The sequence below is a fragment of the Sulfitobacter sp. 1A15258 genome (assembly GCF_043557045.1).
Taxonomy (GTDB): Bacteria; Pseudomonadota; Alphaproteobacteria; order Rhodobacterales; family Rhodobacteraceae; genus Sulfitobacter; species Sulfitobacter faviae.
Map to the genome: position 1 here is coordinate 1 of NZ_JBIFFK010000014.1, position 40,972 is coordinate 40,972.

General features: G+C 52.4%; 26 protein-coding genes and 1 pseudogene. 19 read left to right on the forward strand and 8 right to left on the reverse strand.

The window, feature by feature from the left end; genetic code table 11:
• The first annotated feature begins 399 nt into the window (after positions 1-399).
• From ACGYK9_RS18330 to ACGYK9_RS18345, 4 genes are all read left to right on the forward strand, one after another.
• On the forward strand, positions 400-882 hold the full coding sequence (locus tag ACGYK9_RS18330; protein WP_394422659.1) for a DUF995 domain-containing protein: 483 nt from the start codon (positions 400-402) through the stop codon (positions 880-882).
• Positions 883-1,445: 563 nt separating this feature from the next.
• Positions 1,446-4,901 (forward strand): glycosyltransferase, encoded by a 3,456-nt coding sequence (locus tag ACGYK9_RS18335; protein ID WP_394414761.1) that lies wholly within the window; start codon positions 1,446-1,448, stop codon positions 4,899-4,901.
• Positions 4,898-7,417 carry a DUF3131 domain-containing protein gene (locus ACGYK9_RS18340; protein ID WP_394422661.1) on the forward strand — a complete coding sequence of 840 codons (2,520 nt, stop codon included), beginning with the start codon at positions 4,898-4,900 and terminating at the stop codon, positions 7,415-7,417. The genes ACGYK9_RS18335 and ACGYK9_RS18340 overlap by 4 nt, the downstream gene beginning before the upstream one ends.
• Before the next feature lie 511 nt (positions 7,418-7,928).
• Entirely contained in the window at positions 7,929-8,405 is a 477-nt protein-coding gene (locus ACGYK9_RS18345) for a hypothetical protein (RefSeq protein ID WP_394414767.1), read from the forward strand.
• A gap of 247 nt (positions 8,406-8,652) precedes the next feature.
• Here ACGYK9_RS18345 and ACGYK9_RS18350 read toward each other — a convergent pair whose 3' ends face one another.
• Entirely contained in the window at positions 8,653-10,461 is a 1,809-nt protein-coding gene (locus tag ACGYK9_RS18350; RefSeq protein ID WP_394414770.1) for a DUF4214 domain-containing protein, read from the reverse strand.
• A gap of 385 nt (positions 10,462-10,846) precedes the next feature.
• Between ACGYK9_RS18350 and ACGYK9_RS18355 the strand changes: the two genes are divergently transcribed.
• The 9 genes from ACGYK9_RS18355 to ACGYK9_RS18395 all read left to right on the forward strand — a co-directional run bounded on the left by ACGYK9_RS18355 (position 10,847) and on the right by ACGYK9_RS18395 (position 25,266).
• The gene (locus ACGYK9_RS18355; RefSeq protein ID WP_394414773.1) at positions 10,847-12,271 is read left to right on the forward strand and encodes a TolC family outer membrane protein; all 1,425 of its coding nucleotides are present in this window, start codon (positions 10,847-10,849) and stop codon (positions 12,269-12,271) included.
• A gap of 709 nt (positions 12,272-12,980) precedes the next feature.
• Positions 12,981-13,181, forward strand: a complete 201-nt coding sequence (locus tag ACGYK9_RS18360) for a hypothetical protein (protein ID WP_394414776.1) — start codon at positions 12,981-12,983, stop codon at positions 13,179-13,181.
• 753 nt (positions 13,182-13,934) lie between these two features.
• Complete coding sequence (locus tag ACGYK9_RS18365) at positions 13,935-17,789, forward strand: DUF4214 domain-containing protein (protein ID WP_394414779.1); 3,855 nt, start codon at positions 13,935-13,937, stop codon at positions 17,787-17,789.
• Between the two features lie 257 nt (positions 17,790-18,046).
• Positions 18,047-19,312 (forward strand): glycosyltransferase family 4 protein, encoded by a 1,266-nt coding sequence (locus ACGYK9_RS18370; protein WP_394414782.1) that lies wholly within the window; start codon positions 18,047-18,049, stop codon positions 19,310-19,312.
• A gap of 236 nt (positions 19,313-19,548) precedes the next feature.
• Positions 19,549-19,740: a DUF6447 family protein gene (locus tag ACGYK9_RS18375; RefSeq protein ID WP_209219724.1), complete on the forward strand. Its 192-nt coding sequence runs from the start codon at positions 19,549-19,551 to the stop codon at positions 19,738-19,740.
• Positions 19,741-19,962: 222 nt separating this feature from the next.
• Entirely contained in the window at positions 19,963-21,681 is a 1,719-nt protein-coding gene (locus tag ACGYK9_RS18380; protein ID WP_394414786.1) for a type I secretion system permease/ATPase, read from the forward strand.
• A gap of 67 nt (positions 21,682-21,748) precedes the next feature.
• Positions 21,749-23,035: an HlyD family type I secretion periplasmic adaptor subunit gene (locus ACGYK9_RS18385; RefSeq protein ID WP_394414789.1), complete on the forward strand. Its 1,287-nt coding sequence runs from the start codon at positions 21,749-21,751 to the stop codon at positions 23,033-23,035.
• A gap of 117 nt (positions 23,036-23,152) precedes the next feature.
• Positions 23,153-23,476 carry a helix-turn-helix transcriptional regulator gene (locus tag ACGYK9_RS18390; RefSeq protein ID WP_348540728.1) on the forward strand — a complete coding sequence of 108 codons (324 nt, stop codon included), beginning with the start codon at positions 23,153-23,155 and terminating at the stop codon, positions 23,474-23,476.
• Between the two features lie 44 nt (positions 23,477-23,520).
• Positions 23,521-25,266 carry a hypothetical protein gene (locus ACGYK9_RS18395; RefSeq protein ID WP_394414793.1) on the forward strand — a complete coding sequence of 582 codons (1,746 nt, stop codon included), beginning with the start codon at positions 23,521-23,523 and terminating at the stop codon, positions 25,264-25,266.
• A gap of 193 nt (positions 25,267-25,459) precedes the next feature.
• On the opposite strand, the gene ACGYK9_RS18400 is transcribed toward ACGYK9_RS18395, so the two are convergent.
• The 3 genes from ACGYK9_RS18400 to ACGYK9_RS18410 are packed head-to-tail and all read right to left on the reverse strand — an operon-like array spanning position 25,460 to position 29,776.
• Complete coding sequence (locus tag ACGYK9_RS18400; protein ID WP_394414796.1) at positions 25,460-26,779, reverse strand: O-antigen ligase family protein; 1,320 nt, start codon at positions 26,777-26,779, stop codon at positions 25,460-25,462.
• Positions 26,780-26,822: 43 nt separating this feature from the next.
• Complete coding sequence (locus ACGYK9_RS18405; protein ID WP_394414799.1) at positions 26,823-29,090, reverse strand: GumC family protein; 2,268 nt, start codon at positions 29,088-29,090, stop codon at positions 26,823-26,825.
• A complete protein-coding gene (locus ACGYK9_RS18410; RefSeq protein WP_394414801.1) occupies positions 29,087-29,776 on the reverse strand; it encodes a sugar transferase in 690 nt (229 codons plus the stop codon). Before ACGYK9_RS18410 ends, ACGYK9_RS18405 begins: the two co-directional genes overlap by 4 nt.
• 240 nt (positions 29,777-30,016) lie before the next feature.
• Between ACGYK9_RS18410 and ACGYK9_RS18415 the strand changes: the two genes are divergently transcribed.
• Together ACGYK9_RS18415 and ACGYK9_RS18420 are read left to right on the forward strand one after the other, a co-directional pair.
• A complete protein-coding gene (locus tag ACGYK9_RS18415) occupies positions 30,017-31,168 on the forward strand; it encodes a glycosyltransferase family 4 protein (RefSeq protein WP_394414803.1) in 1,152 nt (383 codons plus the stop codon).
• The gene (locus tag ACGYK9_RS18420) at positions 31,165-32,061 is read left to right on the forward strand and encodes a sulfotransferase domain-containing protein (RefSeq protein WP_394414805.1); all 897 of its coding nucleotides are present in this window, start codon (positions 31,165-31,167) and stop codon (positions 32,059-32,061) included. The genes ACGYK9_RS18415 and ACGYK9_RS18420 overlap by 4 nt, the downstream gene beginning before the upstream one ends.
• A gap of 4 nt (positions 32,062-32,065) precedes the next feature.
• Here ACGYK9_RS18420 and ACGYK9_RS18425 read toward each other — a convergent pair whose 3' ends face one another.
• Positions 32,066-33,298, reverse strand: coding sequence for a glycosyltransferase family 4 protein (locus ACGYK9_RS18425; RefSeq protein ID WP_394414808.1), 1,233 nt, complete (start codon positions 33,296-33,298; stop codon positions 32,066-32,068).
• Between the two features lie 66 nt (positions 33,299-33,364).
• On the reverse strand, positions 33,365-34,108 hold the full coding sequence (locus ACGYK9_RS18430; protein WP_394414810.1) for a phosphatase PAP2 family protein: 744 nt from the start codon (positions 34,106-34,108) through the stop codon (positions 33,365-33,367).
• Between the two features lie 200 nt (positions 34,109-34,308).
• On the opposite strand from ACGYK9_RS18430, the gene ACGYK9_RS18435 reads away from it, so the two are divergent.
• From ACGYK9_RS18435 to ACGYK9_RS18445, 3 genes are all read left to right on the forward strand, one after another.
• Positions 34,309-35,235: a glycosyltransferase family 2 protein gene (locus ACGYK9_RS18435; RefSeq protein WP_394414813.1), complete on the forward strand. Its 927-nt coding sequence runs from the start codon at positions 34,309-34,311 to the stop codon at positions 35,233-35,235.
• Between the two features lie 21 nt (positions 35,236-35,256).
• Entirely contained in the window at positions 35,257-36,576 is a 1,320-nt protein-coding gene (locus ACGYK9_RS18440) for a lipopolysaccharide biosynthesis protein (protein ID WP_394414816.1), read from the forward strand.
• A 65-nt stretch (positions 36,577-36,641) separates the two neighbouring features.
• Positions 36,642-37,469: a sulfotransferase family 2 domain-containing protein gene (locus tag ACGYK9_RS18445; protein WP_394414825.1), complete on the forward strand. Its 828-nt coding sequence runs from the start codon at positions 36,642-36,644 to the stop codon at positions 37,467-37,469.
• Between the two features lie 8 nt (positions 37,470-37,477).
• Here the strand turns inward: ACGYK9_RS18445 and ACGYK9_RS18450 are convergent, their stop codons facing one another.
• The gene (locus tag ACGYK9_RS18450; protein WP_394414819.1) at positions 37,478-38,608 is read right to left on the reverse strand and encodes a DegT/DnrJ/EryC1/StrS family aminotransferase; all 1,131 of its coding nucleotides are present in this window, start codon (positions 38,606-38,608) and stop codon (positions 37,478-37,480) included.
• Positions 38,609-38,755: 147 nt separating this feature from the next.
• On the opposite strand from ACGYK9_RS18450, the gene ACGYK9_RS18455 reads away from it, so the two are divergent.
• Positions 38,756-40,510: a GMC oxidoreductase gene (locus ACGYK9_RS18455; protein WP_394414822.1), complete on the forward strand. Its 1,755-nt coding sequence runs from the start codon at positions 38,756-38,758 to the stop codon at positions 40,508-40,510.
• A 216-nt stretch (positions 40,511-40,726) separates the two neighbouring features.
• Here the strand turns inward: ACGYK9_RS18455 and ACGYK9_RS18460 are convergent.
• Positions 40,727-40,897: pseudogene (locus ACGYK9_RS18460) on the reverse strand (DDE-type integrase/transposase/recombinase); the annotation flags it as partial.
• Between the last annotated feature and the right edge of the window lie 75 nt (positions 40,898-40,972).

Below are 40,972 nucleotides of genomic sequence, written 5' to 3' on the forward strand. Positions count from 1 at the left end.
CGGCGGCTTTGGCAGCGGCTTTCTTTGCCTCTCGTTGATCTCTGGCTTTCGCAGAGGCAAGCGCTCTACTTACGTTGCTTAGAAGCTTTTCAAGCTCCTTTCGGGACATTTTTTTCAGTTCGTCATTAGAGATCATAGGGATTCTTTCATTTGCAAATAGGATAGGCTTTCTATGTTTCATAGGCGCGTCAAACTATCTGTGCAAGATAGCCTTGCGATTTTAGGCACTTAACCGCGACGCACCGCGAGATTGTAGCTTTTAGAGTGCGCGCATCAACCACTGAGTTAAAAGAACAGAAGATCAATTTTGGGTAAGGTAACTTGGGATATCTATTGACTTGAAAGCGGAAAATCCTGACCATCAATCAATGTGATCCTTTATAGAAAGAGCTTCTTACCATGTTTTTCCGGAAAACTTGGTTGGTTGGACTGCTTATCGCAGCTCTTCCAGTCGGTGCAGCAGCAGACCCTCTTCCCTATGGCGCCAAAACGCCAACACCTCGTCAAATTATTGCAGCATACGTTGGAAAGACAGAAACTTGGGAAGCGGACTGCCAAGGTGGAATTTATTTTGGCGCAAACAGCCAAGCGCGCGCGTGGTGCGCGCAGAGCAGCGATAGCTTAGGTGCAGGCGAGTGGACCGTAGATAGCTATGGGCGTATGTGTCATAATCTTACATGGTACTGGCCCAATAATGGCCGTGCAGGTAGTTCGCCCGGCGAAAAAAGCTGCATATTGCATGTCGTCGATCGCTTTGACCGTGTTTGGCGCAGTTACCCGGGGCAAACGGAATGGTGGCCGATCAAGGGTGATAAAGCCCTTACACGGGGCTATACCTATCAGCGCGAAGTGTTGGCCCTTAAAAGGAAACTTGGCATATAATCGGCGGTATATTCCCGTGCATAGCCTTAGGGCGAAAACGGCTACAGCCGGAGCTGTAGCCGTTACTGGGATGATCGTGTGCTGCAGGGGACACGATCATCTTCTACCTTTTCTACATACGAAAATATGTCAACGATTCGATAAACGCCAAACTTCGACAACATATCTCAGGAGAGATGAGATCGAATCATAGGCGTTCAAAAAGATTCATTTTTTCTTTGTGTTCAACAGTTTGACTTAATATCCGTGAGGTATTCGTAAAGCGAAACAATCGTACAGCCTTAGGTTGTATATTTGGCTCAAAGTGGGCAAAAGCGTGACACATTCTTGCCGTTATCTATACTCGTTTTTGTATAGAATTGTAACGATGCGAGCACTGCTTCTCTGCCAGCAACAGCTTGCCAACCATATTTGAGCATATTCACGGCACGTCAAAAGCGGCTGCTTCTTTTGACGTTCCCAGTCTCGTGGCTTTCAAATGGTTGGCGGCGGTCGCTCGAGCATAACATCCGGGCGGCCTCACACTGCGCTTCTATACGGCAAGCTATAGATGCGAATACTCGATGTGGAACGCTAAGCGACAAGAGAAGAAGGCAAAGGGGCGCTTGAATGCGCATCGCGGCTATTATGAACCACGTGCAACTCGTGGTTTGTCTGACCGTGTTTTTTTTGACCCAAGCCGGCGGCGGAAAGCGCGTGTTATATTCTCAGCTGGAACGCTTATTATTGGCGTCATCGCTTGGCTTGTATTCTTTGCGATCACTGTTGGATTGGATGGAGGACTTGAAGCTGCTCTACCGGAACCCATTAGCACTCTAAAGGGACATACAGCCTCTCCCAGAAACAGCCTTCTGGTAGAAGAAGAGCATGGCTTTGATATGCCGGCGATCGACCTTTACGCTCAACAAGAACTACAAAAGTATCAGTGCTTGAACAGGGCGGGGCAAGGTGCAGCGCCATCCCAAACATTAAAGGTATATGCTGTCGTACCTGCGGAGCTTCCTTGGGCCACTCATTCACTTAATGATAGCTGCGATACTCTCCATGTTGCTATGCCTACTTGGTTTCATTTCACTGAGTTAGACGGTCATGTGCAAGTCGGGAAAGTAAGCCTTGAGACCCGCCAGCCGTTGCTTGAGCAGAGCGCCCGGGATGGCACCTTTGGCATTATGCCGGTCCTACAATGGGATGCGGCTGCGTTGGGGCTATTACGGGCCCCTAACGGCCCCGCGAAGGTGTCCGCTGCACTGGACGTCTTTTTGGATCAGCCTGCGCAAGCTATTGATGTGAAGGGTTACTGCATAGACGCAAGCTTGCTTGCTCTTGTTGAGGGGCAGACCTTTAGCGTTCTAAGTCGCCGGGTTACAAGCCAGTTAAAAAGCAGGGGGCTTGAAACATGCGTTAGGCTTCCAAGTAACGCTTCCGATGGCCTTTTAGTCATTGCGAACCGGTTCTTTGATACCGTTGTGGTCAAAGGTTACCAAGAGCATTGGATCGGGTCCGCCCCGCAACCGCTTGCAGGCAAGCGTTGGCTTGAAGAGCATATTAAGACCCTCAAGGAGCATGTGGCGCCTAGCAAACTTGTGGTTGAATTAGGAACCCACTCGATGGACTGGGTTTCTGGTAGCCCGCGTCCGGAAGTCCTACCCTTTGCAAAAGCGATGTCGGCGCTTGCCCAACATGATGCTTTTGCCACGCTCGTTCCCGCCGTGGGAAACACTCGGGCAAGCTATCTGGATTCAGGAGGTCTACAACACCAGCTATGGCTGCTTGATGCCATATCGGCGCACAATCAGATCCTTACCCTGAAAAAACACGGGATACAGGCTCTGAGTTTAAGTGGTTTAGGCTATGAAGATCCCGGGATTTGGGCGGTCTTGGATCAGACCACCCGCGGCATGACCTTGCCCCCGGTGGCCCTAAAGAGCGTTCTTTTGTCGAATTACGTAGCCCTCACAGGCAGCGGGCCTTTTGTTGCACCTCTCTCCATGCCTCAAATGGGCAAACGCACTATCAAAACTGACCCTGAAACAGGCGAAATTACGTCTGCAACCTATGATAAGATGCCTCAGGCGGCAGCTGGAAAACTCTATGGTGAAGGCGAACCGAACAAGGTTGTTCTTACCTTTGATGATGGTCCCCATCCCCAACATACGCCGGCTGCGCTGGACATTTTGCGCCAAACCCAGACACCCGCTTCTTTCTTCGTTCTAGGTAGCAGTGCATTAGCTTCGCCAGATCTGGTAAGACGCATTCTAGCAGAGGGACATGAGCTGGGCTCTCATACTTACTCGCATCCCAATATGGCAGAGATTTCCGCTTCCCGCGCCAAGATGGAAGCCAACTCCACACAGCTTTTGATAAACGGCATAACAGGCAAGAACATGCGCCTTTATCGTGAGCCTTACATGCGAAGCGGAGGGCCCATTACCTCCAGGGAGGTTGCCTCTTTGCTGCCTCTCGAAGAGGCCGGATATGTCATTGCAGGCATGAATATTGTTCCACGAGACTGGGTTGAGCAAACGTCCGATGAGCTTGCAGATGAGATCATTAGGCAAGTGGAGCTCAATGGGGGAGGCGTTGTGTTGCTTCATGACGGGGGAGGTGATCAGCACCAAACCGTCGCCGCTTTGCCACGTGTGATCTCTGAGCTGCGAGACAAAGGCTATACCTTCACAACCCTTGCAGACCTATTGGGCGTTTCGCCCGATATCCTTCTACCAGACGGAGACCCGATGACCGCAACGCTTGGCAATGTCTCATTCTTTGCGATGGGAAGCGGCTGGACTGTTCTTCAAATAGCGTTCTGGACTGTCTTCGCAGTTGGTGTCGCTCGCTCAGCAAGCCTGCTTCTTCTGGCAGCGCGCCGTCAACGTCATACCACCACACCCTCAGGTCATGAACCTTCAGTTACAATCGTGATCCCCGCTTACAACGAAGAGCAGGTAATTGAGCAGTGCATCCGAAAAGCTTTGTTATCTGAGTACCCGGATTTTGATATTATCGTCGTCGACGATGGGTCGTCAGATGACACCTATTTAAAAGCGGCCAGTTTCTTGTACCATCCCCTTGTGACTGTTCTGAAACAGCCTAACCGCGGCAAAGCTGCAGCGCTTAACGCAGCCCTTGATGAATCCCAAAGTGACATTTTGATCTGTATTGATGCAGATTCTCAAATAGCGCCCGATGCGGTCCGCCTGTTAGCCGCGCATTTTGAGAGTCCAAACGTCGGGGCTGTGGCTGGCAAAGTAGTCGTTGGCAATCGGCGCAATCTGCTCACCCGGCTACAGGCCCTCGAGTATGTCACATCTCAAGCCATAGAACGGCGGGCAAAAGAATACATCAACGCAATCACCGTTGTTCCGGGCGCGATTGGCGCATGGCGGACTACGGCATTGATGGAAGCTGGTATCTTCTCGACAGAAACCCTTACGGAAGATGCAGATATGACAATGGCCATCATCCGGTCAAAATACAAAGTGCTCTATGAAGACCGCGCTATCGCACGAACAGAAGTCCCGGCTTCTCTCACAGCGCTTATGACACAGCGACTACGCTGGTCACTGGGAATGATGCAAGCTGGCTGGAAACATTTGGGTGCCACTATGGAAGGGCGTGCTTTGGGGTTGGTCGCGCTTCCAGATCTCGCAGTTTTTGGTTACCTCATGCCTCTCTTGGCGCCTTTGGCGGACTTGTTCATAGTAATCCTTATCGTGGAATTTGTGACGGATTTGGGAACGGCAGACGAACATGCGAAGGTTATAACCAATCCATTGCTTATTGCTTACCTGATGCTTCCGGCACTGGAGATGCTCAGCGCTATTAGCGCATTCCGTTTGGATGCTCCGGAGGATCGACGACTCCTGCTATTGCTCCCCCTTCAGCGGCTCTTTTATCGTCAGATCTTATATCTATCCGTGATCCGTGCGGTGTGGCGGGCTGCTACGGGCTCCTTGGCCAACTGGGGGCGTATGACCCGCGTAGGTTTCCAGTTTGACACGGCAAAGAGAGCATCATGAAGCGTCGGACATTCCTGAAATGGGGGGGGGCAGCCCCGCTGCTCCTTTCTGGAGTCTCCGCTGCAGGAGGCACTGCGGTCAAACCTCAGAATACCCTTGTGATCCTTGATGGGCTGGACAGCAGCACATCCCCCCCGCGAACCGCCATCGTGTTAGATGCTTTCGCCCGCAGTGGCTTGCCGGTCACTTGCTTGCTTGATCCTGACCAAAGTCAGTTGAGGCCAAACAGCGCGCTTTCTCGCGCCTTAACAGAACGCGCAGAGAGAACGCCGGGGCTGATGCAGGTCGTGCCTTGGGTGAAACAGTTAGGCGGTATGACCCCTTACTCCCAAGCTCGGGCCGCTTACGACGCTCGCCGTGCTTTGGCGGCAATTTTGTGGGGGAATGACGCTCCGCAATCGCTACATATAGCTGCAAGCCAAACCATCGCCTGTGACATGCGGCCCGTAGCAATGGCTCCTTCGGGCCTGCGCGCTTCCGGCATTCGGAATGTTTTAATGCGTCCCGCCGTCGACGCTGGGGTGCGACCAGAAGCTTGGGACAATGGTGTAGTCAGAATAATAGGTGGCCAAAGGGTTCAGCTGCAGCCCTCGCAAACAGCCTATAGCTCGCTAGAAAACCAATCCGTAGAGAGGGTCTACTACCTATCGTCGCATGACTTCTCAAACCTGCCTCTGGCCCGCCTTCAAGCAGCAGCCACTGCTTTTGCTCAGCAAGTGCTGTTTCCCGACGAGGGGCCTTGGGTAAGCGCCATCCTCGCTTCTGATATTCAGTTCCGGGATGCTTATGACTATCAGCGCTATGTAGGGGTTCATTTTACTCTACGGTCAGACGCGACAGAGAAAGAACGAGAAGCTCTAATGCGCTTTCGGCAGGAGCTGGCTTTTGAAGGCTTGTCATCCAGCTTTAGTGAGAAGAGCTCAGCAGAAAGCAATTTTCAATACTGGGCCAATCTAAAAGAAAACAATCCTTTAGATGAGCCTTTGACAGCATTGGGGTCCCTTGGGCAGGTGCCGTCTTCCTCCGCACACGCATCGACACTAAAAAGGTACGGCATTGCGATTGAACTTAGCCAGAAGCGCGACGTGGGCTTAGGCGCCGACAACACATTGCGAATACCTTCTGTACACGTACAGAACGTCAGGACAGTAAGCGATACTTTGCAAGCCTCTATGGGGGCGGCCGACTCTGTTCTCTCAATCCCTACAGAAATTCTGCAGAGCAAAGCCCATCAGAAGATGGTCAAAGACGCTCTGCAAGCGATTCAAAATGATGGGCTTTCCCAGGTCATCTCACTCTCAGACTATGTCGGGCGCCTCGTGCCGACCGACTCCTACACCACACATTTTCGCAGAACAGAGGCTTATCAGCCCTACATATCGCAACAGCCCCAGATCCCGAATGTAGCAGAGCGGGAAATGCTGATGAATGACGCTAAAGTTGCATGGTCGTACTTCGAGAAATGGACCAACCCCAAAACCGGGCTTTGCCCTGCTACAGCGAATTTTTCAAAAACCAACCCAAGGCTACATAAAGCCGTGACGATGTGGGATGTGGGAAGTCACATCTTCGCGTTGCTAGCAGCCGTAGACTTAAAGCTTATTTCAGAACAGCACTTTCGCAACGCCATTGAAAAGATCTTACCCAACATCGCAGGCCGCCGTTCCCAAGGTCGGCTTCTACCGCAGGGGTGGATCGTAACAAACAAGTTCAAATGGGGAAATCGAAACTTTGACGGCTGCGATGCAGGTCGCCTTCTAGCAGCCTTGTACAGCTTAGATACCCATCCTTTATCCAAAGGCCTCGCCACAAGCACCGTCGCGTCTTGGGACCTTAAGGATGTTGTTAGCGATGGGATCGTCCATTCAGTTGAAGAGGGAGCGCTGGTTTCCACCTTTAGATCTCATTGTGCACATTACGCGGCTTGGGCTTTCCGAATATGGGGCATAGAAGCCAAGTCGCCCTATGAAGTGCTCAAGGGAAAAAGCGCCTCAGATGGTCAGATGTCCCTGCTAGAAGTGTGTGGGCATATAGGCCCAATGGGCGCCGAACCCCTCCTGATGGAGGCGCTAGAGTTCGGTATGTCGCCGGAAGCAGCATATCTCGCCGATGTTCTCTTTGCTGCTCAGGTTGAAGAATACGATGAAACAGGAAGGTTGATCTGCGTCTCCGAGGGGCCGATCAACAGCAGACCTTGGTTTTTGTACCAGGGTCTGCAATTTGACGCCCCAGGACGCGTTTGGGCGATTGATACAGTCGGCGGTTTAGAAGAGTATCGCACCAAAGCGTTCCGAAAAGAACATCTCGCGATCAGCTCAAAGGCTGCATACCTATGGTCTGCATACAAAGACCACGCATGGAGCGAAAAACTTCTCTCCTTCGTAAGAGAAACAGCTCAAACCCCTTATGGATTTGCTTCAAGCATCAATGAGCAAACTAGGAGGCCGAGCAGCACTTATAGCGACATCAATACGAACGCCGTCATCCTGCAGTCTATCGCTGCCATGCTGAAGTAACGCGCCTAAGGCAGCACAACCCATTTTGGGAACACATTTGGCGGCAGCCCCGCGTTTCTACGGGGAGGCAAAAGTTAAAATCTGGGGGAAATCATCGTCGCAAGAATAGGATGGCTAAGACATTCTCTTCTAAGCCAAAGCGTTTCGCTCGCGCTGGAATGGGGCGGTTAGAGTAGGCTGGGTTGTTCTAACCGCAGCTATATCCTATATCCAGGCTGGCCATCGTTGCTTTGCCTACGATCAGAACTGCCGCCAACAACTTGATCAGCGATACCGTGGTAGGTATTTACTTGCAGGCCGCTCACCGTCACTAGCCTAAAGAGAGGGGAGCGCTATCGCCGCCTTTGTGGTGTTTGTAAAAGCAGGGCTGGTCGGAGGCCTATATTTGTGCATATAGGTAAGCTTATAAGATGCGTCATTTTTCAGTATTTTGACGCGCAGGGAAGATGTCTGTGCGTACCTGACACCTGAGTTTCAGGATGCGAAGCTTACATTGAATAAGGATATTCCAGTGCAACGTCTACGAGCGGCTTGTGTTTTTGCAATTTTTTCCATGATGGGTGGGCTTGCTGGTTGTGGCTTTACCCCAGTTTACGGGACTGGATCGGAAATTGGTCAAACGTTGAGTGACATTCGCGTCGCGGCTCCGAACAACCGTGAGGAATATATGTTCGTCCGCAATTTGGAGGAACGTCTTATGCGTAATCCTCAAGCTCAAAAAACCTTGAAATATAACTTATCGCTCTCTGAAGTAGGACTGGATATCATGGATGTAAGTCGCAGTCAGGTTCTTGGAAAGGTAAGCTATCAACTGTTTGACGACACGGACGGAAAAGTGGTGGTCTCAGGGACCGTAGAGTCTTTTACCTCTTTTTCGACAGTAGACGATTTTCCTTCGTTAATGCGAAACAGCGCTCAAGAGCGGTTGCTTAACATTCTTGCCGATCGGGTCATGTCAGACTTAACGGCGAAATTGGCCATGATTTGATTTCTTGCTGGCGCCCCATCTGTGGAGTTAGCTTCCTTGAGCATGAGCCGGCAAACACTTGCATCCGACGTTCAGAGGCTATTGCCATTCGATTTTAAGTTGGCTTCGTCTGGTCTGTCTGCTTCGTAGCTCTTCGATATCACTATTATGGCCCCGTCCGATCCGGAATTCCAAAGTAGTGGACGCCAAGAATCCAAGGGTGGTGAGAGCTGCGAGGTTCAGCTCCTTTGCGTGCTTGATGCGATCGTCACGCCATAGCAAAGGGATCGTCTAGAACGCCCACAATGGGCATTAAGAAGTCGCCGGTGGTCGCATTGAGAGCGTCTGCATAGAAGCTATCTGCAGCGTTAATGGCCGCATCTACTCCTGCTTCAGAGCCGTCATAGAAGTCCATGACTTCTATGGCATTATCGACGTCAGACATGCCTTTGGTGACCGCGAAATAGGCGCCTACGTCCGTCTTCGTTTCCAGGTATTGTTGGTCAAGTGCAGATTGGCGGGTAGCGTTACTCGGATACTTGGCACCATTAAGAATTGCCAAGATGAAAATACCCGACGTGATGTCGGGGTTATTTTGCAGCTCATCCACCCAGTAGTCGAAGCCGCTTTGATCTGCTGTGCGCCCAAGCACATTGTTGTAAACGGCGGCAACGAAGGCAGGCACATTTGTCAGGTTCCCTTCTGTGTCCAAAACGGTCTCATATGTGCTGCGTGTCTCGGGCTGTACGAAGAAGCTTTCTGCCATTTCAGGAAGGGTGTAGCCTTTGGAGAATTCGGTGCCCCAGTAGTTCAAGCCTACGGCATCAGGGGCGCGATTGAAGTAGGCGATGTAGAGTTCCACCACATTTAACATGTCTGCCTCAGCCAGCCCTGCGGAGCCTCCGAAGAGCGACAAATCGAACTCATCGCCATTTATACCTGTGTCGAAGCTTAGAAACTCAATGTCGGATAATGTGTCTGTGCCATTTTGGTCCGGGCGTCGATCGGTAAGGGTGGCGTGGTTTGCGCTGAGCGTCAGTGTATAGCTGTTTTGGGGACCGGTATAGCTGACCGTATCAATGCCTCCGCCGCCGTTTACGATTTGGTTTCCGTGATTTGCAATGATCAAATCAACACCGTTGGTGCCGATGTAGTGTTCGATCTCGGTACCAGGCTGGATCTGCAGCCGGGGCAGGGGGGAGGAGGGGGTAATGGCATCTGCCCAAGCGCCTTGAGTCCGATCATAAATCTCAATTTTCTGCACGGTGTCGAGGAATAGTCCTTCGTGGAAATTGAATATTGTTGGGCCCTTTTGATTCAATCCGCTTGCGTCAATAGTATCGGTACCGCCAGTGTCGACCAAAGTAATGGGCGTAAGGATCGACATGTTCCAGACTGTGCCTTCCTTGTTCATGCCCCCATGTTCGTTGACCACGAAGATATTATCGTCAGCTGATACCCGGGTGCCATAGAGAGCTTGTAGGGCGGCAATGTCGAGCGCTTGGAACCCTGTAACAAAACTCCTTTGTGTAGAGTCGCTGTCGAACAGGACGCTGTTGTAGGACATGGTGGTCATAAGCCGCATGTCATGGGGGGTTTCAGAAAAGGCGGGCAGCTCGCCTCCCCAAGGGTGGCTCAGACCAATCGCATGGCCAATCTCATGGGCGAGAATATAATGAAAGTCTTCGCGCTCTGTTTGGAGGCGCGCGTCCACATTGAGAAATACTGCTTGATCGCCGCGGAAGGGGTAGTTCGCATAGCCTCCCACCTCCATGTTGTGAAAGCCAAAGCCCATTTGCCCATTATTGCTTCCTACCTCCTCAAAAGTCAGGTTCGAGAAGCTTTCGACGTAGTCCAAGTAGAACTTCACCGCCTGTTGTTCCGCGGGTGAGAACGCTTCAAATACGAAGGGTGCACCTTCAGCCAAGTATTCTTGTGAAAGTCGGCCATCTTCATGGGTCAGGAAGCTGTAGGTGACGGTCATTTTGTGATGCGTGTAACCACTGTTCAGGGCTGCCCAGTTCTCGCGGAGAAAGGTGGTTTTTTCCGTATCAGAGAGTTGAAAATATGACGTCATTGTTCTTCCAGAACAGGGGTAGATGGTGAGAGCAGCACGCTAAGTGATGTGGTGAACCTGCTTGGTGTGCTGTTAGATTGAGCGGTTTCGGCGACCTGATAAGCTTTTCCTGAAGGAATCTTGCGGCATAAGTGTGACCTTATGCGTGTTTTGGTTAAGACGCTTTAAAGAATACCAGTATGTCGCAGATATTGTAGTATCTTCTGAGGGCGAACGGCCTCGCAAGCATTTGTGGCTCTGCTTGACACAAAAGAGGTGGAAACCTAGCAGTAGAGTGAAGGTGATACACCTATAACTAGATCGAGCGTGAAGCCAATTTTTTGACCGATAACCTCGTCGGGAAAGATGTGAAGGTAATTGCGCGCAGGCGATAGGCAGCTGAGCAATGAATGTATTTAGGTTCAAGAGTGCTGTGCGACGTGGTTTCACCGCATTGCCATTGGTACTGGTATTGATGATGCCACGTGCAGTGTTGGCTGAGAGTTTGGCTGATGCCTTGATTGGGGCATATCAACACTCAGGGCTGCTAGAGCAGAACAGGGCTTTGCTGCGGGCGGCAGATGAGGACGTGGCCGGCGCACAGGCGGCGCTAAAACCTGTGCTGCGTTGGGCGGGTGGTTTGACGCAGAATTTTGGCACGCTCCGGAACTCTGGCATCCAAGTTGGGCAGTCGACTGAAAGTCTCACGGCCTCAATCAATCTGATTGCAGAGTTGTTGGTTTACGACTTTGGGGCCAGTCAGTACCGGGTCGAGGCTGCTAAGGAGACCGTGCTGGCCACGCGACAGACATTGCTCGACATCGAGCAGCGCGTGCTCTTGCGTGCTGTTGCGGCTTATATGGGGGTTATTGAAGCCTCTGACGTTGTAGCGTTGCGCAACAAGAACTTGCAGTTCCTCGTCGAAGAGCTGCGTGCGACGCGCGATCGCCTTGAAGTTGGTGAAGTAACAAATACTGACGTAGCGCTTGCTCAGGCGCAGCTCGCGCAGGCGCGCAGTAATTTGGCCGGTGCGGAAGGGGAGTTGCTGCGTGCGGTTGAGGAATACCGTACGGCCATAGGCCACAAGCCTGGCAATCTTCGCCCGCCACCGCGCCTGCCTGAAGTCGAGGCGAGCCTCAAGGCGGCCAAGGCGCTTGCCGTGCGCCGGCACCCTTCCGTTTTGGCCGCGCAACATCAAGTGTCAGCCTCCCGCCTGGCAGTAAGCGCCAACCAAGCAGCGATGGCGCCTCGGGTGACGCTTCAAGGGAATTATGGTCTGACGGAGACGTTCAATGATAAGACCTACACTCGCGGTGGAAATGTAGGGCTGGAAGCCAGTCAAACAATTTATCAGGGCGGCGCGCTGTCTTCTGCGGTGCGGCGTGCGATGGCGCAGCATGATAGTCAACGTGCCAACCTTCATGTTGTCAGTCAGAATGTTGCGCAGGATGTCGGCAATGCTTACGCGGGGCTGGCTTCCGCCCGGGCGCAATTGGAGGCTTCGGAGCGCCAAATTCGAGCGGCGCGTACAGCTTTTGAGGGGGTGCGTGAAGAAGCAAAGCTAGGTGCGCGCACCACACTTGATGTCCTTGATGCGGAGCAGGCCCTGCTGGACGCGGAATCAACGCGTGTTGCAGCGCGTGCCAATCTTTATGTTGCGGCCTATTTCGTATTGTCAGCCACAGGGCGTTTGACGGCAAAGGACTTGGGGTTGCCGGTGCAAATCTACGATGCAGCGGCCTATTACACCCTCGTTAAAGACAGTCCTGCGAAGTATTCCAAGCAGGGCCAGGCGCTTGATCGCGTGCTGCGCAGTCTCCAAAAAAACTGAACGCGCGGGGCGGCCCTTTCTCTGCTTTGCGGTGTTCAAGGGCGCCTGCGAGAGATTTCAGGTCTTCTCCATCAAGACCGAATTGCCGCATGAGAGGCCTGCACCGGTTGGCGATGAGTGAGGCCATCTCTCGCGTCCGCATGCGCTTCGTGCTTCGATAGATCGAAGAACTCCGCAGCCGTCACCGCAAGATCGTGACGCCTTAGGGCTTTACGCGATCTTAGCCTAACCGGTCGAAGGTAATGCCGTTTGTTGCCTGTGGGGAGACAATAAAGTGCATCCTGTATAACGCGTCGAATCGCAAGTCTTGCCGCAGCCTGCACGGCTATCCACAGTGGCGGCGATAAATGACTGAATAGTTCCAAATGTTTTGCCGGTTTGGAAACGCCGGAGTCGGAAATAAGGTCAAATTGCGGCTTTGTTTCCGAAGTGCGCACAATATAGCGCTCGCGCTTGACCTGTGTTCTCGGAGCCAGATAGCGTCGTCTTAGGGCCTCTTTTAGAGGAGAGCTGGATGTGGGTTTGCCACAAGAGGCGCTGCTCTCCCGTCCGACCCGATATGATACTTCGGCTGCCCAAGCATGGCGGTCCCTTGATCAAGGAACGCGCAATGACGGCATCACATCGGACCAAAGGACTCCGCTGGGACTGCGCAGCCGGGATGACAGGGGCAAGTGCGCGAGGCATGACTGGGCCGCAGGGAGCTTTGGTGCCAGATACGCTGCACGACTGCGACCAAATCGCCGTGGTTTATGATAAGGGTCAGCGGCCGCCTGAAATCACCATCGCGCGGGTCTCAGGTACCGTACATACGGTGCTGGCCGATGGCGTCGCCGTGGCTGTGGTGGCGCGGGCCAATGGCCCGGCGCCTTCTGTTGCTGACATACTGTTGGTCGAGCGTTCCTGCTAAGCGTCGCTCTAACTTGGGGGCTGAGTGAAGACCGTTCCCCGTCTTTGGCGCCGGCCTGCGATCTGCGGCGGCGGTCGGTTATGAGGGCAAAAAGCTAGCTTGTAACGCTGCTCTTTTTCGCTCCCTGTTAGCATTGCCCGACTCATTGCTGATCCAGAGGACGCTCTGGCCAGAAGCTAAGAGAAGATGTTTCCAAAAACACAGCCTGAAGTTGAAAAGAAGCGCTGCACCACGCGCCAGAGCCCTTAGAAGGGTGCGGGGCGGCGTGGCTGAGATTGAGGGTTTTACAGAGCATTTTCCTTCGGCTGTTCTGTGCCCCGCGCGCCATGGCGCTTGGGCCTCAGGGGCGGTTGCGCTTGGCCCTCTTCTAGGGTTGCTTTTTCTGCATCTTCAGATGTTCGTGGTGCATTAACGGAAGGCCGCATCACTCTGTTGTGCCTGAGTTTTACGGTTCTGGTTGGCTTCGTTCGAAGGGTATTCTCTATGCTGCTGCGCTTGGCGGAACCTTCTTAGGCTGGCCCCACACTCTGACCTGCGGCGCTGTATGTAACGCAGTCTCTGTAAAGAGGTTTTCATCGGGAGGGGTATGAAATCTACTATACAGTTTATGATTGCGCGAAGTGTACAGTTGAAGTAATACCGTGGACCTAAGGGCCAAAGGCTCTGTTCGGTCGTGCCTGTAGGGCAACGTTGGTGACCGAGGCATTTTCGAGCAGTGAACACGGTTCACAATTTTCTGGAGGGATCTCACCCATGGCTACGCAAGCCCAAATCGATCAGATCGTACAGCTGTACATCGGCTACTTTGATCGCGCCCCCGATCCGTCGGGTCTCGCATATTGGATCAATGAGCTGGACAATAACCCGAACATGTCCTTTGTGGATATTGCCCAGTCGTTCTCGGTTCAGCCCGAAGCGACAGCTCTTTACCCGTTCCTGGCGAACCCGCAAGTGGCTTCCCCGGAGGCCTTCATCACAGCGGTTTACCTGAACTTGTTCAACCGCGCGCCTGATGCCGAAGGCCTGGCGTACTGGGAAGGTGAGCTTGCCGCCGGTAAGTCCCCCGGCCGAATGATCATCGACATTCAGTCCGGTGCTCAGAATTCCGCTGATGGCCAAGACCTCACCATCCTCAACAACAAGACAGAAGTTGCGCTTGATTGGGTTCAGTCCGCTGCTGACATTCCTGGCTTCTCCTATGTTGACGCAGACGACGCGATCATTGCTTCCGCTGAGGCTTCCGCTAAAGGCGTTCTGGACGGAGTGGATGCGACAGCTGAATCTGTTGCTGAAGGCAAAGCTGAAACCGATGCCTATGTCGACTCCTACGGTGAAACACCGGCTGGCTCCACTGTCCTGACCGTTGGCGTTGATGATCTGACCGGCACCTCCGGCGATGACGTGTTCACGGCACCGCTCGCACAAAACGATCTGGGTGCAGTAACCAATACCTTCGAATCCGGTGACACACTGGACGGTGGTGAAGGCATGGATACGCTGAACGTGGACATGACGCTGACCACTTCTGGTGGCGTTCCTGTTGGCCCGGCGATTTCTGCCACAACAAACGGCATCGAGGTTGTGAACCTGCGTGAGCAGACCCTCAACATCGACACTGGCTTCAACGGCTCCAAGATCGACGCCGAAAAGATGACTGGTGTCGAGCAGTGGTGGTCTGACAACAGCCGCAGCAACATCCAGATCGAAGACATTCGCTCCAAGCCGATGGACACGGCCTTTGGTCTGAACGAAACCGATCCTTACGCCGGTCTGACAGCCTTCATTAACGCCAACTACTTGGAAGGCGACGTGGATTCTGAATCCATCCTGACGCTGACCATCCAGGAAATTAACGCAGACGTGTTGGTTCCCGGTGCTGAGCTGTCCAACATTGCTGTTGGCAAAGTGACCTTTGAGCTGGACGGTACTGAGTACGAGCTGGAATCTGACGCCATTTCCGCAGCCGACACTTGGGCCGATCTGGAAACCGCTCTGACAGCTCAGATCGATGCCACCGCTGGCCTGGAAAACCTGACCGTGACACATGTTGGCGACGGTGTGTTCACCATCTCTGACAGCGAAGGCGGTGCATTGAATGCAGACCCGGCCACAGCTGTTCTGCTGGGCTTTACCGGCATCGACGTGCGTAACCGCGTTGAAGTTGGCGAAAACCTCGAAATGCTGCCGACACGTACTTCCGTGTTCCTTGACGACGCCGGTAACGGCTCTCAGGGTGGCCTAGTCAACATCGCAGGCATGTCCGGCGAGCGCGGCATCGAAGTGATGGACGTTGTTGTCGATGATGACAGCCACATCTCTTCGTTGCGCTCGTTGAATCGCGGTGATGTGAATGCCGAAGAGAACCTGGAAGTTGTGAATGTGACGCGCGGCAATGCCGACGGCACGCAGGACACTGGCGATCTGAAGATTGGCGTTCGCACCATCAGCAACAGCGGTGAAGAAACCACCACCGATGGGCGCATGTCCACCAATGTTACCGGGACCTCGCCAGGTCTGTTTGGGGTGAATGGTTTGCAGAACGTCCGCGTCTTCAATGCTGAAGGCTTTGATGGCCACATGATGGTTGCTGCAGACTTGCTCAGTGTCGATGTCTTCGACAAGTACCTCGATCCGGACATCGGCGTTCAACAGTTCACCTACCACATGGGTGATGCAGGTTCGAACCTCAGCTTGTTTGTCTCCACTGACGTTGCGGCAGATGATGACTTCACGCTCGACCTGATTGGCGGGGACGGCGACGACCGTTTCAACCTTAGCGGTATGGACATGAAGGACAGCATCTCCATTGACGGCGAAGGTGGCGTGAACACTGTCGAAGTCAGCACATCTGTTGATGGTTTTGTCGATGCAGGCACTGGCAATGTTCGCGCTTGGGAAAGCTTTACCAACGTGAACAATCTTGTCGTCGCGGGCAATGCTGCCACCGCACAAGATTTCATCGATGGTAACATGATGGGTCTCGACACGGTGGCCATTGCGACCACCGGTGGTGTGGGCACAACTCTGCGCAATCTGGATGAAGGCACGGATGCAATTATTTCTGGTCGCAATCAGACGCTGAACGCCTTTGGTAACAACAACGCTCCTCAGGGCTTCGGCACAATCAATCTGGATGAGCTCCAGGATGAAGCCGGTGTTTCTACCGCGACTGTCGTTCTGGAAAACACAGCGCGTACCAATGGGCAGCTGACCGTCAACAACTTGTTGGTCACCAACCCTGAAGCAGGCGTTAACGCTCTGGAAATCCAGTCCAACGGTCGGGCCCAAACGACCAACCAGGTGACTTCGTTCAACGCCGCGGCGCTGAGCACATTGACCTTGGAAGGCACACAGGACCTGACAATCGGCGTGAACACCCTCGCCGATGCTAATGGTGCTGGTGCTGGTGCTGGTGCGGCGGCGACCATCGATGGTTCCGGTCTGGAGGGTGATCTGGTTCTGGCCACCAACGGCGGTGTTCTGAACAACGCAGGTGCTGACAGAGTGATCGGTACTGCAGGCGACAACGATACGCTGCAGCTCTCCGGCGCACTGACAGCAGGTGCTGTTATCTCGGGCTTCGAGACCATTCAGTTTGGCGCGCCGTTCAACGCCCCTCTTGCTGATGCTTCTGGTGTGTTCAATGCGGCAACAGCCAGCGGTGTTGAAGAGTATGTGATCAACCGCCTCAATGGTGACTTGGCTATGATTAACACCGGCGGTGACGAAGAGATCACGGTCAACACCGATGGGTCGACGGTTGAAGGCAATAGCCTGACATTTGTCGCGGCTTCTGCTAACAACAGCAATGAGCTGAACCTGAACTTTAAAGACCTCGTTCCGGGGACCCTTGAAGCCACAAACGATTTCAGTGCCGGAGCTACAAAGGATATTGAAATCGGGAACTACCGCACGATCAACCTGAACCTTGACGATGATCAGCCGACAGTGACGAACGCCTACACGTTTGAACTGATGCTGCTCGACGGCCAAGGCGAAGACCTCACCGTGCCAGCCAACTATGATGAGGCAACTGTGTTCGCACGGACGCTGAACATCACAGGTGGTGGTGACAATGGGGTCGGGACACCAGTTGACACTGTGACCGTCAACAGTGTGACTAACGTTCTGTCGCTGATCGACTTCTCTGACTATGAAGGCGAAGTTGCTGCTCTGAACTTGATCATGTTGGACCCCACCGTCGACCGGGACTCAAACACAGCTGGTAACCAGTTCGTGGACCGCAACGTGACCATCCGGTTTAACGATCAGAAAGCCTCTATCACGGAGACGGATGAAAATCCCCTTATTGACGATGGCATTGTGACTTACGAGTTTACATCTGACATCGCCACTGCAGGTGACGTATGGACAATCACTGGCTTTGACACTTTCCAGAACACCGGACTGTCAAGCTTGTCGATCCTCGACGTCTCTGGTTTGGGCATCTCCGGCCTTGCTGACCTGAGCATCGTTGATGATGGGACCGACACGATCATTACCGCAAATGATCCTGCAGCTTCGGGCCTCGACTTCGAGATCAAACTTGCCGGTCTCACCGGTGGTGGTACGAACGACCTCAACAACGAGAACTTCCAGTTCGCGTAAGCTAAAGTATAAAGGCGGGGGTTTTCCCTGTCGACGGAAAGCCCCCAGACATTCTGGGGGCTTTTTGCTTTCATTAAGGCTGTAAGGGTTTCCCATCTCCAGTGATGAGAAATCCAAGCGCAAGTCATCTGTCGATTTGGGTGGATGGATGCCAACGCGCTTGGTCGAAGCGCGGAAAAGATATAGCGTCTTTACCTGTACTCTCGTCAAAGATACGAGAGTGCGGGTGCATTGAGGAGAGCTGGTGAAGAGCGGCTATGGCAACGATATATTACGATCTTTCTGAGCTTTTTTTATCTGCAGGCTCCAAGTTTAAGTACTATGGTATCGCTCGTACGGTACTTGAAGTTGGATACGAACTGGCTCGCGGGCCCGCCGACGTGCGCTTTGTCATATTCTCACCTGCACACGACTGTTTTTTTGAAATTACACCGCGTATTGGCGCCGCCTCGGCGAATGGTGTGTTGGATGTTAACTTGCCGGCAGAATCAAAACCTGTTCGACTGCGATATAGCTACCCAAACCCGCATGCATTACGCGATGCTCTTCATCCGCTCATGCGCCGCATCGCTAAAAAGGTCAGTTTGAGGCGGTGGCATCGGTCGGTGCCCGAAGGCAGTGTGCGCGACGTTGACCTGGAAGGCCAAATACTTGTGTCTTTGGGGCGGCCCAAAATGATGTCTGACTATCTTGTGGCACTGGATGAAGCTGGCGTTCGACCGCGGTTCTTTCCTTTGGTGCACGATATGATCCCGTTGCACGAATATTCCCATCCGCGCCAAAGTATGTTTGCCCGGAATTTCTCACATGACAACCGCATCGTGGTCGAGCATGCTGAAAAACTGCTGACCAATTCAGTCTTTACCAAAGATGAGATCGAACGGTTTTCGATTGCAGGTCGTATGTGCTCACTGCCGCCTGTCGTGCCGGTGCCGCTTGCTCAAGAACTGCGCAAGGCAGATGAACCGATCAATCTTGATTTACCCGATGCGCCTTATTTGCTGGGCGTAGGGGTGATGACAGGTCGAAAGAACCTTGAGTGCCTCTTGAAGGCGATGCAGAACTTGGACGAGTCGGGGCGTCCAGTACCGAACCTAATCTTGGCCGGCGCAAAGCGGAAGCGCACTGTGGAATATGTGAAGCGGCCGGAGTGCGCATCTATCCGGGACAAAATACAGTTTGTCCTCGATCCTAACCAAGCCGAGTTGGCCTCCCTTTATGAGAATGCGTTGGCGCTTGTGATCCCAAGTTACATGGAGGGGTGGGGGCTTCCCCTGGGAGAAGCACTTTGGATGGGAACGCCAGGGTTAGCATCTGACGTACCGGCTCTGCGGGAAGTCGGGGGAGATCTGGCTGAATATTTTGATCCTGCCGATCCTCAATCGCTTGCGGCGCTCGTTGAGCGCCTAAGCTCGGACAAAAAGTTTTATTCCGAGCTAAAGGCTAAAATATCGCAAGGTCATGTCGAACTGCGATCTTGGAAGCATGTGGCGCAAGATATTGTTGTGGCGACCTCGTATTAGATCAGATTGGGCATGATGCTGGGAGTGCGTGTAGATTGCACTTAGTTCACAGTATGGACCTTGACCTGTCGAATTAAGATTGGCTTGTTTCGCGCATAGCGCGAACCCATGCGAGCGGACCTGTAAAAATTACCAAAAATACAAATTTTCTCTTTATATATTGGCCTTGGGGGTTCCTCTTGAGCGGAGCTTCGCCTACAAAATAATTACATAATTTTGTATTGAGGGAGGCCGTTTTGGCAAAAGTTACCATTGATGGGCGTGAATACGATTCAGATAATCTGAGCGATGACGCCAAGCAGCAGCTTGCGAATGTCCAAATTTGCGAGCAGCAGGTGCAGAAGCTGCAGCGTGAGATTGCGATCACGCAAACCGCGCGCCAAGCTTATATCGGTGCTCTGAAAGAAGCGCTGCCTGCTGATAGCTAATAAGATCAAATCGGTCGGTCTATATTCAGGCGAAAATTTGGTTCGCCTGAATGTAGTATGTTGCGGCGTTCAGCTAGGTCAACTTTGTTGACCTATAAGTGGGCCATATTGCGGCCCATTTTTTCTATGACACGAAGGTTTTTTTAACATAGGGTAAGACATCCACTGTACTGAGGATGAGAGCCCAAATTTAGCTACGCGTATTTGAGGGAAAGCTGCTTCATGTCGGCACCAAATGCATTGAAACAGGCCTATGGAAGGTTTCGTGCCATCCTATTGGCTACGGTTATCTTTAGTTTTTTTGTGAACCTGCTGATGTTCGTGGGTCCGCTCTACATGCTGCAGATTTACGATCGAGTGCTCGCCAGCCGGAGTGAGTATACGCTTCTTATGATCACAAGCGTGGCGGTGGGGCTTCTCGTCACCTACGGCCTATTGGAGTTCATCCGCTCAAGAATGTTGGTGCGTGCCGGTCTGGAATTTGACGAGGTGCTTTCCGGGCCAATGTTCTCAAGAGTGGTTCGCCTGCAATTGGCCAACCCAAATGGGGGGGCGCGGACAGCATTGGGTGATGCCGACCGAGTACGTGATTTCATCACCGGTCAGGGCATTTTAGCCTTCTTTGACGCTCCTTGGACGCCGCTGTTCCTCGCATTGTGCTTTGCCTTCCACCCCTGGCTTGGCATCGTCGCAACGACAGGCGCGGTCATTATCTTTACGCTCGCGCTACTGAACGAGCTGCTGACGCGATCTGCCTTGAAGGAGGCGAACAACGCAGGCCAAGGGTCTGCGCATTTCGCCAATGCTGCTTTGCAGAATGCTGATGTGATTCAAGCTATGGGCATGGGCAAAGAGCTTTCTGGCCGCTGGCTCAAGCAGCGTGAAGTGATGCTGAACAGCCAAGCCTCAGCGAGCGATTGGGCTGGATTTATCATGTCCTGTTCCAAGTTCGTGCGCATGAGTCTTCAGGTCGCCATCTTGGGGACGGGCGCTTACCTTGCCATGAACCAGCAGATCTCCCCGGGCATCATGATCGCAGCCTCGATCGTTATGGGACGGGCACTGGCACCGGTCGAGCAAGCCGTGGGGCAGTGGAAGCAATTCATCTCCGCCCGCCAGGCGAATGAACGTTTAGGTCGGCTTTTCGACAGCGTCTTGGATGAGACTGATCGGCTGGAGCAGCCACCGGCAAAGGGTGCGTTGTCACTTGAAGGCGTATCAACTGTGGTGCCCGGGACGCGTGAGCCGCTTCTTAAAGGTATTAGCTTTAACATTGACGCCGGCACCGTACTTGCGGTGATTGGGCCAAGCGGGTCGGGCAAATCGACGCTTGCGCGTGTGCTTGTTGGCGTAACAGGCGCCGCGGCGGGCGCGGTACGGCTTGACGGGACAGAGCTTAGCCACTGGGATCCGGATCAGCTGGGGGGCTCGATCGGCTATCTTGCTCAAGAGGTTAAGCTTTTCTCTGGGACGGTGGCGGAGAACATTGCGCGCTTTGCCACAGATGCGACGGATGAAGAGATCATTGCGGCGGCTCAGCTTGCCGGGGCGCATGAAATGATTCAGGGTCTTCGAGAAGGGTACGCTACGGAGATTGGCGACGGCGGCGCACAACTCTCAGGCGGGCAGCGCCAGCGCATCGGGCTTGCACGGGCGGTTTTCCGCACCCCAAGTTTGATTGTTCTGGATGAACCCAACTCCAACCTCGACAGCGAAGGCGAGAATGCCCTGGCAGAATGTCTGCTCGCGCTCAAAGCGCTTGGTAAGACCGTCGTGGTGATTACCCATAAAGCGAACTTGCTCTCGACGTCCGACAAAACCCTCATGTTGAGCAATGGCGCTGTTCAAAAGATGCTGGCCACAAAAGACCTTTTGAAGCCCAAACAGCCTGAAGCGGCACCTCAACAGGCCGCTGCCAAAGTCACGAACATTGGTGCTTAATGCGTAAGAGCTTTGTGCCAAGGATGAGTATCGCGTTGTTTCATACGCAAGCAAGAAGTGTGGGATCATGAAGACTTCTCCGCGATTTTACGCCCGTCTAGGGTACCTGGTTATTTTTCTGATCTTTGGCGGGTTGGGGAGTTGGGCCGCGACAGCTGTGATTGACAGTGCTGTGGTTGCGCCAGGTACAGTTGCTTTGGAGGGGGACCGAAAGGTTGTCCAGCACTTGAATGGCGGGATCATCAGAGAAATTCGGGTGAAAGAGGCGGATCAGGTCAACGAGGGGGATGTCCTCATTCTCCTCGAGAGCGTCGAAGCCCGGTCGAATTTGAACCTACATATGCAAAGACTGAATGTGGCGCGGGCGACCGAGGCGCGCCTGCTCGCGGAGCAAACCTCTCAGGAGAACGTTGAGTTCCCCCAGGACCTTTTGGAGTCGGAAGACCCGAGAGTTCAGAAGGCATTGCGTACGCAGCGCCAGATATTTGAGGATCGCCGGTCCATTCTGCTCTCCCAAACGGAGATCCTAGAGTACCGTTTGGAGCAATTGAACGAACAGATTACGGGGCTCGAGCTGCAAAAAAGTGCGATGGAGCGCAGGGTTGCGCTGCGCACGGCCCATTTAGACAGGTTGAAGTCTGGCGAGCAAAAAGGCGTCATTGAAAGCAACCGTTTGGTTGAGCGGGAAGATACCCTTATCGAGACGGAAGCCAGTTTGGGGGAGGTCATCTCGGAGGCTTCTCAGGTGAGAGGAGCGACAGGTGAGGCGCGCTTGAACCTGCTTAAGTTGGTTCAAGAGTATAGAGAGCGTGCCAATCTTGAGCTGAAGGACGTGCAAGCTGAGATCTCAGAGCTAACAGAGCGTGTTTTGGTGGCCAAAGATACACTAGACCGCACTGTTATCCGGGCGCCAACATCGGGTTCTGTTCAAGACCTACAGGCAACCACTGTCGGGTCGGTCGTCAGGCCAGGTGAAGTGCTGATGGAGATCGTGCCAGTGGACGAGAATCTCGTTATCGATGCCCGCGTGGCACCGGTGGATATCGATAGCGTTGTGCCGGGTATGGAGACGGAAGTGCGCCTCAGTGCGTTCAAAACAAAGCTCATGCCAATCGTATTTGGCACCGTACAGTCCGTTTCAAGCGATGTGATCAGCCCCAAGGACCCCAATGATCTGCCTTATTATCTAGCGCGCATTCATGTTCCTGAAACGAACCTACCTGAGGGTATCAAGGGCAACCTGACCCCGGGGATGCCAGGGGATGCCGTTATTGTAACCGGGGAGCGAACAGTGCTGAACTATCTCGTTTCTCCCTTGTCAGAAGCTGTCTCAAAAAGCTTCCGGGAGGAGTGAGGGGGAGCGTTACGCTACGTTATAAGAGGAGGAATGCGGTCATAGAGGCTCTTTGAACGTCATTGATATAGCAAGGGAAATGGTGCTATATTAAAGGATGTTGATTGAATCCTAGATGTGGAAGCCAAGCTCATGCTCGCTGATTGCGAAAGTGTAAGAAAAAATGCGCAAGACCAGCGTCGCGAAATGGGGGCGTGGTTGAAGTGCCTCCGCGAGACGCAGGGACTCTCACAGCGCGACTTGGCGAATATTTTGTCGCTCGAGTATTACACGTTCATTTCTCAGCTTGAGAATGGCCGCGGCAAGATACCTAGCAGCCGGTATGTGGAATGGGCGAATGCTCTGGGCCAAGAGCCAAGGTCATTCGTAAAGACCCTGCTGTCTTATTATGACCCGATTACCCATGATATTTTATTTGGAACGAAGGCGCAGGCCCACTGAGTTTCTAACTCCGGTCGGTTTGCTTTGTACTTTGAGGCACACCTATGTCGGACATTATTAAATTCCCGCGCCTAAATACGGCTGAGGCGCATACGCAGACAGAAGGCAGCTCTTGCTTCCTGTCCGCGCTTGTTGATGGCGCAATGTCGTTTGACAGATTCAAGGGCGACCCCTTGATGCAGCTTGGGACGCGCCAGAAGCGCGTTGCAAGACAAGCGCCTCGTCGGAAAAACCATGCTCCAACTGCGGGCAGCTATGATTGGACCAATCAAGAGCTCGCGACTTTGTTTCGTATCAATAGGCTTTTGAACCTCGCGGATCTTACGATCGGTACGGACCGCGGCGTTACAGATGAGGGCGATCCTTGGTTTGTCTTTCTTGACCCAAAAGGTGATGTTTTTGTTCACCTTTGCCGGATTAGTACGATTTATATGCTCGACAGCGCTTGTCAGAGCTCTGTTGTCAAAGGGCATAGCCTGAATGATCTTGTTGAGGCCTATGTCCAGCAACTGGGCGTGACCAAGGAGGACAGGTCTAGAGCGCGCCAGAACATCATCCAGCTTGCAGAAGCAAAGGATCGCAAAGTTACGGTTCATCCTGCCGCAGCCTTGGCCGCGTTGATTTGGACAATTTATTTGCAGACAGATGAAATGAATGCCGCACCCCTAACAGAAGAGAGCTCTTCTGAGGGGGCTGTGCCAGGTCTTTTGATGGAGCCTGCTTTGCTCGAAGAAGCAGAGCTAGCGTCCTTCTCTCTGGCGGAAGAAGGCGCAGTACTTGCTGCCGAGGCAAACATTGGACATGATCCGGATCATGCGGAGAAATCGGTAAACCTCACGGTGCCTGCCAATTATGTGGGTATGGGGCTCAGCGCCTTAGCCTTGACCTATGGCCTCGACCCGTTTGTCGGGAATATGATGCAGAGCGCAGACACTCTCTCCAAGGGGACTTTGGTAGAGAAGACCAAGCTCAACGAAACGGACCAGAAGTCTCTCGAAACTATGTTGCTCAGCATCTCTGGTGCCGATTGGAGCATTCTACAGGATTTTGGTGAAGGTGCAGAGGGGATCTGGAGCTCTCTGCTTGATTACGATCTTTTTGCGAGCAGCCTTGTGAACTCCCAAGTGGAGACCATCGTGTCTGAACTTGTGCAGGCCATGGACATCACGGCTAGCTTGCTGACTTCCGAGCAGCTGCTGAAAGCGCCTTTGTTGGCGTTGGAAGTAGGAAGCGAGGTGTTCAGCAACATGAGGAACAAGTCTTACCAGATTGAAAAAGAAGGTAAAAAGGAAGTTCAGGAGTTGGCGCTTAGGGAGAGTTCAAATTCTGAGGATACTGTCGACAGTGAGGAAGCCTTACTGGTCGAGATGCCGGAAATCCAAGTCGAAAGCAGTTATGTACTGCCAAACTCTCTGCCCATGGATGTTGCGGCTGTATTGAAGGAATACGGTTTCTCTACCACAGGTGACATCATCACGAATGCCACAGCGCAGGACTATTTGTCGGGCTTTGAAGAAACCGCGGCCCAAAGTGAGACTAAAGCCACCCAGCCAGAGGGCCAGTTTGGGAAGTACGATCAATCTGTAAGGGACTTTATCAGCTTTTTGATGGAGAACGCTGAAGACGTTCAGATGATCTCTTATGAAACGGAATTGGTGATTATTGATGAAGCCACATTCCATCAAGATAGCTCCCTGACCTATATGAAAAGCTGGGATTTGGATGACGGCGGACGTATTTCCACAATCGGGTTGAAAGCTGATTTTGAGGCTTTTGATCTGATCGCTTGACCGGGCTTCCGGCCCGTGTCTGATAAATTAAGATGGAACGGGGTATTCGGAGCAGGTTTTTTGTGAAGCCAGCACCAAGGTACATGGATGGTCTCGCCTCTAGCCATGATAAGCAGCCTCCAAGATGTATGAAAGAAAATCATAGTCACGAGGCTTTTCAGATATTCAATGCCCGACATGTAGCCAAGAGCGCTTACTGCATATCTGCAGTATCTTCCTGGTGGTATTTGACAAAAACTTGTTTGCTCAGCAGCCGTCCGCCGGACAGCACTTTTTGATATTGCCAAAGGGCAAGTTCGGCGCAAGCAAAGCCCAAGACAATAAAAAAATGTCTCCAGTGCAGAGAGTCAACGACAACACTGTTTGCCAGCTGACCTATTAGTATCGCAAACAGCATGACTCTTATGGGCAGTCTGTCATCGCCATTAAAAAAGGAAACGAACAGAAGCAGCAGCAGGGTAGAGATCGCGCCAAAATAAGTTGCGAAGCCAAGCCACCCGTTCTCAACAATTATCTTGATATATACATTGTGCGCGGCAAGGTTGAATTGACTATCGGCCATCCGATTGCGCCCTACATAATGCCCAGGTCCTATACCGAGTGGCTCCAGTGGTATCATGGCCATACCTTCTGCCCAGCTGGCAAAACGATGGCTGTCATAAGCTTGAAGCTGGGCCCTGTTCGAAAAAAACTCATTCAGTCCAAGTTTGTCCAATATAAAGGGGGCCGCCACAAGAACGGTTAAGGTAACGCAGGCAGCAAGGATGAATAGCCATTTTATCTGCTGGGCGGAGCGCCCGAAGATAAGCAAGCCAAGAAGGAAGGTTCCAAGCACCACAGCGCTATTGACCCACGCACCGCGTGAAAAGGTCAAGAACATCATCAAGAGTATGAAGCCGGCAAGAAGGAAGCCGGAGCCGCGCCATTTGGCCGAGGATGTGCAGCATCTGCTAAGCAACAGGAACCCTGCAGCTGCCATGTACGGGCCGTAGACATTCGGATCTTTGAAGAGCGGTGAAAGCCTTAAGCCATCCTCTGCGCGGAAATACAACGTTACCGGGCCAGGTGCCAAGCCTGTCACGGCTAATAGACCAATCCCGGCTGAAATGGTGGCCCCTATTGTGAAATAAAAGTACATCTTATCAATAGCAACCTGGCCATAGAGCACGGAAAAATGTGCCATGACCGGTGGGACGAGTAGGAGATAAATGGTAATAACTAGGTACTTTATTCCGTAGGCAACTGATTGAGCGAAGAAGAGGGATACAATGTTGAGGCCTGCGAAAGCGAAGAAAAGAGCAAAAGCAGAGGTGAGCACGGGTGCGAAAAAAAGTTGACGCGTGCCGGTCAATATCAAAACCAGAAATGCTAACGAGAAAAATAGGTCTGTTGGTGCCGGTTCGATGATGACAACGAAGCCTGTCGCGAGTCCGAGTAGTGATAGACGAAAGGCAAGGTGTTGCGCGGTGGAGTGCTGTTGGCTGGGAGCGCTGGTGTGAGGAAACGCTGCCATTAGCTAAAAAGCCGCTTTGGAAGGTCTCGTACCGTAAGTTTCATTAGCCAGCTCGTCTTCTGCGTTGTGCTAAGTTCTTAACCTCCGTTTCACGATGGTAATAGCTGACAGCCTTGCCCCAATGTTTATTGGCCTTTTCGTGAACCTTGTAGGTTGAGGATAGGCCGATTGGACTGCTTTGGGGGCAGTCAGTCATGGCGACACCAGTGATTTTCGACTTTGGTAGATTTTGGAACGCGCGGACAGATTGGTCACGTCGTGTCACACCGGCGCGCATGACAAACAGTATCTGATCGCAGAATTTTGCCAGAATGGAGCAGTCTGCAAGATGGGTCATTGGTGGTCCGTCAATGACGACCAGATCATAGCTGTCGCGGGCAAGATCTAGAAACTTGGGCAGGAGGTGCGATTCTAGGGCGCTGACAGGCATATCCGTTAGTATGCCTGCGGGCATGATGTCTAAAACGCCTTCGCTCACGATGTCGAGTGGCTGCCACGACGCGCCTTGGAGCACATCTGCCAAGCCGATTTCGTTCTTAAATCCGAATGTTTCTGACAGGCTAGCGTGGCGTAAATTTCCGTCGATGAGCAAGACATTTTGTGAGGCTAGACTGGCCGACTTTGCCAAGGAGGCTGCGATAGAGGTTTTGCCCTCTCCTTCGCCATTGGACAGGACAAGAAGAACCGGCGCGTTGTTGTCATCGGAGCTTACGGAGCACATCAGATAGCGTAGAACTGAGATTGTTTCACTGAACGGCGACTGCGGGTCGGTTTCCAAAATGTCCGGGATGTGCGTGCTGGTTCGTAGCTTAGAAAACTGTGCAAGGACTTTGATGCCTAGCATACGCTCGACTTCCTGAGGCGAATGAAACGTCATATCTAAAGCATTGCGGAGTGCCCCGATGATGATGGCCGCTGCCGCCCCCAGCATCAATCCGAAAATTGTAAACATCGTGACCGAGGGGAAGAAATGGTCTAGCGGCATCGTAGCCGAAGTGACCATCTGAGTGCCGCTGGTTGTGAAGGACTTGAGTTCCGCAGCCAAACCAGCATTCTCCAGATAGCGCTGGTAATATTGGCGATACGCGGCCGCGACGCGCTCCAACTGGCGCAAATCGACGCTAATTTGTGTTTCAAGCTTCGAGTCGCCGCCGGCTTTTGACAATGCTTCAGATAGCAGCGCGGTCCGGCTCTCAAGGGTTTCGACTTCGTTCGCCAACATCCCGATGATGCGCTCGACTTCGTCATCGAGCTGTCGTTTCATCTCATCGTATTGCTGGCGGATTTGGAGCAGCCTTGGATTTGACTGGTCTGACGCCGCGCTAAGGTCGCGCTCACGCAGTTCAAGAAGAAGCATCTGATTGCGCAGCTCATTGATGATCTCAGAAAGCTGCACTTCAGGCAGGCTGAGTACGTCTCCGTCGCCGGCAGCGACGGTCCGGGCCCGTGTCAATGCCGCGGTTTTCTGCGCAAGGTCGGCACGGGCTTCTAACAGCGCAGTATTCACTTCGGTTAACTGCTGATCATTTAACGATCCACCATCTTGATCGCCGAAAAGATCGTGCTGCACTCGGTACTCTGTAACCGCATTCTCCGCAACGCTTACTTGTTGGCGGAGTTCCTCAGCGCGAGCGCCAATCCAATCGCTGAATTCCTTAGCGTCCTGCCTGCGTTTCGCGAGGCGATGATCGACATAGGTTTCTGCGACCAATGTTGTCACTCGCTGTGCGAGGGCGGGAGAGTTGGCTCGGACACTGATCGTAATTATATTGGTGTCACCTTGCCGTTCGACACTAAGTACTTCCGAGAGGATGCTCTTGGCGACCAGTGCCTCCCGAGAAGGGGTTCCCACTTCTGAACTTCCGACATCTGGTTTAGGGCCGAGAACAGCGTTCTTTATCTGAGACAGAGTACGCCAAATGACGCTGGGGGGGGCTCGACGAAAGAAAGGGACGTCGACCAATTGTCCCCTTTCGACTACTTTCAGAAGCGTATCGTCCGCAGCAATTAGCAAGGTCTGGGCGTCTACATACTCGGTCGTAGGGGAGGATAGAGGGGTCTTTTCCACATCTATTGGACTCGAGGGAACAGCATCGATCATGAGTTGTGCTGAGCTTTTGTAGAGACGTTCCATTCTATGCGTAACAACTAGAAATACCGCTCCAGAGATGATGCTCATCACCAGAATTAACTTAAAATAACGGTGCAGAAACCCTAAAGACTCGCGAAACACCTCTGATAAAGATGCTGCTTCAGCAATGCCTCCACCAATCCGAGCGTCACTAGCTCCTTTATGGGGGTGCAGTGTCATTGTCCCTTGCGCTGTAAGATTACACTAAAAGTCATGCATATAAGTCGGATATCACCGACAAAGCTTATCTTTTGAAAATAATTTACGTCCATATCAATCCGCTCACAGTAATCGACTGTGCCACGCCCATAGACCTGCCAGAGGCCTGTCAAACCGGGCCGAAGTGCGAGGTATTTCGGTAAATGTTCCTTATACCTCTTTGTTTCTCCATAGGTAATCGGCCTTGGGCCGACGAGGCTCATATCCCCTAGAAGCACATTAAGTAATTGCGGCAGTTCGTCCAAACTTGTCTGGCGGAGCCATTTCCCTACATAAGTGATCCGGGGATCGTTGGAGATTTTATGGTTCTTGTTCCATTGCGCCTCAGCAGCGGCGTCACATTCAAGAATTTTCTCCAATAGATCATCGGCATCAGGCCGCATGGTTCGAAATTTATAGCATTTGAATCTGCGACCGTTCATGCCAACCCGTTCGTGAGCGAAAATAGGCTTAGCTCGGTCCAGTGATACGATCCCTGCAATGCATAGCAAAACAGGTGATAGAAGAGTTAATAGTATAAGAGCTAAAGAGAAGTCGAAGCCTCTTTTGACAAAGAGAACATAGATTCGAGACGATCCAGGCGAAAAACGAAGGACTTCGTCAGCCTGAGATGAAACTTCAAACCCATGTTTGTATCTCTGTAACATCACTGTTTTTTTTAATTCCTGTCATTGGTCGAATTTGACACCCATCCTGGCCATGTGTAGCCATGAATGCGCCTCATTCTAGCCTAGATTTGACGGGCGCAGTCAAACACTCCTTTAGGTAAAGGGCTAGACTCAGGTAAAAAAATAAAATTTGCGTCCGCAGAGGAAACAGTAGTGAGTGTGCCTGGATATTGTCCCGAATGCGGGTCCAGTAGATCTATCAAAATGGGGTCTTAAGCGGTGAAAAATCAGTTTAATGATCGCGAACTGTCCGAATCAACGGCCATAGTAGCTAGGTCGACGCAGCCACTTTCAGTGCTCAGCCTGTGCGAGACGGCGAATGGCGGTGTCGGCCGCTATCAAGAAAATCTTATAGCGCTTTCAGCGTTCGGTATATCAACATTTGTTCTGCTTCCCGAGAGCGACAGAGGTATAATTGGCGACAATTGTAATTTGTTTTTTTATTCCCGTAGTGGGAGAAATATACCCAGTCTGATAAGATTTGTTTTCGCATTTTTGAAGCAAAGAGGTAGTTTGCGTCCGGATGTATACTTTTTCAACAGTACTTTTTCACTGATACCTCTCTTTATTTTGCGTCTTCTGAGGGATAGAACGCCAGCTATTTACTGTGCGCATTGCTGGGCGGTTGCGGCGGTAAATCCAGCTAGCTGGCGCGGCCGCATTATTCGCACAGTTGAAGGAAGATTAAGTGGTTTGGCCGATCTTGTGGTTAACGTTTCTGAGGGCGAGGCCGCTATTGCACGGCGTTTTAGCTATCGGGGTGATCATGTGGTTGTCGCTCAAGCTGTACATCCTCCAGTTTCCGATGCGCGAAAGAATTTGTTTATTCGCCAAAACAAAACTGACGTGCATTTGCTCTTCGTTGGCAGGTTCGATCGGCAGAAGGGACTGGATATTTTGCTTTCAGCATTTGTGCGCGCCAGGGCATCGAATAAGAACTTGCACTTGCATCTTGTTGGCGGTGCGGTGCGAGGTGGGGATATTCCAGAGTTAACGGATGGCGTTGTAAATCATGGTTGGGCTAAACGTCATGAAGTAGATGGGTTTTATCGGTCAGCGGATGCGGTGATTGTGCCGTCAAGGTGGGAGGGCATGCCGCTGGTGGTCCTCGAGGCAATGCGTAACGGGACCCCAGTGTTTGCATCGACAGGCTGTGGAATGGGAGATTTTCTGTCACGGCATGGGTGTGGTTTGGAGTTTGATGGTTCTAGGGAAACGCTCGTGAACGTACTGGCCGGACTGAATGCTGCCGATCTTGCCGAGATGCGGTCGCGAACGTTTGAAACTTTCGAGCAGCATTTTAGCCTGGGGCGGTTCACCAAAGAAATGGCAGGTTATATTCGGCACCTTACCAAGGGCGGCAAGAAATGATCGATACCACGTCTGCTTTGCCATCGCTTTTTATTGCGGGGGCGCCCAAATCAGGAACTTCGTCCGTCTTCCAATGGCTGGCGGATCATCCGCACGCCCATGGATCGAAACCTAAAGAGCCTTGTTTTTTCGCTGATCCGGGCAGCCATGTGTTTCGTCGTGACTTCAATGCGTCATACGGGCTGGACCTTTATTCCAAATCATTTTCTCCTGTACCAAATGGGGTATCGGTCCTTCTGGAGGGGACGTCTAGCTATCTTTATAGTCATACAGCTCTTGAAGAGATCCCAAAGCTTCCGACTTGCCCTCGTTGCCTTTTCATTTTGCGTGAGCCAGCTGCACAGATCTACTCCACCTATGTCTATTTTAAAAATAACTGGGCGGCGATACCCAGGGAAATGTGTTTTGAAGATTATTTGAAAGCGCTTAGGCATCGGAGCTGCGACTTTGCCGGAAATGAGCTGGCAGCTAATGCTTTGGAAAACGCAGCCTATGTGCATTGGCTGCGCGACTGGCGAGATCGACTTGGTCCGGACAGAATGAAGGTCTGCACTTTTGATACTTTAAAAGAAGATGCCCGGGCATTCATGATCAGTTTGGCAACTTGGGTCGGGTTGGACCCAACTTTTTATGAGAGCTACGAATTTCAAATCGAGAACGAGAGTTACATACCTAGAAATCGCAACCTTCAGCAGATCAATATCGCACTACGAGGCATTTTGCCTCAAGGGGCAGTCTATAGCATTGCGCGAAGCCTCTACCGTCAGCTGAACACGCGCGCTCCCGAGCGACGTGGGATGGACGATATGTTGGCACTGCTGCGAGCTGAATTTGCAGAGGATAATAAAGCATTGGCCGAAGAGTTCGATCTTGATCTATCCACTTGGGTATAATGCTCTATCGTGTCGGCTCTTGGGCCAGCATCTCTTCATAGATGTTCAAAAGTCTATTCAAGTGACGCTCTGGAGACATCTCGTCCGCAAGTGAACGGGCGTCGAATGCTGGGATTGATGCCACCTGGGTAAGACTGTTGGCGAGAGACTCCACATCCGGCGAATTATAGATCACTCCATTTACACCGTGATCTACGACCTCCGAAGCGGCGCTCCATGAGCCGCAAACCACAGGAACACCGCGGATCAAGGCCTCAATCGGGGCAAGTGGCTGACCTTCATACCAAAGACTGGGAAAAATGAGTGCACGCGCGCCAGATAAATGCGCCTGCACTTCAGTTGGGCTGACCCAGCCGGTAATAATCGCGTCGGGGTTGGCCTTGCGGATCGCCCCTGCCTCTGGGCCATCACCAACGAAGATAGCTTTAACGCCTGCCATCAGAGCTGCCTTAGCAAAGAGCAGGCCCCCTTTTTCCGGCGAGAGCCGACCCACGAAAATATAGGCTTCGTTTGCCCGGGCATCGACCGGGAGCCCGCCGTTCCCGACAGGGTTTGGCAGAGCATGGCGGCGTGCCTCGGCGGGAAGGTAGGCGTTCATTGCCCGCAATTGAGTTTGCGAGATATAAGCCACATGTTTGAGCCCGCGTGGCATCTGTCCAATACTCTGTGCAAGTGCAGAGCGCGCAATGCGCCACGCCTTGTGGGAGGCATGGCGAACATCGCAATTGGTACAGATGCAGCTTAGTGACAATGGGCGCCGGGTACAAATTTCCTTTTTTTGATAGTCAAAGAACCCACCATTCGGGCAGGCGAGGAAATACTCATGCATCGTATAGAGGGTTGGGACAGGGCTCTCCGCCAGCGCCCGTCCAATAGATGGCGACAGCACCTTGGCCCAGCCATGACAATGAACCACGCTGGAACTGGGGTCGAGGGCTGCAATTTCGCGGCGCAATGCCCGCAGCGTTGAGCGGCTCCAGAGACCTGCAGTCATTGCATCGAGGCGATTAGGATTGCTAGTCAGCGTGTGCCGGCCAAGAGAAACGGTCCTGATCCGCGGATGGCACAGCGTTGCGTCTGGCACGCCTGAACCGGCAAAAAATATCACGTGGAGACCTGCATGCGCTAGAAGCAGGGCGGATTCGATCGCTACTTTCGCTTGGCCGCCATTGATTTCTGAAAAATCCCCGACGATCAGAACTGTCTGTATGCGCCGGTCAAAGTCTTCTGCGTTCATTTCACACAGTCCTTCACAAGGGGAGCAACCGGTACTCGTGGGAGGTGAGAGCGGCCTTGTCGCCCGTTAGGCGAGACGTGCGAGATCTGCTAGGAAGCTCAGCAACTGCCGACTGCCCTGATACATTGTGGCAGTTTCACACAAAAGCGCGAAAAGCAAAGCGTGGAACGGTCCGGGGTAACTGGCGCGGAAAGCTAGCAGCGGGCTGCGTGAGAGCCACCGCGTGATGACGGGGTGCAACATAAATGCAAGTAGTCCGCCTAGAATGGCCCCCGCAGCGATATCAGACATCCAATGAAACCCAAGAATGAGACGCGGCAGGCTGATGACCACTGTTGCGTGGACAAGAAGTACCGCCCCCGCAAGGCGATGATAACAAAGTACGCTGCATGCCATTGCAAAGAACATCAACGCATGGTCACTAGGAAAACTGCTGTCGTTGCTCAATACATCAGGCTTGAGCCCGTTCACGAGGGTTAGTTCGAGGCCTTCCGTGTGTAGGGGTCTGGGAGAGAACGGCAAGGCCATTTGAAGTATGCGCCCAAGGAAAATCGCGATAAATACCACTACTAGCGTAGCGCATGTCTTTAAGAGTCTGCTATCTTCACCCTTCTTATGAATTTCTAGGAGCACCACTAGAATGAAAGTCGCGAACAGACCTTTTACGAGATAAGAATTTTGGATAAAGTGCAAAAGAATATCGAATGCAGGAAGTACACCAACAAGACTGTTAATATTTTCGGCTAGTATTAAATCCATTGATGCTTCCTTGTTGATTTTTGACTTTGGGGTAAACACTAGTTTGGACAAGTGGATGTCCTGTCTTCGTCATTTTCGTGTTCCTTTGCTAAGAACTATCGCAAGTCTACAGCTGCTGCTATTGGCAAAGTGTCGAGTAATGGCCACACTACAGCTTTGGATCCGGCATGCTTGCACTTTAGCTGAGATAAAAATTCATAAACTTAAGAAGCAGTCTTTGCTTTTCCGGGCCGTGCAAAGGAGACCAGTGAATGTCGGGCAATTGCGAAGCCGAAGGGGGGCGTGTAACGGTGGCGATCGCGACGACAGGTCGTTCGGACATCGCGGGTCGCACGATAGCCTATCTAGCCAGTCTGGAAGACCACCCAGATCGCCTAATCGTTAGTGTGGCGCAGGCCGATGATATTTCTCATAAAAGCCTGCCTCCACTTCCCTTTCCACTTGAGATTTTAAGGGGGTCAAAGGGGTCGAGCGTTCAGAGAAACAGAATTCTGGATGCTGAAAGCGAGAATGAGGTGATCCTTTTTCTAGATGACGACTTTCTTATCGCCGATGGGTATATCTCTGCTTTGCGCCGCAGTTTTCTGTGTCATCCCGACATCGTAATGTCGACAGGCCATTTGCTGGAGGACGGGATCCATGGGCCAGGCCTGACGCATGAGGACGGATTGCGCGTGTTGAGATGCGCTCCGGCAACACCAATCAAACCGCAAATAAAGCAGACCTATTCGGTTTACGGGTGCAATATGGCCATCCGTGTTTCGACTCTCTTAAAGTTCCCCGAACGTTTTGATGAGAACTTACCTTTATACGCCTGGCTGGAAGATATGGACCTTTCCCGGCGCATGGCGCGTTATGGCAAAATAGTTATTGATAAGAGTCTGATTGGCGTCCACCTTGGCACCAAAACAGGAAGGACATCTGGTTTTTTACTGGGCTATTCTCAGGTTGCTAACCCAGTATATCTCACTCGTAAAGGTACGGTCAGGCGCCTGCCAGCGTTCAAACTCATGGGCAAAAATATTATAGCAAACCTGATGAGATCAGCGTTTCCTGAGCCCTGGACCGACAGAGCGGGTCGGATGCGAGGAAACATGATGGCCTTATTCGATATTTTACGGGGGCGGTCTGCTCCGGACCGTATTCTAGAGTTCGACCAAACACTTAAGCGAAGGTGACCCTAAGGCGGATGAGTAGCCATGCTTTTCATCGCCCTCGTTAGGTGGCTCCGCTTGGCGATATCTTTTTTACTTTGCAAGGTGCTTGATCTGAATATGTCTAAAGCTAACCGACCGACAGCCATGCGCACCCTTCTAGGGTGGGGGGTTCTTGGGCAACTTGTTTATGTAGTCAGTCAGTTTGTTACGCTTCTAGCACTTACCCGGTTTGCGACAGTTGCTGAGGTCGGGATTTATGGTCTCGCAACGGCGGTGGTGATTCCAGTTTTTTTCTTCTTTGATTTGAATATAAGAATGAATGTCGCGGCCTCCAATAAATCGGCCTATAGTTTTCATGATTTTCGAAACCTTTTACTGATATCCGCATCTATAGGGTTTCTGATAGTCCTTTTTATCGGGGGTGCGGCTTTCTCCGGAAGTGCGCTAACTATTCTAGTTATTCTTGCAGCCACAAAAGTTGCGGAGAGCCTCTCAAATTTTTCTTATGGCGTTTTCCAGCGCTTTGATCGGATGCAACGTGTTGCAGGGTCTCTCATTCTGCGCAGCATGGGAGGGACCCTGGTATTCGTTTTATTCCTGTTAAACGGTGTGCCCATAGAGTTCGCGTTCCTCGGACAACTTTTTGTTTGGACTACTATTGCCCTGTTCATTGATTTGTTTCAGGCGCACAAGCTGTGGCGCGCTCAAGGCGCACCGGAAGGATTTGTTCCGATCCGGACGATTGAGTTGGCTCGGAATTCGGTGTTCCTGGCATTGAATGGTTTACTTTCAGCTTTGCAGGGAAACACGCCGCGCTACGTAATCGGTTGGTTGTTGGGTGTTGTGGCTCTGGGGCAGTTCACCGTTGTCGGTTATGCGATGCAGGCGATATCGACAGTCGCAATGTCTGCCATGCAGTCTCTGGCGTCACGGTTCAACCGATTGATCAGCGATCAAGAGGGTAGGGTTTTATGGGGCGTCCTTCGCAGAATTTTTGTGATTATAATACTTTGCGCGGTGATCGGAGTTGGGCTCAGCCTCATGTTTGGTGACCGTTTGGTTCAGGCGGCCTTCGGGAGGGACTATGCCCACTTGGGCGGCCTTTTGGCGATCTGTGTGTTAGCTGCTGCCCTCAGGTCGGGCGCACTTGCGCTTCAGATGTGTCTTCTTGCCGCCCGTCGATTTAGGCAAAACCTTCTTATTCGGCTTTGGGCATCGTCTGCCATGGTGATCCTTTGCATCATCGGTGGCTCGCAAGCTGGGTTGACAGGCATTGCCTGGGGGATGTGTGCCGCACTCATTGTTCATGTCGCGGCCCTCGCAGTTGCAGTGCAGCCCCTGGGCAAAGGGGGGCTCAATTGAGCGGAAACATGCGCGCAGGCCGCAATGGTCAAATCGTTGACACCCCCTGATCAATCATCACAATGATGGGGGCTACTTGGTTGGCTAGAAAGGTTGATGCAGGGTTGGATACAATAAATCGGGTTAGAAAGCTCAATCAGGCATTTCTGGACAGGACCGCACCTCAACGTTTTGTCTTTCACCATGTCCCTAAATGTGGTGGGACATCGGTCGCACGGGCGCTCCGACGGCGCTATTTGACCAGTCAGGCGACCGTGAGACCAGAGCCTAGCTTTCAGGCATTCAAGGCCTTTACGGGACGTACAGATACAGAGCAGATGCTAACTGATGTAAGCGACCTGCGTCAGCAAATGATGCTCTACCTGCTTTATGACGACATACGCTGCATTTCGTTGCATGTCCCATTCTCGCATGTGGCTTATGAACACTTCGGCGAGCGCTACAAATTCGTGACATTGCTACGCGAGCCGGTTTCACGCTTTATCTCTCATTACAATTGGAGCAGCCGTGGTGCAGGGGAACATGGTCAAATCAGTGAAGATTTTGATACGTTTTTAGATACGCAGAGAGCACGGCGCATGGGGGCCGAGTTTGTCGAAATGTTTTCGGATCAGTTTGGCCAAGAGGATATCCGCACGCCTGAAGCGATCTCGACAGCAGTTACAAATCTGCGGCGTTTTGATTTAGTGGGTCGACTAGATGATCTTGAAGGCTTTTCTATGGGGCTTAGAGAAATTTTGGGCATCCGTATCCGCATTGGTCACGAGAACCGAACCGGCCTTGCTACAGCCACGGTGTCGGCCAGTAATTTGACCCCCTCACAGCGAAGGGCTGTTGAGGAGGTCTGCGCACCTGACATTGCCGTCTGGAACGCGATCTTTGGAGGCGACTGATGATGCCACTAGGCGACCAGTCTGCGGGCCAGCATCTTTGCCGCGGGATAGGGGAGGGAGGCCACCAAGTTGACCGCACACGAGCGGCGGAGCAGATCTAGCGTCCGTGGGCAGTCATTACGCTGTTGATCGAACGGGATTCCGGCCCAGCTCCACGGATCAAATGCGACGTGGTGCATGCGTTGTGCAAGGATCGGAGACCACCTTGTATAGATATGCTTTGAGTTATCAAACAGACGGCGAACACCACGCTTCTCGGCAAAGTCGATAGCATCATCTTCTGTGGAGAAGGTGCAGGCTACACTGAGGGTCTCGTCAGGATCATTTCTGCGGGCAAGAGGGACACCAGCAGTCTTCAGCACCTCCTCAAGCATTGCGGAGTTACGCTTCATGCGGTTCAATCGTCCGTCAAGCTTTGCGAGTTGTACTCGGAGTATTGCCCCTTGTATTTCACTAATCCTGTAATTGTTGCCAAGGAAAAGTGGCAAATTACCACCCTCCCTATGAGTTCGATAGCCAATTCCCATATCATGGGCGCTTAGAGCCCGGTCGTGCAATTCTGGGTCGCCGGTCAAAATGGCACCACCTTCTCCGCAGGTCATGTTTTTGTATTGATTGAAGCTGAAAACGCCAATGTCGCCGATCGTGCCGCAGAAAGCGTTTTTGTAGCGCACACCGATTGCCTGCGATGCATCCTCAATGACGCGCAAGCCATTGTTGTGCGCGATACGCAAAATAGCCTCCATATTGCACGGTCGGTTTATCATATGCACTGGAATTACAGCACGGCTGCGCGGTGTTAATTTAGCCTCAAGATCAATAGGATCGATAGTTAGCGACTCATCGATCTCAACAAGTACGGGAACTGCGCCAACGAGCAGAACAGCTCCGGCTGTCGCCACCCAAGTATAGGCGGGGACTAACACTTCATCGCCGGGACCTATGTTGCAAGCTTGAAGCGCGCAAATCAGCCCTGCGGTCCCACTAGAAACTGCGATCGTATGTTTTGCCTTGGTAAAACGGGCGAGGTCTGCTTCAAATTGGGAGCACATTTGCAAGCTGTCCTCTGACCGAAGCAGATGACCATTTGCGATTACACGCCCCACCGCGAACCATTCACGAAATCCAAGCTTGGCCATTTGTGGCTTTCATCCTGCAATTAGACAATTTCAAAAATAAGGATCATGCGTCGCTTTTATTTCGATCACGAAAGGCGATGAACCTTGGAGCTGTCAAGCACTTGACACGGCGTAAGGGTCGTTTCAATTTATTCAAAAGGCTTTACTATGACAATTCAGAGCATCAATACGCTTTCTGACGGTGAGAGCCTATCAGCGGATATCGTTATTGTCGGCGGAGGCGCATGTGGTCTTACCTTAGCGCGCGCGTTGTCAGGAGCTGGGATCAAGCTGCTTGTCGTAGAGAGCGGGGGGACGCAAGAAGACCTCGCGCACGCAGACCTTGATACCGTTGAGATCGCAGATGGGTCTTGGCAGCCTGCAGAGTTTAAGCAGCGTGAGACCTATCACCGTAATCTTACCCGCTTCTGGGATGGCCAATTACAAACCTATGGTGTCCGCTGTCGCGGCCTTGGCGGCTCGACGCAGGCATGGGCCGGGAAGTCCGCGCCCTTTGACGAAATGGATTTTGCAGATCGTCCTTGGGTGCCGCTTTCTAACTGGCCGATAACACAGGAGGAACTTGCGCCTTACATTGAAAGCGCTTCAGAGTTGTTGGATCTTGGATTGCCCATTTATGACGAGTCGCTTTGGGAAAGGATGGGTCGGCGGCCGCCGCAGCCCTCGCTAAGCGGAGCGGTCTTTCGATCGACATTCTGGCAATTCGCGCGGTCGCGCCGCAATCCAACGGATATCATGCGGTTCGGAGCTGAGTACCTTGCGAAACCACCTGATGATGTGCAGCTTCTTACCGAGGCCACAGTAACTAAACTTCGTAGTAACCCAGAAGGTCGAGCATTTGTGGGGCTGAACGTGCAAAGCCTTTCAGGCACGAAAGTAACCATAAATGCGCGCACCTGTGTTCTAGCTGCCAGTGCCATTGAGAATGCACGTCTCCTCCTTTTGTCAAAAGACGTCAATCCTGCAGGGCTGGGAAATGCCCATGATCGTGTGGGTCGCTGCCTTATGGATCATCCAACAACTACGATTGCGCGGGCAACCCCTCAACAGATTGCAGCGATGTCCGCCTGGTTCGGGCTGTTTGGTTTTCGACAAGGAGCGCGCACATCAGTTTACATGCATGGGCTGGCGTTGTCGGCAGACTATCAACGAAAAACATGTAGCTTGAACGGTGCAGTTTTCGTCACGGAGGAGCGTGCTAGGGACGACCCATTTGCAGCGCTGCGGCGGCTTCTTCGAAAACAGAGCGCTAAGCCGTTCCAAGATCTATACTCGATTGCCAAGAACCCGATCCGTTCGGCGCGGGGCATCGCTGCTCGTGCGTTAGCGCATGGGTATCTGCCTTCAGCCGTTAACCGCATCACTGTAGATATGGCTTTGCGATTTTTCCCAAATACCGTCGCACAAGATTATCAGTCAGGGCGTGTCGCCGTTAAATTGGATGGTTTGCGGTTTGAGGCGACAACCGAACAACCACCAGATCCTGAAAATCGTGTTACGCTCTCCCAGAGCCGGGACGTATTTGGGCTGCGAAGACCACGGGTGGCGTGGAAGCCTGGGTCCATGGCTCGGGAGAATCTGCTGAGAATGGGTGAGGAGTTTGCCGGAAGCTTTGTCGGCGCTGGCATGACACCACCACGGCTCGAACCTTGGGTCATTGAGAAAGACCCAGAGGCTGCGGTTGTAATGGACCTGGGCCATTCCATGGGTACCACACGAATGTCCAGTTCGCCTAAGGACGGCGTTGTAGACCATCACTGCGCTGTCCACGGAGTAGAGGGGCTTTATGTTGCAGGCGGTTCAGTCTTGCCGACTTCAGGACACGCAAATCCGACCCTCATGATGCTGGCGATGACGTTGCGCCTTGGGAAAACCCTTCGTCGTCGGTTTGGAAAGCTTTAGACAGAAGGGCCTTAAAGTAGTTCAAATGGATGGCTGTGCTTCGCGGCATGCGCGTAGCGAGGGTCTCCGTTCCTGGTGGCCGTGTTGCAGAGGTACTCTCTTTGCTCTCTCGGGGCCCAGAACTATGGCTGATGACAGGTCGCTTTTCAGGCCGACGGCCTGCTTCTCGGGTCCGTTTCGCCAACACCACAGGCAACCTCGGCGATCTCGACGTAAGCGCTTACGGATCTTCTGGTAGTCGTGCGAACAATATTGCGATCCACGATCCGTGTGATGGATGCAGTCCTTGGGCGGCTGACGGAACGCGATGGCCATCTTCAAAGCCCTGATCTCAAGGTCGCGTTTCATCCGGTTCGAGACCGCCCAGCCAACTACACGCCGTGAATGCGTATTCCGGGGTGATCCGCCCACCGATTCCGATTTGATGCGCCCACCCGTTCCGATTTTATCCGCCCACCGATT

Bases quoted from the DNA above. Each gene is read 5' to 3' on its own strand.
- ACGYK9_RS18350 (WP_394414770.1), bottom strand. From the start codon at position 10,461: ATGACGTCATATTTTCAACTCTCTGATACGGAAAAAACCACCTTTCTC.
- ACGYK9_RS18455 (WP_394414822.1), top strand. From the start codon at position 38,756: ATGACAATTCAGAGCATCAATACGCTTTCTGACGGTGAGAGCCTATCA.
- ACGYK9_RS18335 (WP_394414761.1), top strand. From the start codon at position 1,446: ATGTGGAACGCTAAGCGACAAGAGAAGAAGGCAAAGGGGCGCTTGAAT.
- ACGYK9_RS18445 (WP_394414825.1), top strand. From the start codon at position 36,642: ATGGGGGCTACTTGGTTGGCTAGAAAGGTTGATGCAGGGTTGGATACA.
- ACGYK9_RS18440 (WP_394414816.1), top strand. From the start codon at position 35,257: ATGCTTTTCATCGCCCTCGTTAGGTGGCTCCGCTTGGCGATATCTTTT.
- ACGYK9_RS18355 (WP_394414773.1), top strand. From the start codon at position 10,847: ATGAATGTATTTAGGTTCAAGAGTGCTGTGCGACGTGGTTTCACCGCA.
- ACGYK9_RS18425 (WP_394414808.1), bottom strand. From the start codon at position 33,298: ATGAACGCAGAAGACTTTGACCGGCGCATACAGACAGTTCTGATCGTC.
- ACGYK9_RS18380 (WP_394414786.1), top strand. From the start codon at position 19,963: ATGTCGGCACCAAATGCATTGAAACAGGCCTATGGAAGGTTTCGTGCC.
- ACGYK9_RS18450 (WP_394414819.1), bottom strand. From the start codon at position 38,608: ATGGCCAAGCTTGGATTTCGTGAATGGTTCGCGGTGGGGCGTGTAATC.
- ACGYK9_RS18400 (WP_394414796.1), bottom strand. From the start codon at position 26,779: ATGGCAGCGTTTCCTCACACCAGCGCTCCCAGCCAACAGCACTCCACC.
- ACGYK9_RS18395 (WP_394414793.1), top strand. From the start codon at position 23,521: ATGTCGGACATTATTAAATTCCCGCGCCTAAATACGGCTGAGGCGCAT.
- ACGYK9_RS18410 (WP_394414801.1), bottom strand. From the start codon at position 29,776: ATGTTACAGAGATACAAACATGGGTTTGAAGTTTCATCTCAGGCTGAC.
- ACGYK9_RS18435 (WP_394414813.1), top strand. From the start codon at position 34,309: ATGTCGGGCAATTGCGAAGCCGAAGGGGGGCGTGTAACGGTGGCGATC.
- ACGYK9_RS18420 (WP_394414805.1), top strand. From the start codon at position 31,165: ATGATCGATACCACGTCTGCTTTGCCATCGCTTTTTATTGCGGGGGCG.
- ACGYK9_RS18370 (WP_394414782.1), top strand. From the start codon at position 18,047: ATGGCAACGATATATTACGATCTTTCTGAGCTTTTTTTATCTGCAGGC.
- ACGYK9_RS18385 (WP_394414789.1), top strand. From the start codon at position 21,749: ATGAAGACTTCTCCGCGATTTTACGCCCGTCTAGGGTACCTGGTTATT.
- ACGYK9_RS18330 (WP_394422659.1), top strand. From the start codon at position 400: ATGTTTTTCCGGAAAACTTGGTTGGTTGGACTGCTTATCGCAGCTCTT.
- ACGYK9_RS18365 (WP_394414779.1), top strand. From the start codon at position 13,935: ATGGCTACGCAAGCCCAAATCGATCAGATCGTACAGCTGTACATCGGC.
- ACGYK9_RS18340 (WP_394422661.1), top strand. From the start codon at position 4,898: ATGAAGCGTCGGACATTCCTGAAATGGGGGGGGGCAGCCCCGCTGCTC.
- ACGYK9_RS18405 (WP_394414799.1), bottom strand. From the start codon at position 29,090: ATGACACTGCACCCCCATAAAGGAGCTAGTGACGCTCGGATTGGTGGA.